Source organism: Caulobacter sp. AP07, assembly GCF_000281955.1.
Taxonomy (GTDB): Bacteria; Pseudomonadota; Alphaproteobacteria; order Caulobacterales; family Caulobacteraceae; genus Caulobacter.
The window spans coordinates 1-43,042 of the sequence record NZ_AKKF01000124.1 but is presented as its reverse complement, the minus strand read 5'-3'; the positions used below and the strand labels follow the sequence as shown (position 1 = coordinate 43,042).

34 protein-coding genes, 1 pseudogene and 1 riboswitch are annotated in these 43,042 nt (G+C 68.4%); of the genes and pseudogenes, 12 read left to right on the top strand and 23 right to left on the bottom strand.

Annotation, left to right across the window (positions count from 1 at the left end):
- Window positions 1-1,495: ABC-F family ATP-binding cassette domain-containing protein (locus tag PMI01_RS07860; protein WP_007666496.1), on the bottom strand; the 1,495-nt coding region annotated here is incomplete at its 3' end.
- Between the two features lie 99 nt (window positions 1,496-1,594).
- Between PMI01_RS07860 and ndk the strand changes: the two genes are divergently transcribed.
- Entirely contained in the window at window positions 1,595-2,014 is a 420-nt protein-coding gene (ndk, locus tag PMI01_RS07855; protein ID WP_007666495.1) for a nucleoside-diphosphate kinase, read from the top strand.
- 78 nt (window positions 2,015-2,092) lie between these two features.
- Here ndk and PMI01_RS07850 read toward each other — a convergent pair whose 3' ends face one another.
- Together PMI01_RS07850 and PMI01_RS07845 are read right to left on the bottom strand one after the other, a co-directional pair.
- Window positions 2,093-2,329: a hypothetical protein gene (locus PMI01_RS07850; protein WP_157223713.1), complete on the bottom strand. Its 237-nt coding sequence runs from the start codon at window positions 2,327-2,329 to the stop codon at window positions 2,093-2,095.
- Between the two features lie 96 nt (window positions 2,330-2,425).
- A complete protein-coding gene (locus PMI01_RS07845) occupies window positions 2,426-3,643 on the bottom strand; it encodes a TetR family transcriptional regulator (RefSeq protein ID WP_007666492.1) in 1,218 nt (405 codons plus the stop codon).
- Window positions 3,644-3,865: 222 nt separating this feature from the next.
- Here PMI01_RS07845 and PMI01_RS07840 point away from each other — a divergent pair, with 222 nt between their 5' ends.
- The 3 genes from PMI01_RS07840 to PMI01_RS07830 all read left to right on the top strand — a co-directional run bounded on the left by PMI01_RS07840 (window position 3,866) and on the right by PMI01_RS07830 (window position 7,990).
- Complete coding sequence (locus PMI01_RS07840; protein ID WP_035035279.1) at window positions 3,866-6,112, top strand: TonB-dependent receptor; 2,247 nt, start codon at window positions 3,866-3,868, stop codon at window positions 6,110-6,112.
- Window positions 6,113-6,123: 11 nt separating this feature from the next.
- Complete coding sequence (locus PMI01_RS07835) at window positions 6,124-7,260, top strand: serine hydrolase domain-containing protein (protein WP_007666488.1); 1,137 nt, start codon at window positions 6,124-6,126, stop codon at window positions 7,258-7,260.
- A gap of 82 nt (window positions 7,261-7,342) precedes the next feature.
- Window positions 7,343-7,990 (top strand): YoaK family protein, encoded by a 648-nt coding sequence (locus PMI01_RS07830; protein WP_007666486.1) that lies wholly within the window; start codon window positions 7,343-7,345, stop codon window positions 7,988-7,990.
- Window positions 7,991-8,101: 111 nt separating this feature from the next.
- Here PMI01_RS07830 and PMI01_RS07825 read toward each other — a convergent pair whose 3' ends face one another.
- The 4 genes from PMI01_RS07825 to purM all read right to left on the bottom strand — a co-directional run bounded on the left by PMI01_RS07825 (window position 8,102) and on the right by purM (window position 14,222).
- Window positions 8,102-9,334 (bottom strand): dipeptidase, encoded by a 1,233-nt coding sequence (locus PMI01_RS07825; protein ID WP_007666484.1) that lies wholly within the window; start codon window positions 9,332-9,334, stop codon window positions 8,102-8,104.
- A 77-nt stretch (window positions 9,335-9,411) separates the two neighbouring features.
- Window positions 9,412-11,802: a TonB-dependent receptor gene (locus PMI01_RS07820; RefSeq protein WP_007666483.1), complete on the bottom strand. Its 2,391-nt coding sequence runs from the start codon at window positions 11,800-11,802 to the stop codon at window positions 9,412-9,414.
- A gap of 411 nt (window positions 11,803-12,213) precedes the next feature.
- A riboswitch (glycine riboswitch) is annotated at window positions 12,214-12,302 on the bottom strand.
- A 149-nt stretch (window positions 12,303-12,451) separates the two neighbouring features.
- Complete coding sequence (purN, locus tag PMI01_RS07815; RefSeq protein WP_007666482.1) at window positions 12,452-13,033, bottom strand: phosphoribosylglycinamide formyltransferase; 582 nt, start codon at window positions 13,031-13,033, stop codon at window positions 12,452-12,454.
- 163 nt (window positions 13,034-13,196) lie between these two features.
- Window positions 13,197-14,222, bottom strand: a complete 1,026-nt coding sequence (gene purM, locus PMI01_RS07810) for a phosphoribosylformylglycinamidine cyclo-ligase (RefSeq protein ID WP_007666480.1) — start codon at window positions 14,220-14,222, stop codon at window positions 13,197-13,199.
- A 112-nt stretch (window positions 14,223-14,334) separates the two neighbouring features.
- Between purM and rnd the strand changes: the two genes are divergently transcribed.
- Entirely contained in the window at window positions 14,335-15,504 is a 1,170-nt protein-coding gene (gene rnd, locus PMI01_RS07805; protein ID WP_007666479.1) for a ribonuclease D, read from the top strand.
- Between the two features lie 59 nt (window positions 15,505-15,563).
- On the top strand, window positions 15,564-17,258 hold the full coding sequence (locus PMI01_RS07800) for a response regulator (protein WP_007666477.1): 1,695 nt from the start codon (window positions 15,564-15,566) through the stop codon (window positions 17,256-17,258).
- Between the two features lie 202 nt (window positions 17,259-17,460).
- Here the strand turns inward: PMI01_RS07800 and PMI01_RS07795 are convergent, their stop codons facing one another.
- The 5 genes and pseudogenes from PMI01_RS07795 to PMI01_RS27005 all read right to left on the bottom strand — a co-directional run bounded on the left by PMI01_RS07795 (window position 17,461) and on the right by PMI01_RS27005 (window position 23,769).
- Entirely contained in the window at window positions 17,461-18,951 is a 1,491-nt protein-coding gene (locus tag PMI01_RS07795; protein WP_007666475.1) for a Ppx/GppA phosphatase family protein, read from the bottom strand.
- A gap of 199 nt (window positions 18,952-19,150) precedes the next feature.
- Window positions 19,151-21,373 carry an RNA degradosome polyphosphate kinase gene (locus PMI01_RS07790; protein WP_007666473.1) on the bottom strand — a complete coding sequence of 741 codons (2,223 nt, stop codon included), beginning with the start codon at window positions 21,371-21,373 and terminating at the stop codon, window positions 19,151-19,153.
- A 62-nt stretch (window positions 21,374-21,435) separates the two neighbouring features.
- Window positions 21,436-21,519, bottom strand: a pseudogene (locus PMI01_RS27790) (hypothetical protein); the annotation flags it as partial.
- 88 nt (window positions 21,520-21,607) lie between these two features.
- On the bottom strand, window positions 21,608-22,303 hold the full coding sequence (locus tag PMI01_RS07785; RefSeq protein WP_007666471.1) for a DnaA regulatory inactivator HdaA: 696 nt from the start codon (window positions 22,301-22,303) through the stop codon (window positions 21,608-21,610).
- Window positions 22,304-22,437: 134 nt separating this feature from the next.
- Window positions 22,438-23,769 (bottom strand): hypothetical protein, encoded by a 1,332-nt coding sequence (locus PMI01_RS27005; protein ID WP_007666470.1) that lies wholly within the window; start codon window positions 23,767-23,769, stop codon window positions 22,438-22,440.
- 193 nt (window positions 23,770-23,962) lie between these two features.
- Here PMI01_RS27005 and PMI01_RS07780 point away from each other — a divergent pair, with 193 nt between their 5' ends.
- Complete coding sequence (locus PMI01_RS07780) at window positions 23,963-24,664, top strand: EcsC family protein (protein ID WP_007666469.1); 702 nt, start codon at window positions 23,963-23,965, stop codon at window positions 24,662-24,664.
- A 298-nt stretch (window positions 24,665-24,962) separates the two neighbouring features.
- Window positions 24,963-26,768, top strand: coding sequence for an aspartate--tRNA ligase (gene aspS / locus PMI01_RS07775; RefSeq protein WP_007666468.1), 1,806 nt, complete (start codon window positions 24,963-24,965; stop codon window positions 26,766-26,768).
- Between the two features lie 82 nt (window positions 26,769-26,850).
- Here aspS and PMI01_RS07770 read toward each other — a convergent pair whose 3' ends face one another.
- From PMI01_RS07770 to PMI01_RS07760, 3 genes are all read right to left on the bottom strand, one after another.
- Window positions 26,851-27,792 carry a pentapeptide repeat-containing protein gene (locus tag PMI01_RS07770; RefSeq protein ID WP_007666467.1) on the bottom strand — a complete coding sequence of 314 codons (942 nt, stop codon included), beginning with the start codon at window positions 27,790-27,792 and terminating at the stop codon, window positions 26,851-26,853.
- Window positions 27,793-27,890: 98 nt separating this feature from the next.
- Window positions 27,891-28,391, bottom strand: coding sequence for a pentapeptide repeat-containing protein (locus PMI01_RS07765; protein ID WP_007666465.1), 501 nt, complete (start codon window positions 28,389-28,391; stop codon window positions 27,891-27,893).
- A 70-nt stretch (window positions 28,392-28,461) separates the two neighbouring features.
- The gene (locus tag PMI01_RS07760; protein WP_007666463.1) at window positions 28,462-31,218 is read right to left on the bottom strand and encodes a TSCPD domain-containing protein; all 2,757 of its coding nucleotides are present in this window, start codon (window positions 31,216-31,218) and stop codon (window positions 28,462-28,464) included.
- Window positions 31,219-31,452: 234 nt separating this feature from the next.
- Here PMI01_RS07760 and PMI01_RS07755 point away from each other — a divergent pair, with 234 nt between their 5' ends.
- Both PMI01_RS07755 and PMI01_RS07750 read left to right on the top strand, forming a co-directional pair.
- Window positions 31,453-31,848 carry an NADH:ubiquinone oxidoreductase subunit NDUFA12 gene (locus tag PMI01_RS07755; protein WP_007666460.1) on the top strand — a complete coding sequence of 132 codons (396 nt, stop codon included), beginning with the start codon at window positions 31,453-31,455 and terminating at the stop codon, window positions 31,846-31,848.
- Window position 31,849: 1 nt separating this feature from the next.
- Window positions 31,850-32,518 (top strand): DUF2155 domain-containing protein, encoded by a 669-nt coding sequence (locus PMI01_RS07750; RefSeq protein WP_007666449.1) that lies wholly within the window; start codon window positions 31,850-31,852, stop codon window positions 32,516-32,518.
- Here PMI01_RS07750 and aat read toward each other — a convergent pair.
- The 4 genes from aat to PMI01_RS07730 all read right to left on the bottom strand — a co-directional run bounded on the left by aat (window position 32,455) and on the right by PMI01_RS07730 (window position 35,592).
- The gene (gene aat / locus PMI01_RS07745; RefSeq protein ID WP_007666448.1) at window positions 32,455-33,111 is read right to left on the bottom strand and encodes a leucyl/phenylalanyl-tRNA--protein transferase; all 657 of its coding nucleotides are present in this window, start codon (window positions 33,109-33,111) and stop codon (window positions 32,455-32,457) included. The two genes, PMI01_RS07750 and aat, sit on opposite strands and share 64 nt — an antisense overlap.
- A 129-nt stretch (window positions 33,112-33,240) precedes the next feature.
- Window positions 33,241-34,584, bottom strand: a complete 1,344-nt coding sequence (accC, locus tag PMI01_RS07740) for an acetyl-CoA carboxylase biotin carboxylase subunit (protein WP_007666444.1) — start codon at window positions 34,582-34,584, stop codon at window positions 33,241-33,243.
- Window positions 34,585-34,589: 5 nt separating this feature from the next.
- Complete coding sequence (gene accB / locus PMI01_RS07735) at window positions 34,590-35,105, bottom strand: acetyl-CoA carboxylase biotin carboxyl carrier protein (RefSeq protein ID WP_007666441.1); 516 nt, start codon at window positions 35,103-35,105, stop codon at window positions 34,590-34,592.
- 43 nt (window positions 35,106-35,148) lie between these two features.
- Window positions 35,149-35,592, bottom strand: a complete 444-nt coding sequence (locus PMI01_RS07730) for a type II 3-dehydroquinate dehydratase (RefSeq protein ID WP_007666438.1) — start codon at window positions 35,590-35,592, stop codon at window positions 35,149-35,151.
- Window positions 35,593-35,671: 79 nt separating this feature from the next.
- On the opposite strand from PMI01_RS07730, the gene thiS reads away from it, so the two are divergent.
- Window positions 35,672-35,872, top strand: a complete 201-nt coding sequence (gene thiS / locus PMI01_RS07725; RefSeq protein WP_007666436.1) for a sulfur carrier protein ThiS — start codon at window positions 35,672-35,674, stop codon at window positions 35,870-35,872.
- Window positions 35,873-35,918: 46 nt separating this feature from the next.
- Window positions 35,919-36,740: a thiazole synthase gene (locus tag PMI01_RS07720; protein ID WP_007666433.1), complete on the top strand. Its 822-nt coding sequence runs from the start codon at window positions 35,919-35,921 to the stop codon at window positions 36,738-36,740.
- Here the strand turns inward: PMI01_RS07720 and PMI01_RS07715 are convergent.
- The 4 genes from PMI01_RS07715 to PMI01_RS07700 form a co-directional block, all read right to left on the bottom strand.
- The gene (locus PMI01_RS07715) at window positions 36,737-37,093 is read right to left on the bottom strand and encodes a hypothetical protein (protein ID WP_007666431.1); all 357 of its coding nucleotides are present in this window, start codon (window positions 37,091-37,093) and stop codon (window positions 36,737-36,739) included. The two genes, PMI01_RS07720 and PMI01_RS07715, sit on opposite strands and share 4 nt — an antisense overlap.
- A gap of 999 nt (window positions 37,094-38,092) precedes the next feature.
- Window positions 38,093-38,842 carry a DsbA family protein gene (locus PMI01_RS07710; protein WP_007666428.1) on the bottom strand — a complete coding sequence of 250 codons (750 nt, stop codon included), beginning with the start codon at window positions 38,840-38,842 and terminating at the stop codon, window positions 38,093-38,095.
- 24 nt (window positions 38,843-38,866) lie between these two features.
- On the bottom strand, window positions 38,867-40,297 hold the full coding sequence (locus PMI01_RS07705) for a M48 family metalloprotease (RefSeq protein ID WP_007666426.1): 1,431 nt from the start codon (window positions 40,295-40,297) through the stop codon (window positions 38,867-38,869).
- 147 nt (window positions 40,298-40,444) lie between these two features.
- The coding region (locus PMI01_RS07700; protein ID WP_007666424.1) for an Rne/Rng family ribonuclease at window positions 40,445-43,042 on the bottom strand (2,598 nt) is incomplete at its 5' end.

Here is a 43,042-nt window from a genome sequence, read left to right as displayed (position 1 = left end):
CGCCCAGCCACAGGCGGTCGGCGACCAGCTCCATCAGCGAACGGTCGTGGGTGATCAGGATCACCGCGCCCTCGTAGTCGTTGAGGGCGTCCAGCAGGGCCCGGCGCGAGTCGATGTCCAGGTGGTTGGTCGGTTCGTCGAGGATCAGCATGTGCGGCGCGTCCATCGCCACCATGTTGAGCAGCAGCCGGGCCCGCTCGCCGCCCGACAGGTTGGCGACCGTGGTCTCCTGCTTCTCGAAGCCGAGGCCGAACTGGGCCAGGCGCGAGCGGCGCGAGCTTTCCGAGGCGTCCGGCATGGCCCGGCGGATGATCTCCAGCGGGGTGTCGTCCGGATCCATCGCCTCGATCTGGTGCTGGTGGAACCAGCCGACCTTCATCTTGCGGTCGCGGTGCAGTTCGCCCGACTGGATGTTCAGGGCCCCGGCGATCATCTTGGCGAAGGTCGACTTGCCCGCGCCGTTGACGCCCAGCAGGCCGATGCGGTCGTCCAGGTCCATGCGCAGATTGAGGTTCTTGAGGATCGAGCGGCCTTCCTCGTAGCCGACATTGGCCCGTTCCAGCCGGATCAGCGGCGGGGCCAGGGGGCGCGGCGGCGAGGGCAGGGTGAAGGGGGCGACGCGCTCCTCGATGGTGGTGGCCACCGGCTGCATCTTGGCTAGGCGCTTCATGCGGGACTGCGCTTGCGCCGCTTTCGAGGCCTTGGCCTTGAAGCGGTCGACGAAGGCCTGCAGGTGGGCGCGCTCGGCGTCCTGCTTGGCCTTGGCCGACAGCTGCAGGCGGGCCTTCTCGGCGCGGCGCTGCTCGAAGTCGTCGTAGCCGCCGGTGTAGAGCTCCAGCTTGCCGCCGGCCAGGTGCAGCATGTGGGTGCAGCTGTTGTTGAGCAGTTCGCGGTCGTGGCTGACGATCAGGGCGGTGTGCGGGTACTTCTGGAGGCGGGCCTCCAGCCACAAGGCGCCTTCCAGGTCGAGATAGTTGGTCGGTTCGTCGAGCAGCAGCATATCCGGTTCGGCGAAGAGCGCCGCGGCCAGGGCGACGCGCATCCGCCAGCCGCCGGAGAACTCGCTCATCGGCCGGGCCAGGTCTTCCTGGCTGAAGCCGAGGCCCACCAGGATTTCCGAAGCCTTGGCCGGCGCCGCGTCGGCGTCGATCTCGATCAGCCGCGCCCAGATCTCGCCCATGTCCTCGGGCTCGGCGGTGTCCAGGCTGGTCAGCAGGCGGTGGCGCTCCTCGTCGGCCTCCAGCACGGTCTCCAGCAGGGTGAAGGGCGTGGCCGGGTGCTCCTGGTCGACCGAGCCGATCCGCGCGCTCTTGGGCAGGCTGATCTCGTCGTCGCCGGCGTGCAGCTGGCCGAGGATCAGCTTGAACAGCGTGGACTTGCCCACGCCGTTGCGGCCGATCAGGCCGACCTTGGCGCCGGGGGGCAGACTCACGCTGGCGTGGTCGAAGAACTTCCGTCCCCAGGCATTGAAGGTCAGGTCTTTGATCTGGAGCATGTGATTTTGAAGGTACGCGGCGGGTTGGCGGGGAGGGAGCGCCCGGCTATAAGCCCGCAACCTCCCAATTCACAACTTTATGTGTGAGATTTTCGGAACATGACCGAACGTACCTTCTCGATCATCAAGCCTGACGCCACGCGTCGCAACCTGACCGGCAAGATCAACGCCGTCATCGAAGAGGCCGGTCTGCGCATCGTGGCCCAGCGCCGCGTCAAGCTGACCGACGCCCAAGCCAAGAAGTTCTACGAAGTCCACGCCGAGCGCCCGTTCTACGGCGAACTGGTTGAGCAGATGACCGCCGAGCCGGTCGTCGTGCAGGTGCTGGAAGGCGACAACGCCGTCCTGAAGTACCGCGAAGTGATGGGCGCGACCAACCCGGACAACGCCGACGAAGGCACGATCCGCAAGCTGTTCGCCCTGTCGATCGGCGAGAACTCGGTCCACGGTTCGGACAGCCTCGAGAACGCGGGCATCGAAATCGCCCAGTTCTTCAAGGACGAAGAAATCGTCGGCTAAGGCTTTTCAGCCTTGGCGACAGCAAGAGGCCGGCGGGGCGACCCGCCGGCCTTTTTGTTTGGGTTGAACCTCACCTGATCACGAAAATTCTTGAACCTTGCTCGTCCGTTCCAGGGCGTTCAGGCGATCGAGGACCGAGAGGAAGGTCAGAAAGAAGAATATCGCCGAGACGACGAGACCAACACCGGGGACTAGCGTCCCGATCGTCCAACCCCAGGGATTGATTCCGCGCTTTCGGGCAATGACGTAGACGATGGCCACGTAGAACAGGCTCAGCACGATCATCGGCATGAATTGAATCATCTGGGCTTCCACATTGTTTTCCTTCGCTTTGCTTGCGGAAGGTTATCGTGACTCCTGAAGCCGCAAAGCGATTTCCAAACACACATGCGCGGACGATTGATCCGCCGCTCACACCCGCCGCAGGCCCAGCAGAAACAGCCGGCCGACCTCGCCGGAAATCTCGCTCGCCGGCCGGTTGTCGCCCGGCGGTAGCCATTTCGACAGGTGGCTGAAGGCCCCGGCCGAGGCCAGGGCGACGGGCTCGAGGTCGAAGGGGCGCAGGGTGCCGTCCTTGACGCCGCGCCGGGCCAGTTCCACCGAGCGGCCGGCCAGGGCGGCGGTGCGGCCGGAGAATCGCTTGCGGGCGGCCTCCGAGAAGATCTCCAGACCCGTGGTCAGCGACAGCGGGTGCAGGTCCTCGATCTGGGCCTCGACGTTCAGCCCCAGGGCCAGCAGCGAGCATTCCAGCCCGCTGTCGCCGGTCTCGGCGACGTCCATGATCCGGTCGTAGAGGTCGAAGGCGCGGTCGTAGCAGTGGGCCACGAAGGCCGGCTTGCTGTCGAAATAGTGGTAGACCAGCCCCTTGGTCGCCCCGACCTCGGCGGCGACGTCGTCCAGCGACACCCCGTCGATGCCCCGGCGGTTGAACAGCCGCGAGCCGGCCCGGGCCAGGGCCTCGAGCCGCTGGTCCTTTTCCGAACCCTCGCCCGGCGTGATAACGTCGGCGATGTGCCGCCGCATCGGCGGGATCGTCGCGCCCTCCGACGCCACGCCGTCGATGATCAGGCTGGGAATCGCCGCGGCCATGCGGATGGCGAAGGTGTCGTCGTCATTGTCCATCCAGGCGCGGCCCAGCGGCGCCCAGGACAGCATGCCGAAGATGGTCTGGCAGGCCAGGTCGGCGTCGCAGGGGCGGATCGAGCCGTCCTCGACGCCCTGGCCGACCAGGGCCTTCAGCGTCTCGACATTGCGGGTCCGGGCGGCCTGGACCTCGTGGCGGGACGCCTCGGGCAGGAAGGCCAGTTCGCTGAGCACCGCCACGGGCGGATGGTCCAGCTCGACCGCCAGCCGGAGGAACCCGGCGACCTTGTCCAGGCCCCGGCCGCCGCCGGCCGCCGCGCGGGCCAGATCGGCCTGGGTCAGGTCGCAGGCCCGCAGGTAGCACTGGCGGACCAGGTCCACGCGGTCTGCGCAGTAGTTGTAGATCCCCGCCCGGGTCAGGCCCACGCGCCGGGCGATCGCCGCCAGGCTGGCGCCGGCCACGCCCACGCGGTTGAACTCGACGGTCGCCTCGTCGAGCACCGCCGCGTGGCGGGCCGCCCGCGCTTCACCGGCCAGCGATCTCATCAAGGCTTCCAAGCTCCGTCCATGCGTCCTTCGTCCGTCATCGCAGCAAAGAGATACCGCTTCGATAAATAAATTGACAGATGCGTATGTTCAGGCGCGTCATACTCAAGTGTCAGAGCGAACGACGTCAACGTATCGCCAAGCCAGGCACGGGGAGGAAGACGCATGCGGGATGCTCGCGGGGCCTGTCGGTCCATCACGAAGGTTCGCCGTCGCGCCGCGATGGCCTTGGGCGTTTCGGCGCTGTCGCTGATCTGGGCCGGGGGCGCGGCCGCGGCCGACGACGCCGTTCCCGTCGCGACGACGCCGGCCACGGTCGACGAGATCGTGGTCACCGCCTTCAAGCGCGAGGAGCGCCTGCAGGAGGTGGGCGCGACGATCACCGCCCTGTCGGCGCAAACGTTGCGGTCCTCGCGGATCGGCGGCGTGGCCGACCTGTCGTCCTACGCCCCCAATGTCGACATCAAGGAGACCGTGCCCGGCGCCCTGCCGACCGTGACCATGCGCGGCATCGGCCTGGACGACTTTTCCACCACCAGCAGCCCGGCCGCCGGCGTCTATCTCGACGAGGTGCCGCTCAGCTCGCCCGGGCTGATGAGCGGCGACTTCCTCGACCTGGCCCGCATCGAGGCCCTGAAGGGACCGCAGGGCACGCTCTACGGCCGCAACACCACGGCCGGGGCCCTGAACATCATCTCGGCCAGGCCGGAGAAGGACTTCGGGGCCCTGGCCAAGGTCGGCTACGGCGACTACCGCGCGTTCGAGGCCGAGGGGATGGTCAATGTCCCGCTGTCCGACAGCGTCCAGCTGCGCCTCAGCGGCAAGACCATCCAGCAGGGCAGGGGTTACTGGAAGAGCACCCTGCTGGCCGACGGGACGCCAGGCGAGCGCGACATCGGCTCGCGCGACGTCTGGCTGGGCCGGGTCCAACTGGCCGCGCAACCCACCGACGCCCTGTCGATCAACCTGAAGCTGGAGGGCCAGCGCACCCGGTCGGAAATGGGCGTGCCCAAGACCTTCGGCGCGTTCACCCCCGGCGCGCCCTTCGTGCCCTGCGCGCCGGTGCTGGCCGGCCACACCGACAACACCCAGTGCGTCGACGCCTTCGGCTACCGCAACAGCCATTCCAGCCCGTATCGCGGCGACTGGGCCGGCGAATTTCCGTACGAGATCGACCAGGTCAACGCCACCTCGCTGGTCAATTACGACCTCAACGGTTTCAGCCTGACCTCGGTCACCGGCTACATCAACTTCGCCCGTTTCTACCACATCGACGTCGACGCCACCCCGCGCCAGCAGTTCGACTATCTGGAGAACGAGGCGGTGCGCCAGTTCACCCAGGAGTTCCGGGTCGGCAAGGACACCGCCCTGGTCGACCTGCTGGGCGGGGCCTTCGTGTCGTGGGACCACGTGCTGGGCGACAACGTCAACCAGAGCGACCAGTGGCCGCTGCTGCTGTTCGGGGCCGCCAGCGGCTCGGGCAAGACCACCTACAACCAGACCACCCGCTCGGCCGCGCTGTACGCCAACGCCACCTGGCATCTGCGGAGCGACCTCGATCTGGTCACCGGCCTTCGCTACACCGGCGAGGAGCGCCACTATGCCGGCGGCACGACCTTCATCACCCCGTCGCCGCTGGTCGGGGTCAACGACACCTTCCTCGACGACAAGATCCACGACCACAACGTCACCTGGAAGCTGGGCCTCAACTACCGCCTGACGCCAGACGTCCTGCTGTACGGCTCGGCGGCGCGCGGGGTGAAGAGCGGCGGCTTCTTCAGCGGCTTCACCAACAACGCCGCCCAGCTGCTGCCCTACCGGCCCGAAACCCTGACCGCCTATGAGCTGGGAGCCAAGACCCAACCGGCTTCCAGCCTGATCCTGAACGGCGCGGTGTTCTACTACGACTATTCGGACCCGCAGACCTTCGTCCGCTACGTCGATCCGGTCACCACCCTGTCGGTGCAGAAGGTCGGCAATGTCGACGGCGCCAAAGTCTATGGCGCGGAGGTCGACGCCAACTGGCGGCCGGTGACGGGGCTGAGCCTCAACGCCGGCCTGGGCCTGCTGCACACCCGGCTGTCGTCATTCACTACCGCCGCCGGGGTGATCCCGGCCGGCAACCGCCTGCCCAACGCTCCCAAGGCCACCTTCAACGGCTCGGCCCGCTACGAATGGTCGATCGGCCAGGGGCTGACGGCCGCGCTCCAGGGCGAGGCCCACTATTCGGGCGCGGTGTTCAAGGAGGCCTCGAACGACCCGCTGATCGCGGCGGGCGCCTACTGGCTGTTCAACGCCCGGGCCACGATCGCCCGGCCGGACGACCACTGGGAGCTGGCCGTGTGGGGCAAGAACCTCTCCGACAAGCTCTACGAGGTGCAGGGCAACAACCTGTCGTCCCTGGGCCTGCTCAACAGGAACTACAACACGCCGCGCACCTTCGGCGTCGAACTCACCTATCGCTACTGAAGGACCGTGCCATGAGCGTGCTCGAAATCGAGATCGGCGGCGTCTGCGCCCCCCAATACGGCGCCGTGAAGGACGCCTTCGCCGCCAACCTGCGCGATCGCGACGAGGTCGGCGCGGCCTTCAGCCTGTGGGTCGGCGGCGAGCCGGTGGTCGACCTGTGGGGCGGCTGGAAGGACGCGGCGCGCACCCGGCCGTGGGCGCGCGACACCGTGGCCAATGTCTGGTCCACCACCAAGGGGATCAATGCGGCCTGTTTCGCCATGCTGGTGTCGCGCGGCCAGGTTTCCTACGACGACCCGGTCGCCCGCTACTGGCCGGACTTCGCCGCGGCGGGGAAGGGGGCGATCACCGTCGGGACCCTGCTGTCGCACCAGGCGGGGCTGAGCGGCTTCACCGATCCGGCGACCATGGACGACCTGCTGGCCGGCGAGGCGGCGGCCGGACGCCTGGCGACCCAGGCCCCGATCTGGGAGCCCGGCACGGCGTCGGGCTATCACGCCATCAGCGTCGGCGTCCTGGCGACGGCGCTGTTCGCCCGCATCGAGGGCCGTTCGATCCGGCAATTCGTCGCCGAGGAGATCGCCGCGCCCTACGGGCTCGACCTGGCCATCGGCCTGGCGGCGGACCAGGCCGACCGTGCCGCCGAGATGCTGGCCCCGCCGGGCATGGGCTCCTCCAGCATCGGCGCGCTGAATCCGGCCCAGGTCGCGGCCCTGACCAATCCGTCGCTGGACCCGCGGGTGGCCAACACCGCCGCCTGGCGCGCCGCCGACCTGCCGTCGGCCAACGGCCACGGCCACGCCCGGGCCCTGGCCGCCTTCTACGCCGCCCTGCTGCCGGACGCCGATCCCGCCCGCCGTCCGGCCTCGCCGGCGGCGATCGCCCAGGCGACCGCGCCGAGAATCGAGGGCGTCGACCTGGTCCTGGGCCTGTTCGCCCGCTGGGGCGCCGGGTTCCTGGTCAATTCCGAGGAACTCTACGGCCCCAACCCCGAGGCTTTCGGCCATTCCGGCTGGGGCGGCTCGTTCGCCTTCGCCGACCCGAAGGCCGACCTGGCCATGGGCTATGTCATGAACCGGATGAGCGACCAGCTGCGCGGCGATCCCCGGGCCATGGCGCTGATCGAGGCCGTCTACCGGAGCGTCTGAAGCGCGGGCGCGGGCGATTTCCCATGACAGGCGGCGACCGGATCGGTGACGATCCGGTCGTCGTCCTATCGGGGATCGGAGCATGAAGGACTATCGTCGGCGCGACGTCGCCCTGGCCGCCGGACTGTCGGGCGTCGCCGGCTATGTCGACGCCATCGGCTTCCTGAAGCTGGGCGGGTTCTTCGTCTCGTTCATGAGCGGCAATTCCACCCGGCTGGGCGTCGGGGCGGCGACCGGCCATTGGGAGACCGTGCGCACGGTCGTGGTCCTGGTGGGGCTGTTCGTCGCCGGGGTGGTGGCGGGCGCCCTGGTCGCCCGGCGGGCGGGCGAAGGGCGGCGGTCGGCGGTGCTGGCCCTCGAGGCGGCGTTGCTGGCGCTCGGGGCGGGTCTGATCACCGGCGGGTTCGACGCGGCCGGCGTCGGGGCCATGGTCCTGGCCATGGGGGCCGAGAACGCCGTCTTCCAGCGCGACGGCGACGTCGGGGTCGGCCTGACCTACATGACCGGGGCCCTGGTCAAGGCCGGCCAGCGGATCGCCGCGGCGTTGAGCGGCGGCGACCGCTGGGCCTGGGGGCCCTATGCCCTGCTGTGGGCCGGCCTGACCCTGGGCGGGGCCCTGGGCGCGGCCGCCTATCTGAGGTTCGGCGTCGCCGCCCTGTGGGCCGCGGCCGGCGTGGTGGCGACCCTGGCGGCAGTGAAGGCCTGGCGGGAGCGGCGGGCGGCTAGCTGACCCAAGCTGAATCGGCCGACGCGGCTTGGGTCCCCCGAACAAGTCGGGGGATGACGAATGTGGGTGGGCCGGGGCGCCAGAATATCCGCGGCGAAGCTCCAACCGTCCGCCTCACCCCGTCGGCGCCTTGGCCGCCTCCGCCGCGCGCAGCAGGCGCAGGACGTTGCCGCTCCAGATCTTCTCCAGGTCGGCCCTGGTGTAGCCCTCGGCCAGCAGAGCCTGCGAGATCTTCCAATAGTCGGAGGCGTCGTTCAGCCCGGTGACCCCGCCGCCGCCGTCGAAGTCGATGCCGATGCCGACGTGATCGACCCCGGCCACCTTCAGGGCGTGGTTCAGGTGGTTCATGAAGTCGGCGAAGGTGGCTTTCGGAACCGGCCACTTGGCCTCGATCGCCTTGTACTCGACCATGAAGGCGGCGCGCTGTTCCTCGCTCATTTTCGACCGGGCCCCGGCCTTGGCCATCAGGGCCGCCATCGCCGCCTCGCGGTCGGGGTTCTTGGGCGTCTCGATCAGGTAGCTGGAATAGGCGTCGACCTGGATCACCCCGCCGCTGTCGGCCAGGGCCTTGATCCGCGCGTCGTCGATATTGCGCGGGTGGCCGAACACCGCCTTGCAGCCCGAATGGGTGAGGATCACCGGGGTCTTCGACAGGGCGATCAGCTGGTCCAGCACGTCGTCGGACGAGTGCGAGCCGTCCAGCACCACGCCCAGGCGGTTGGCCTCGGCGACGAACTGCTTCCCCAGCGGGCTGAGGCCATGCCACTCCGGCTTGTCCGTCGAACTGTCGGCCATGTCGTTGTTCTTGAAGTGCGCCAGGCCGCTGATCCGCACGCCCAGGGCATAGAAGGCCGACAGCAGGGTGACGTCGCCGTCGATCGGGTAGCTGTTCTCGATGCTCATGAACACGACGCGCTTGCCTTGGGCGGCGATCATCGCGGCATCGTCGGCCTTCAGGGCCAGGCCGAACTTGTCGCCGTGCTTGGCGACCATCTCGCGGATCTCGACGCCGCGGATCAGCGCCCCGTCGCGGGCGGCGCGGGTCGCCTCGGGCGTGCGCGGGCCCTGCGGGGTGTAGATGGCGAAGAAGCCGCCATCCAGCCCGCCCTCGACCATGCGCGGATAGTCGATCTGCGAGCCGTCCTTGAGGGCGTCGTGGCGGTCGAGGATGTCCCAGCCAGGACGGCCGAAATTGGCCGGGGTGTCCAGGTGGGTGTCGAGGCTCAGCAGGCCCTCGTGGATCTTGCGCGCCGAGGCGGCGGTTTCGGCGGCCTGGCCGGTGGCGGCGAAGGCCAGCGCCGAGACGGCGGCGGCCAGGAGCAGGGAGCGGGTCGTGAAGCGGGTCATGGGGATGAGCACTCGTACGCTGTCCGGCCGGCCCCCCGTCCCCTTTTCTGGGGCGAGAGACCGGCCGGAACGTGGACCTAGAAGTCGGCGGAGAGGGTGAACTGCACCGTCCGGTGCGAGCCCGGCCGGAAGCTGGCCGGGGTGTTCACCGTGGTGTTGATGGTGCCCAGATAGTCCTTGTCGAAGATGTTATCGATGTTGACCCGGGTCTTGACCTGCTTGAACGGCCCGGCCGCGAAGCCGTCGCCGAGGTCGAGATAGGCGTTCCACAGCGTGTAGCCCTTGGTGCTCTCGCTGTTGATGAAGTTGGTGAAGCGGTCGTCGATGTGGCGGACCGACAGGTTGAACACCACGCCTTCCGTCGGCTCGACCGTCACCCCGCCCTGGAACAGCCATTCGGGGAAGTCGGGCACGACCTTGCCCTTGGTCGGCAGGGTGACCGGCGTGGCCGTGGCGCTGGACCGGTAGTTCAGGACGTCGTCCTGGAACTCGGACTTGTTGTAGGAGAGGTTGGCGTTGAAATAGATCTTGCCGCCCAGCAGGTCGGGCTTCCATTGGCCGCTGAACTCGGCCCCCGACGCCTTCACCGCCCCGACGTTCTGAAAGAAGCTTTCCAGCGTGACGCTGCCCGGCACCACGGCGTTGAACTGCTGCAGCCGGTTCTTGAAGTCGGTCTTGTAGACCACGAACGAGGCGTTGAAGGTCGGCCGGTTGGCGCGATAGCCCAGTTCCAGGTTGGTCGAGGTTTCGGGCTTGGGGCCCGGCGCGCTGGGGCTGGCGGCCGAGAAGATGTCGTCGGCGCCGCGCGGCAGAGCCATGTTCTCGGAATAGGACGCGAAGACCTGGTCGCGCGGATTGACGCTGTAGACCAGGCCGACCTGGGGCAGGAAGTTATCCTTCCAATTGGCGTCGATCGACGGCGTGCGGCCGGTGCGATAGTCGGCGATCTGGCGCTTGCCATGGATGTTGTAGTCGACGTCGAGCGTCTTGAAGCCCAGCTCCAGCTTCAGCTTGTCGTCCAGCAGGGTGAGGGTGTCCTTCAGGAAGAACTGGGTGGTGTCGCGGGTCGAGACGTAGTCGCGCTGCAGGTGCACCGGCTGGTTCAGCAGCGGCGCGCCGTCGGGGTCGCCGTTGACGGTGTTGTAGCGCGCCTGGGTGCGGTGATAGTCGTCCTTCTCGAGCCAGACCCCGGCCTCGAGCTTGTTGAAGCCGAACTTCCAGCTGCCCTTGGCCGTGACGCCCTTGCGCGTGCCGTCGATGGCGGAGAGACCGTATTGCAGGCCCTTGGGCGCGGTCAGCCCCGTCAGGCCGGCGGCCACCTCGGCGTCGTAATTGCCCTTGGACGTCGCATAGTCCTCCGGCGAGACGCCGTAGCCGCCCTTGTCCTCGTAATAGGCCGTCGTGGTCACGTCGATCGCGTCGGTGATCGGCGTGTTCAGGGTCAGGCCGTAGAGGTGGTCCTTCCGCTTGTTGACCGCGAACTTGTAATAGTTGGCGTAGTTAGGGTTCGAATAGACGATCCCCGCCGCGGTCTGCGGCAGGCTGGCGGTGGGGACGATCACCGGCGCGCCGAGCGGCACGGACAGCGGCACCGCGCCCAGATAGGCGAAACTGCGCCCCTTGCGGCCGAAGATATCGCCCGCCGTGCCGTTGTACTGCGCCTTGGTGATCGAGGGGCTGTCGTAGTCGTAATAGTCGTTGTGGACGGTCTGGAAGGTGATGTCGCCGCCGGTGGGCAACTCATAGCGCAGCTTGCCCTCATAGTGCTTGCGGTCGATCGTGCCCGGGCCACGCCACAGGTCGCCCTTGATCCACGAGCCGCTGACATAGGCCGAGACCGGACCGATCTTGCCGGTCTCCAGGCGCAGGAAGCCGCGCTTCAACGCGTCGCTGCCCAGGGTGGCGCTGGCCGCGCCGCCGAAGTCCTCGGACGGCTTCTGGGTGAAGTAGTCGACGATCGGGCCCAGCGAGGCGTAGCTGGGCAGGGACACGTCGCCGGCCCCGGCCGAGGCGGTGACCCGGTTGAGGTTCTCGTTGTCGACATAGCGATAGATCGGGCTGCCGCCGAACTGGTCGCTGCGGCCCATCGGGATGTTGTCGAGCAGGAAGCCGATCTGCTGGAAGTTGAAGGCCCGCACCGACACCGAATTGCCGAACTCGTACATGCCCAGGGCGTCGTTGGCCTGGACGTTGAAGCCGGGCAGGGACTCCAGCATCTTCAGGCCGGTGACGCCGGCCGGGGCCGACAGCAGCGCTTCGCGGGTGATCGAGACGGTCGCGGTGGCGTGGTCGGTGCCGATGGCGACGCTGGCCTCGGAGACCCGGCTGCCGGTGACGACGATCTCGTCGACCGCCGAGGCCTTGTCGGCCTCCTGGGCCAGGACCGGCGTCGCGCCGCCCAGCACGGAAGCCGCCAGCAGGAAGGCCCGCAGGCGGCAGGCGGCGGGCGAAGAGCTGTTTCTTGTCATGACTATCCCCAATCATTTTGACTGAGGTCAAGCTCGACGTTCCGTTCTGATTGGTAAATTCAGAAAAGCTCTTGGCGACCTTAATATAAAGAACAAGTCAAACGGTGCGCATATGTGCCTAGAATATGAACATCACTGATGTTGTATATTTGAAGTTCAAATGAGTATCTCGCGATAGTTGCGTGAACTATCGCGTTGGGCGCGAGCGAGGTTCCAGGTGAGGCGGGGAACAGGTCTGGATATCAGGTCATGGGCAGCCGCACGGGTGTAGGGACGCGCCGGAATGGCCCGTCTTCCGCACCCCCGCTGTCCTTGGCGCCTGAGAGATTCAGCGCCCCTATCGGCTTGATGAGGGGGCGCCTTGCTCCTTCGGCGAGGGCGCATGCAGCGCGCCCTGCTTTCCAGCGTTTCGAGGCTCGCGCGGTCCTTCTGCTTGAGCGTTTCCGGGGCGGTTTCGCCTTCAGCGCCGGGCCAGGCCCGGTCTCTCCCGCGAGAGCGGGGACAGGAAGGTCCGCAACAGGCCTTGCGTCAATTCACGGCGACGCCGCGCTCACCACATGACGCCGGGCGCCGTTTCGAAACGCAACGCGCGCCGCTTTTCGCGGCGTCGGAGGGGCGCGAGTTCGCCCTCGTGCAAGTCGAAGTACGCTTAGAGCCCGCGCACGAACTCGGCCAGGGTGGCGGCGTAGAGCTGGTGCTCCTGCTCCAGCACCCGGTCGGACAGCATGTGCTCGGTGTCGCCCGGCAGGATCGGCACGCGGGCCTGGCCCAGCACCGGGCCCTCGTCGACGCCGGCGGTGACCAGGTGGACGGTGCAGCCGGCCTCGACTTCGCCGGCGGCCAGGGCGCGGCCGTGGGTGTCCAGGCCGGGATACTTCGGCAGCAGGGACGGGTGGATGTTGAGCATCCGGCCCGCCCAGGCCTCGACCAGGAACGGAGTGAGGATGCGCATGTAGCCGGCCAGGGCGACCACCTCGACGCCGCGGGCGCGCAGGGCGGCGTCGATGGCCCGCTCGTGGGCCTCGCGGTCCTTGCCGAACGGGCGCTGGTCGACGGCCAGGGCCTCGATCCCGGCCTCCGCCGCCGTGACCAGGCCGCCGGCCTCGGGCTTGTTGGACAGCACCAGGACGACCTCGAACGGGCAGGCCGGGTCCTGGGCGGCGCGGACCAGGGCCTCCATGTTGGAGCCTCGGCCGGAGATCAGGACGGCGACTTTGGTGCGTTGGGTCATCGGATATTTCTAATCCTTCTCCCCTTGAGGGAGAAGGTGTCGGTCGAAGGCCGACGGATGAGGGGGCGAAGGCGGGGGCGACCGCGCACGGTGACGGCGGTGCGCCCCCTCTTCCGATCCGCTGCGCGGGCCACCTTCTCCCACGAGGGGAGAAGGACGAAACTCAGCCGGCCACCAGTTGCCCGCAGATGAAGGCGTCTTCGCCCGCGTTCAGCAGCGCCGCCAGCACGGGCTCGGCGTCGGTCGCGGCCACCACCAGGATGAAGCCCACGCCGCAGTTGAAGGTCCGGCGCAGCTCGTGGTCGGTGATGCCGCCCTCGCGTTGCAGCCAGTCGAACACCGGGGGCAGGGGCCAGGCGTTCCAGTCGAACTCGGGGACCAGGCCCTTGGCGATGCAGCGCGGCGGGTTCTCGATCAGGCCGCCGCCGGTGATGTGGGCGCCGCCCTTGACCCGGCCCGACTGCAACAGCGGCAGGATCGACTTCACATAGATGCGGGTCGGGGCCATCAGCGCCTCGGCCAGGGTCTTGCCGTCTTCGAACGGGCAGGGCGCGTCCCAGGCCAGGCCCGAGCGCTCGACGACGCTGCGCACCAGGCTGTAGCCGTTGGAGTGCGGGCCCGACGAGCCGATGCCGATGATCACGTCGCCGGCCCGCTGGGCGTCCAGCTTGGGCAGCACGCCGTCGCGCTCGACCGCGCCCACCGAGAAGCCGGCCAGGTCGTATTCGCCGTCGCTGTACATGCCCGGCATCTCGGCGGTCTCGCCGCCGACCAGGGCCGCGCCGGCCAGCTTGCAGCCTTCGGCGATGCCGGCCACCACGCTCTTGGCGACCTCGAGGTCCAGCTTGCCAGTGGCGAAATAGTCGAGGAACAGCAGCGGCTCGGCGCCCTGGGCCAGCAGGTCGTTGACGCACATGGCCACCAGGTCGATGCCGACCGTGGCGTGCATCCTGGCGTCGATGGCGATGCGCAGCTTGGTGCCGACCCCGTCGGTGGTGGAGACCAGCAGCGGGTCGTCGTAGCCGGCCGCCTTCAGGTCGAACAGGGCGCCAAAGCCCCCCAGGCTGCCGTCGGCGCCGGGGCGGCGGGTGGCCTTGGCCAGGGGCTTGATGGCCTCGACCAGAGCGTTCCCGGCGTCGATATCGACGCCGGCCTGGGCGTAGGTGAGGCCGTTCGGCTGGTCGCTCATGCGTGGGCTCTGTGTCGGTAACGACCCAACGGGCCGTTTTTGAAAGGAAACTTGCCGCTCCCCCTAAGCTTGTGCTTGCAGACTCGGGGGTGCGCGAGGCTATTAGCAGCCGATGACGACGATCACCACCACCGCCGCGCTGGCGGCGTTCTGTAATGAGTTGAAGGGCGCCCCCTTCATCGCCGTGGACACCGAGTTCATGCGCGAAACCACCTATTGGCCCAAGCTGTGCTTGATCCAGGTGGCCTCTCCGGACACCGAAGCGTGTATCGACCCGCTGGCCGAGGGCTTGGACCTCGCGCCCCTGCTCGACATCCTGCGCGATCCCGCCGTGCTCAAGGTGTTCCACGCCGCCCGCCAGGACGTCGAGATCTTCAACAATCTCAACGCCATGCCGACGCCGCTGTTCGACACCCAGGTGGCCGGCATGGCCGCCGGGTTCGGCGAGCAGATCGCCTATGACGCCCTGGTGCGCCAGATGCTGAAGATCGAGCTCGACAAGTCCAGCCGGTTCACCGACTGGGCCCGTCGTCCGCTCAGCGAGGCGCAGCTGACCTACGCCGTTGCCGACGTGACGCACCTGGCCACCCTGTTCCCCATCCTGCGCGAACGCCTCGAAAAGGCCGGACGCCTGGCCTGGGTCGAGGAGGAGATGAAGGCGCTCAACGATCCGGCCGCCTACGACGTCGATCCTGAAAAGGCCTGGCGTCGCCTGCGGCCGCGCAAGACCGCCCCGAAATACCTGGCCGTGTTCAAGGCCGTCGCCGCCTGGCGCGAGCGCACCGCCCAGACCCGCGACCAGCCGCGCGGCCGCATCCTCAAGGATGAGGCCATCGACGAACTGGCCACCCAGGCCCCGACGTCGCTGGAGGGCCTCAACACCCTGCGCAGCGTGCCCAAGGGCTTCGGCGGCTCCAAGTTCGGTCCCGACCTGCTGGCCGCGATCAAGTCGGCCCTGGCCGATCCCGAGGGCTACGCTCCGGTGCTCGAAAAGTCCGGCCCGCCGCCGCCCGCTTCCGCGGGCGCCGTGGTCGAGCTGCTGAAGGTGCTGCTGAAGGCTCGGGCCGAAGAGGCCGGCGTGGCCTCCAAGCTGATCGCCACGGTTTCCGACCTGGAAAAGATCGCCGCCGACGACGAAGCCAACACCCCGGCCCTGCAAGGCTGGCGGCTGGAGGCCTTCGGTTCCGACGCCCTGAAGATCAAGCGCGGCGAACTGGCCCTGGTGCTGGACGGCGCCCGGGTTCGTGTGGTGGAAGTGCGCCGCGCGCCCAAGCCGGACTGAGGGCGCCGGGGGGCTTCGGCCCTCCAGTGTTCGGTGCGGTAGGGGCTGTGGGTGTGCGCATGACGTGGGACAGTCTGGCTGAAGCCTACAGGCCCGCGGCCATTTCCCATCGACGCCAGATTCCGCTGCGGCTGTTCGTCATCCTGGTGGTCTGCGTCGTCATGGCCTGGCGACCGGCTTTCAGCTTCATGGTCCCCTGGGCGGCGGCCTGCATCGTCGCGCAGATCGCCGAGCAGCAGGCGCTGAGGCATTTTCTCACCCGGCCCGCGCCGGGCCGGGCGGTCGCCTTCAACCTGACGACGGACGTGCTGCTGGCCATGGTGTTCGGCTGGCTGGCCATTCCGCTGTGGCAGGTGGGTACGCCCGTCGCGTCGGCGGGGGCTGTGCTGGTGGTGTCCGGCTCGGTCCTGACCGCCCTGATGGGCGCCGAGGGCTGCGTCGCGGCCTTCGTGGCGGCGGTGACCCCGCACATCACCTACATGTTCGTGCTGCCGCTGGTGGCCGGATCGCGCCACGATCCGGTGACGCCCTATTTCCTGATCGGCGTGAGCCTGTTCTCGCTGGTGCTGGGCCTGGTGTTCGCCTGGTCGCGCCGCACCTTCGAGGCCGAGCGCGCGGCGCGGCGGGCGGCGGAGGCCCAGACGGCGGCCAAGTCGGCCTTCGTGGCCATGGTCAGCCATGAGCTGCGCACGCCGCTGGGCGCGATCCTGAGCGGAGCCGGCGACCTGTCGCGCGACGACGGCGGAGCCCTGGCCCGCGACAAGGCCGCCTTGATCGCCGACGCCGGGGCGATGATGCGCTCGTTGCTCGACGACCTGCTCGACTATTCGAAGATCGAGGCCGGCCAGATGAGCGTCGAGACCCTGGATTTCGACCCCCGCGCCCTGGTCGACGACACGATCCGGTTCTGGCGGGCCGGGGCCAGGGCCAAGGGGCTGTCGCTGAGGATGACCGGCGGCGACGACCTTCCCGACTGGCTTCGGGGCGATCCGATGCGGATCCGCCAGGTGCTCAACAACCTGTTGTCCAACGCCATCAAGTTCACCGCCGAGGGCCAGGTCGAGATCGCCGTCGAGGCCCGGCGTCAGGGCGGGGCCTGGCTGCTGACTCTATCGGTCACCGATACCGGCCCGGGCCTGTCGCCCGACCAGTTGGCGCGGTTGTTCACCGCCTATGACCAGTTGGGAGCCGACACTGCCCGCACCTTCGGCGGCACCGGCCTTGGCCTGTCGATCAGCCGTGACCTGGCCCTGTTGATGGGCGGCGACCTGGTGGCCCAGTCGGCGCCCGCCGGCGGCGCGCGCTTCGTCCTGACCGTGCCGACGCCGGAAGGTGTCGCGCCCGCCGCCGAGCCGGCGCCGGCGCCCGCGGTCTTCGCCGGCGCGCCGCGGGCCCTGGTGGTCGATGACCACGAGGTCAACCGCCGCGTCCTCGACCAGATCCTCGGCGCCCTTGGCCTTCAGGTGGAGCTGGCGGGCGACGGCGAAGCGGCCTTGGCCGTGGCGGGGGAGCGACGGTTCGACGTCATCCTGATGGACGTCAACATGCCGGGGCTGGACGGGCTGGACACCACGCGCCGGCTGCGGACCGAAGGGCCGAACCGCCGGACTCCGGTGATCGCCGTCACCGCCGGGGTCTCGTCCGCCGAGCGCTCGGCCTGCCTGGCGGCGGGCATGGACGGCTGGGTCGAGAAGCCCTTCGAGGTCGCGGGCCTGCACGCGGCGCTCAGCCTGGCCCTGGAGGTCCGGGGTTAGGCGTTTTCGACACCTAGCCAGGTGGAGCGATTTCATTTCCGCCGATATTCCGGCGCCCACGCCCACCCACAGTCGTCATCCCCCGACTTGTTCGGGGGACCCAAGCGGAGTTTGACGTTGGGTCCTGCGCTGCTTGGGTCACCCGCATAAAGCGGGTGATGACGGAATTTTTGAGTTGAAGAAGCGCTCACGGTCCACGCGCCTAGAGCGCCGTGATCTTCAGTTTCAGCCCCAGCAGCGTGGCTAGCGTCCCCGCCCGCTTGCCGGTCTGCTCGCCCAGCAGCAGGTCGGCATAGCCCGGCTCGGCGGCCAGCAGCAGGTCGCCCTTGTCGATAGCCAGGCGCGAGCGGGCCAGCAGGGGGGCGCTGCGGCCCGACAGGTCGCAGCCCAGGCGGATGGCGGCCCCCAGGGCGCGGGCCCGTTTCAGCTTGGCCGGGGTCAGCAGGCGCTCCAGCACCTCCAGCTCGGGCGGGGTGAAGGCCGTGGCGTGGCGGGCGAAGGCGGCGGCGGCCAGGAAGGCGCGCTCGGCGTGGGTCTGGCCGGCGATCGGGGCGCGCAGCACCTGCTCGAACACCAGGTCGGCGCGATGGTCGGGGTGCAGCCGCGCGCCCAGGTCGGCCAGCCGGCAGGCGGCCGAGACCAGCACCGCGTCGCGCGCGTCGCCGAAACAGGGCGGCAGGAGGCCGAACGCCGGGGTCAGCCAGGCGTCGAGCGCCGCGCCCAGCTCGTCGGCCACCCCTTGCCGGGCCCCCAGGGAGGCGCAGCCTTCGATCAGCGGGTCTAGCCGCCGCACGCCGGGCGCCATGGCCTCGAACAGCAGCCCCTCGCGCACCCCGAAGGCCGAGATCTCGATGCGCTTGAGGTCGAGGCTCTCGATCAGGGTCTCCAGCACCACGGCGGCGTAGGGCAGGGTCTCCGAGCGCTTCTTGCTCATGCCCTCGATGCGGTCCAGCGAGCTGCGCGACTGGTGGGCCACCAGGCGCGCGGCCTCCAGGGCCTCGCCGCGGCTGATGCTGTACTGGTGGACGACGTGCAGCGGGTAGTCCGAAAGCCGCATGTGCAGCAAGGCGAGGTTTCGCCAGGCTCCGCCGACGGCGTGGAAGGTGTCGCTCCGGAAGGCCTGGGCCACCGGGGCCAGGCGCTGGGCGCACAGCCGGCGCACGCGTTCGCCGTCGAAACCGTCCGACAGGCCCAGGCTGAACGGCCCCAGCGGCAGGGTGACGCCCAGGCCGGCGCCGGTGGATTCGAGCCGGACCAGTTCCAGGCTGGCGCCGCCCAGGTCGCCGACCACGCCGGTGGCGTCGGGCGCGCCGGCCAGCACGCCCAGGGCGGCGTAGCGGGCCTCTTCCTCGCCCGTCAGCACCCGCATGACCAGGCCGGTCTCTTCGCGCACCAGCTTGACGAAGGCCGCGCCGTCCTTGGCCTCGCGGACGGCGGCGGTGGCGGCGACGAAGGTCTCGGCGGGCTTGACGGCCTCGAGCACGGCGCGGAAGCGCTTCAGCGCCGCCAGGGTCTGGGCCACGCCCTCCGGGTTCAGGCGTCCGCCGTCGCCGAGGTCACGGCCCAGCCCGGCCAGCACCTTCTCGTTGAAGACGGTCCAGATGGCGCGACCTTCCAGCCGGTACACCACCAGGCGGACCGAGTTGGAGCCGATATCGATAACGGCCGCGTCGCGCGGCGCCGCAAAAGGCATGGGGCTGGTTTAGCCTATTGGGCGGGGAGGGGAAGCCTCGAAACGCTCCTTCTCCCCTTGCGGGAGAAGGTGGCCCGCGAAGCGGGTCGGATGAGGGGGTGAAGGCGAGTTCAGCCGCTCGCGGCGTCAACGCCCCGCGACCCCTCATCCGTCGGCTTCGCCGCCACCTTCTCCCGCAAGGGGAGAAGGAAAAGCGCGATCACCCCCGCCGCGGTCCCACATGGTCGAACGCCTGCGGCAGGTCCTTCACCTTGTGCCCGCGGCCCGACAGGCTGGGGTTGGTCATGAAGTATTCGTGGGCCGAGAAGGCGCCCTTGCGGTCCCAGGCCGGATCGCGGGCGTAACGTCCTTCGGCGTCGAGGGTCCAGCTCTGGGCCTCGTCATTGAGGTTGGCGACCATGATCTGGTTGAGGATCTGCTCGTGCACGGTGGGGTTCTCGACCGGCACCAGGCTCTCGACCCGGCGGTCGAGGTTGCGCGGCATCCAGTCGGCCGAGCTGATGAACACCCGGGTCTGGCCGCTGGGCATGGCCGCGCCGTTGGCGAAGGCGACGATGCGGCTGTGCTCGAGGAAGCGGCCGACGATGCTCTTGACGCGGATGTTCTCGGACAACCCCGCGATCCCCGGCCGCAGGCAGCAAATCCCGCGCACCACCAGGTCGATCTGCACGCCGTCCTGGCTGGCGCTGTAGAGGGCGTCGATGATCTGCGGGTCGACTACGGCGTTCATCTTGGCCCAGATCGCCGCCGGCTTGCCGTCGCGGGCGTTGCGGGCCTCGGTGGCGATCATGGTCAGCAGGTCGGGCTTCAGCGTCTCGGGCGAGAACGACAGCTTCTCCAGCCCGTGCGGCTGGGCGTAGCCCGTGATGAAGTTGAACAGCTTGCCGCCGTCGCGGCCCAGGGCCGGGTCGCAGGTGAACAGCGACAGGTCGGTGTAAACCTTGGCCGTCTGCGGGTGATAGTTCCCCGTGCCGAAGTGGCAATAGGTGCGCAGGGCCTCGCCCTCGCGCCGCACCACCACCGACAGCTTGGCGTGGGTCTTCCAGTCGACGAAGCCGAACACCACGTGGACGCCGGCCCGCTCCAGGTCGCGGGCCCACTTCAGATTGTTCTCTTCGTCGAAGCGCGCCTTGATCTCGACCAGGGCCGTGACGTTCTTGCCGTTGTCGGCCGCCTCGATCAGGGCCGCGACGATCGGGCTGTCCTTGGAGGTGCGGTACAGGGTCTGCTTGATGGCCAGCACATTGGGGTCGCGGGCCGCCTGGCGCACGAACTGCACCACCACGTCGAAGCTCTCGAACGGGTGGTGGACCAGGATGTCCTTCTCGCGGATCGCCGCGAAACAGTCGCCGCCGTGGTCGCGGATGCGCTCGGGGAAGCGGGCGTTGAACGGCTTGAACTTCAGGTCCGGCCGGTCGGGCGGGATCAGCTCGGCCATCTGGGCCAGGCCCAGCTTGCCGTCGACCATGATCACGTCGTCGGGCTCGGCGCGCAGGCCCTCGATGATGAACTCGCGCAGGTCGTCAGGCATGGTGGTCTGGATCTTGACCCGGACGACGCGGCCCAGCCGGCGCTTCTTCAGCCGCGCCTCGAACTCGCGCACCAGGTCTTCGGCCTCTTCCTCGATCTCCAGGTCACTGTCGCGGATCAGGCGGAACAGCCCCCGGCCCTCGACCTCGTAGCCGGGGAACAGGTGGCCGAGGAACAGGATGATGAAGCTTTCCAGCGCCACGATCCGCCGCTCGCGCTTGCGGGTCTTGGTCGGGCCCTGCGACAGCTCCCAGAACCGCTGCACCTGGCTGGGCACCGGCACCAGCGCGTAGAGGTGCTTGTCGTCGGAGATCCGCCGCAGCTTCAGGGCCAGGCAGAAGCCGAGGTTGGGGATGAACGGGAAGGGGTGGGCCGGGTCGATGGCCAGGGGCGTCAGCACCGGGAACATCCGGGTCAGGAACAGCTCCTCGGCCCGCTCGCGGTCGGGGCCGGCGATGTCCTTGGCGTCCAGCAGCTTGAGGCCCTCGCCCCACAGCTCGGCCCGCACCTCCGTCCAGATCCGCTGCTGCTCGGCCATCAGTTCGGCGGCCGAGGCGTTGATGCGCAGCAGCTGCTCGCCCGGCGTCAGCCCGTCCTGGCTGACCACCCGCACGCCCTCGCGCACCTGGCCCTTCAGGCCGGCCACCCGGACCATGTAGAATTCGTCGAGGTTGTTGGCGCTGATCGACAGGAATCGCAGCCGCTCCAGCAGCGGGTGGCGGGGGTTGGCGCTCTCCTCCAGCACCCGCTGGTTGAAGGCCAGCCACGAGGTCTCGCGGTTGAAGAACCGTTCGGGCGAGGCCAGGAACTCCTCGTCCAGCCGCAACCCCGCCGGATCCGGCGCGGCCGGCGACGGCGCGGCGGGCAGGGACAGGGCGGCGGCGTCGGTCATGGGGGGCTCCGGATTACTGCGCACAGAGTGACGGAGGGTCGTGACGGGAGCAAGACAAAGCACCCTCTCCCATGGGGAGAGGGAGGGGCCCGCCGCGCAGCGGTGGGAGGGTGAGGGGGTAAGACGTTCGACGGCGTGCCGGCAGAGTGTTCGCGTGAAACCGGTGAGGGCGTAACCCCTCACCCTCCCACGCTCTTCGAGCGCGGGCCCCACCCTCTCCTTATAGGAGAGGGTTTACTCCTCCCCGTCATCCTCCCCGAACGCCAGCACCGCCAACGCCAGGGCCTTGTTGACCTCGCGGCCCTGATCGATCGACGCTTCGTCCAGCGCCGCCACCGCCGCCAGCGCCGCCGGGGCCGAGCGCGGCAACCGCGCCATCAGGTAGGGATAGAGGTCGGCGGCCGGCCGGATGCCCGCCGCCTCGAAGCCGCGCCGCAGCACCGCCTGCAGCACCAGGTCGTCGGGTTCCTCGATGCGGGCTACGGGGAGGGCGTTGAGCCGCGAGCGCAGGTCGGGCACCGCCGCCTCCCAGGCGATCGGGGCCAGGCGGCCGGTCAGCAGCAGGCTGCCGCCGTCGACCCCGGCCATGTTGATCAGGTGGAACAGGGTCTCGTCGTCGACAATATCCCCGTCGGACCTCCGGTCCGCGTCCTCGACCAGCAGCGGCCGGCCGCGCAGGGCCGCCAGGTCGAGCGGCGCGCTCCCGGTCGTGGTCGCCTCGATCACCACGGCGTCGTGGGTCCGCGCCCAGTCGCGCGCCAGGTGGGTCTTGCCCGTCCCCGCCGGCCCGACCAGGGCCAGCCGCCCCTCGGCCCAGGCCGGCCAGGCGTCCAGCGCCGCCAGCGCCTGGACGTTGGTCGGCGACGACACGAACGTCGCGCGGTCCCAGGCGGGCGGTTGGTGCAGCGGCAGTCGGAACTGACGGGGCAAGGCGGGGTCCGGACGTGGTTACTCTGTTACCGCAGATATAGGGCGCGGACGGACGGAGGGCGAGGTGTGGGGGCGGTTTGGCTGGGGATGAGGGGCGGGGAGGTGTGGATGACTCAGGGAGGTTTTCTCCAATATTATTTCTTAGTCGATTTCTCAATCTGAGTTCGAAGTGACATCACATTCACAGCGGGAGTAGATGCACCGACGTAGAGAGCCGTCATTTTCGCTAAAAATGGTTGCAAGTCCGAGGATATTTTGTCGGATAATCTGTCGACAGCAGGTCCTCCCGATACCCATTTGTTTTTCTTTGCGAGAGTTACTAGGCCCGATGTTGCAGCTCCAACAGCTCCCGAAGCCGCTGGTCCGCCAATGCATCCAGCAAGGCTTCCCGCCAAGCCAAATGCGCCTGCAAATAACGCGGCGTTCGCCAATGCGGCATTCTTGCCGTAAAATCCAGAGCAAGCTTCAAGCAGCATGTATCTTCTGGATTTTGCTATCCTTTCTACTTCCGCATTAATGTTCATAATTTCCCGCTGAATTTCGGCGAAATCGCTTCTGATATTTTCCTTTGACTGGGATGTAATTCGGTTTATTTCTCTAGAAATTAACGGACGAAAATTTTCTACGATATCCAGATACGAATTTATATCGATGTCTGTCGGGATTTTTAGCCCAAGCCCTTTTGCAACTTCCATATCGAGACTGCTGGATATGGTGATCGCTTCATCTATATCAGATGTGACGCCTGTCGGTAGTGTGGCTATGTCTTTTCCGTCAATATTTATTGGGGAGTTGAATACTTGAGCGGTTCGAATTGAATATATCGTCTCGCTCATATTTGTAACATGAGATATTTGTTCTGAATTTTTTGATTTTACAGCATATTTGAATTCATCGAGAAGTTCATTGTCTGGAGAGATAAAAGGATATAAATTCTCTATTATTCTGTCCACGTCGTCACGATGTTTTCTTATGTTGATGCTGCGAGATATGCTTCTCTTTGTATTTTTCTCCCAGAGTGAAACGCAGTGGGAGCAAATTCTTCCTGGGCCAATTTCAGTCACACCGAAATAGCGATACGCATGATACTCATAGCTGTTAACGTGATGGTGCGAGTAAACAAAATCTGCAATATTTTCTGAATATCTACTATATGGTGCTGTCAATATTGGAGTAATAGCTTTTCTTTCCACCAATGTTTTAAAGTTATTGAAATCGCTCTTCTGTATACATTCTGGACATACCGTTACATAGATAACGTCGTTGTAGGGTAGTTGAGCCAATATTCTATCAAAATTATAGTTTGGGAGTAGAGTTTTTGGGGAGCCAATTGTTTCATCGACGTACTCGCTTACAAAGAGGCTTTCTTCGTTGAGATCCTCGTAAGAATCCGACTCTAAGCGGTCAACGAAACTCGCAACGCGTTCGCTATGAAGCTGATCGCGGTCGATCGAAAATTTTGTCAAAACTCCACCTCCCCAGACGGCCATTCCCGCAGAATGTGCGGAAATCCGCCGAACGGCAACCTGATCGCTATGAATCTGAGGGCGCGTTCGCGTCGCTAGGTGGAATGCAGAACTTCGTTTTCACGGAGTACGCGAGCAATTTTGACTCAGCGATATGTTCAGTCAGTTGAGAGAAGCACGATAAGTCTTCTGCATGAACGAGATAGCCTCCGACCTCGCCGCCTGGCGCGCCCGCATCACGCGTCCCGCCGGCCCGCTCGGCGCGGCGTCCCGGGCCGTGCAGCGACGGATCAACCGGATCATTCCCGAGAAGGTCCACGCCGCCGTCACCGCCGCCATGCAGGGGATGACGCGGGCGATCCTGACCGGGGCCGACTTCGCCACCGCCTCGCCGCTCCACAACGCCAGCCTGGAGGACCGCGAGGCCAAGGTCCGCGCCGCCATCGACGGCTGGAAGAAGGCCGCCGGGGCCGAGGGCGGGGTGGCCGGGGCCGGGGGCTTCCTGCTGGCGGCGGCCGATTTTCCGCTGCTGATGAGCTTCAAACTCAAGCTCTTGTTCGAGATCGCCGCCCTCTACGGCCATGACGGCAGCGTGCTGAGCGAGCGGCTCTATATCCTGCACATCTTCGAGCTGGCCTTTTCCGACGTCGAACACCGGGTCCGGGTGCTGGCGGCCATGGACGACTGGGACACGCGCCCGCACCCCACCGACCTGGCCGATTTCGACTGGCGGGCGTTCCAGCAGCAGTACCGCGACCACATCGACCTGGCCAAGCTGGCCCAGCTGCTGCCCGTGGTCGGCGCGCCGGTCGGGGCCGTGGTCAACTGGCGGCTGACGGCCCACCTGGGGGAGACGGCGATGATGGCCTACCGGATGCGGTGGGCGGCGGCGTGAGGCCGGGGACATGCTCTCACGCCACGGCGTGGGTCGGATTGCAGAGAGCCTGCCGTGAGTGCGTGTCCCCAATTCATCCGCTGCGCTTGGCTCCTTGGAGCGGGAAAGCTTGGAAGCGCCGTGGACGCCGATGGGGACACGCACTCACCCCCGCCGCCTGGGCAGGTCTTCGAGGCCTTGCCGTGAGAGCATGTCCCCGGCCGCGCGCCGCCCCAGAATCCTTGACATCCACGCCCCCCCATGCGCCTTTCCGCGCCTTGCAAATCACCGCGTTTCGAAGCCTTTCAAAGACCTTTTCATGACCTCGATGCACGCCTATCGCACCCATACCTGCGGCGCCCTGCGGGCCGCCGACACCGGCGCCAGCGTCCGCCTGTCGGGCTGGATCCACCGCAAGCGCGACCACGGCGGCCTGGTCTTCGTCGACCTGCGCGACCATTACGGCCTGACCCAGCTGGTCCTGCACCCCGAGACCCCGGGCTTCGCCATCGTCGAGCGCCTGCGCGCCGAGAGCGTGATCCGCATCGACGGCGAGGTGGTGGCCCGCGACGCCGCCGCCGTGAACCCCAACCTGCCGACCGGCGAGGTCGAGATCCGCGTCGCCGCCGTCGAGGTGCTGAGCGAGGCCGCCGAACTGCCGCTGCCGGTGTTCGGCGAGCCGGACTACCCGGAAGAAATCCGCCTCAAACACCGCTATCTGGATCTGCGCCGCGAGACCCTGCACAGGAACATCGTCCTGCGCAGCAAGGTCATCCAGTCGATCCGCAGCCGGATGTTCGCGCAAGGCTTCAACGAGTTCCAGACCCCGATCCTGACCGCCAGCTCGCCGGAAGGCGCGCGCGACTTCCTGGTGCCGTCGCGTCTGCATCCGGGCAAGTTCTACGCGCTGCCGCAGGCCCCGCAGCAGTTCAAGCAGCTGCTGATGGTCTCGGGCTTCGACCGCTATTTCCAGATCGCTCCGTGCTTCCGCGACGAGGACCTGCGCGCCGACCGGTCGCTGGAATTCTACCAGCTCGACGTCGAGATGAGCTTCGTCACCCAGGAAGACGTGTTCGCCGCCATCGAGCCGGTGATGCACGGGGTGTTCGAGGAGTTCGCGAACGGCAAGCGGGTCTCGGCCTATCCGTTCCAGCGTATCCCCTACAAGGAATCGATCGCCAAGTACGGCAGCGACAAGCCCGACCTGCGCAACCCGATCGAGATGCAGGACGTCTCGGAACACTTCCGCGAGGGCGGTTTTGGCCTGTTCGCCAAGATCCTGGCGGCCGACCCCAAGAACGCCATCTGGGCCATCCCGGCCCCGACCGGCGGCAACCGCGCCTTCTGTGACCGCATGAACAGCTGGGCGCAGGGCGAGGGCGCGGCGGGCCTGGGCTACATCTTCTGGCGCGCCGCCGACGAGCACGGCAATGAAGAGGGCGCGGCCGGGCCGATCGCCAAGAACATCGGCGACGAGAAGGCCGCCGCCATCGCCGCCCAGCTGGGCCTGAAGACCGGCGACGCCGCCTTCTTCGTGGCCGGCGACCCGGCGGTGTTCGCCAAGTTCGCCGGCCTGGCCCGCACTCGGGTCGGGACCGAGCTGAAGCTGGTCGACGAGGACCAGTTCCGCTTCTGCTGGATCGTCGACTTCCCGATGTTCGAGTGGAACGAGGACGAGAAGAAGGTCGACTTCTCGCACAACCCGTTCTCGATGCCGCAGGGCGAGATGGCGGCCCTGGAGAACGAGGACCCGCTGTCGATCCTGGCCTATCAGTACGACATCGTCTGCAACGGCTACGAGCTGTGCTCGGGCGCGATCCGGAACCACAAGCCGGAGATCATGCTCAAGGCCTTCGAGACCGCCGGCTACGGCGCCGAGGTGGTCGAGGAGCAGTTCGGCGGCATGCTCAACGCCTTCCGCTATGGGGCCCCGCCGCATGGTGGTCTCGCCCCCGGCATCGACCGCATCGTCATGCTGCTGGCCGAGCAGGTCGCGATCCGCGAAGTCATCGCCTTCCCGCTGAACCAGCAGGGCCAGGACCTGCTGATGAACGCCCCGGCCGAGGCCCAGGAGCGGCAGTACAAGGAACTGCACATCCGCTCGGCGCCCCCCATCAAGATCTAGGGCGATCGAGGTCTAAGGCGGATACGAAAAAGCCCTCCGGTCCCGATGGATCGGAGGGCTTCTTTTCAGGAGCTGGCCGCGCTCAGTATCTCGGCGGGGCCGGCGGCTTGGGGGGCTTGGGCGGCTTGGGAACGGCGGCGATCCGGGCCGCAGCTTCGATCTGGGCGCGGTGAGCCTCGACCTGGGCCCGGGCGGCCTCGGCCTGGGCGCGCTGGAAGTCGGCGCTGACCCGGATGCGCGAGCGGTCGCCCGAGCAGTTGCGGACGGTCAGGCCGGGCGGCAGGCGGGTGCCGCCGTCGCCGCAGGTCTCGTCCAGCTGGTCCTGGTCCAGGCCCCGGGCGCCCGACAGGTCGGCGCCGCCCAGATTGGCGCCGGAAAGGTCGGCGCCGTGGAAGTCGGCCCCGCCGAAGATCGCGCCGCGCAGGGTGGAGCCGGGGAACTCGGCGTTGCGGAAGTTGGCTCGCTCGAAATTGCCGCCGATCATGTTGCTGGCGTTCAGCTCGGCCGACTGGAAGCTGGCGTAGCGGGCGTTGACGCCCTGCAGATTGGCGCCGACCAGCTCGCTGCTGGACAGGTTGGCCTTTTCGAGGTTGGCGCCGATGAAGTTGGCGCCGTGCAATTCGGACGACGACAGGTCCACCCGAGCCAGGTCGGCGCCCTGGAAGTTGGCGCCGCTGCTCTCGATGCCCGACAGCTTGGCGTCGGTGAAGATGGCGCCCACGAAGTTGGCGCCGCGCATCTCGGCGCCGCGCAGGTCGGCCCGCGACAGGTCGGCACCGGTGAAGTTCGAACCGAAGAAGCTGGCCCCGCGCAGGTCGGCGCCCATCAGGTTGGCCTTGGCATAGTTGGCGCCGGTGAAACGGGCGCCGGTCAGCTTGCGGCCGGACAGCTCGCAATTCACGCAGGTTCCGCCGAGCGAAATCATCCGCGGCACGTCCTTGTCCTCGACCCCCGCATAGGCCTGTTGGCCAAGGGCCGACAGGGCGAGAGTCAGGGCTGCGATAGTCATCCCCAATCGGGACATCGAGACCTCCAGGCCGGTCGAGAATAAGCGACCGCTTGAGTTACGATTTGGGGCCACGAGGCGCTGGGCGCCACTTAAATCGCGGTAATGACGGAAGTTTAACGACAGGGGCGCACCGACAGGCCGCGCGGAAGTTGAGTGGAGCCGTCACCGCAAGCGCTGTTCAGCTGGGCCTGGGTCAGGCCGGTGGCGCGGTCCATTTCGGCCCCCGACAGGTTGACCCCGGTGAGGGTGGCGCCCCGGAAACCGGCCCCTTCCAGATAGGCGCCGACGAAGCTGGCGTTGGTCAGGTTGGCCCCGGCGAAGTTGGCGCCGCCGAACACGCCACCGTAGAAATTGACGTCGCGCAGGTCGCCGCCGGCGAAGCTGGTGCGGTTCATTTCGGCCAGGCTGAGGTCGGCCTGGCGCAGGCGGGCCCCGGCCAAGTTCTTGCCCTTCAGCGCCAGGCCCGACAGGTCGGCCTGGAACAGGTTGCAGCGCGGACAGCTGGCGCCGGCCCGGACATTGGCGATCTGGCCGGCGTTCTGGGCCATGGCCGGAGCGGCCGCGGCCATCAGCGCGGCGAGGAAGAGCGGGGCGATCAGCTGGGCGGGTTTCATTCTGGCACGCGTCTTTCGGCGGGAACGGCGATCAAGCATGGCCTCGCAAGCTTAAGGCCAAGGAAACGGCCTAGCTGGCGCCGTCGCCTTCGCTACGGCCGGTCGCCTGGGTTCCGCAGCTGTCGCAGGTCACCAGGCCGCCCATGCGGCGCAGCGCCATGTCGCCGCAGGCCGGGCAGACGTCGCCGGACGCGCTGGGCGGGGGCGCCTCCTCGGCCCGGCGACCGCCGAACGGCAGGAACACCAGGTTGTCGGGCGCCGCGCCGCGCGAGAAGCCCTTGGAGATGAACTTGCTGGCGGGCAGGGGCTCGGCCTCGTCCTCGCTGTCCGGGGCGCCTTCGCCCCGGCCCAGGCCGTCGGCGTTGAACTCGCCGGGGTCGGCGTTGGCCAGGTCGTCGCGACCCAGGTACGACACCCCCAGCTCGCGGAAGATGTAGTCGAGGATCGAGGTGGCCGAACGGATCGAGTCGTTGCCCGTCACCGGTCCGGCCGGCTCGAATTTCGTGAAGACATAGGCGTCGACGAACTCGTCCAGCGGCACGCCGTATTGCAGGCCGATCGAGATGGCGATGGCGAAATTGTTCATCAGGCTGCGGAAGGCGGCGCCCTCCTTGTGCATGTCGATGAAGATCTCGCCGACCTCGCCGTCCTCGTATTCGCCGGTGTGCAGATAGACCTTGTGGCCGCCCACGGCCGCCTTCTGGATATAGCCCTTGCGGCGGTCGGGCAGCTTGCGGCGGGCGCGGCCGCCGCGCTCCACGACCCGCTCGACCACGCGCTCGACGATCCGCTCCTTGGGTGGGGCGGGCTTGGCCTCGGCGGCGACAGGCTCAAGGGCGCGGGCCGGCTTGGGCGCCTCGACCTCGGCCTCGGGCAGCGACAGCACAAAGCCGGCCGGCGGCGCGACGCGGTTCAGGCGCAGGGCGCGGACCCCGGCCCGGGCGGCGGCGGCCTGCAGCCGGGCGGCGTCGGCGGGGCGGGCGTCGAACGGCAGGTCCAGCACGGCCGCGGTGGCCAGGCAGGTGAAGGTCTCGACCGCCTCGATCATCGCCAGGCGGTCGGCCAGCACCGGCGCTTCGACGGTGGCGAACAGGGCGCGGATGTCGTTGTCCAGGGCCTCGCAGTCCGACAGCCGGCGCGCGCCCAGGGCATGGCGCTCGGCCGCGTCGATCTCGACCTCAGAGAAGCCGGCGAAGGCCAGGGTGTCGAAGTTCGGGTCAGCCAGGGCCTCGGCCGGGGCGCCGAGCACGTCGCTGAGGAAGCCCGCGCCGATCACCGCCGGGGCGAAGGCGGCGCGCAGGCCGTCGGCATGGCGCAGGGCGTCTTCGGCCTGCTCGATCTCGTGGGCGGTGAAGCCGCGGGCCTGCAGGACCATGTGGTCGATGGCCGGGGCCTCGGCCAGGCTGCCATGGCCCATGGCGTGGCGACGGGCGGCGTCGAAATCGGACCCGGCCTGGGTCAGGCAGACGTGGGCGGCGGCGCTGAAGGTCGGGATCAGCAGGCCGTCGGCGGTCTGGGCGGTCGAGACCGGCGACGCGGCGGCGGCGTGGCCCAGGGGCTTCCCGCCGAGGCGCAGAGCGGTCTCGGCGTCGGCGAAGGCGGCGACCAGGCGGGCCGAGCGCAGGCCGTGCTTGCGGGCCAGGCCATGGGCCACGGCCAGGGCGGCGGCGGCCTCGGCGGCCAGGGGCGAGCGCAGGGCGGCGGCGCGCACCCGGCGCTCGGCCAGGCCGCGCAGCAGGACCTGGCGTTCCTGGGCGAAGATCGGGTCGACGCCGAGCACGGCGGCGGCCTCGGCGCTGGCCGACAGGGCCGCGCCGACGGCCAGGGCCCAAAGGGCGGCGGCGGCGTCGCGGCCGGCGTCGCTGGCCAGCGACAGGCCTTGGGCCAGCAGCCAGTCGCCGACGCCGGCCAGGCCGATCTGCGCCGGGCGCTCGCCGCGCTCGATCTCCAGGGCCGTGGCCCACAGGCCGACGGTCTGGTTGAAGCCTTCGAAGTCGAAGGCCCCCTCGTGCTGAAAGGCGGTGACGTCGATGGCGGCGCGGACGGCCGCGCCCCGGGTCAGGGCCTCGGCGTCTTCCGGCGACATCGCCAGGGTCAGGGCGCTGGTCTCCCAGCCGACCTGGGCGGCGAAGCTGGTCGCCTCGTCGACGGCCGCGACGCCCTGGCGCGAGGCCGAGGCGACCAGCGGGACGGGGCCTTGCGCCTCCGGGTCGATCAGGGCGGTGCGCGGCGCGCCGGCCAGGACGATCGCGTCGAGGATCATGCGGTCGTCGGCGCCCAGTTCGCGGGCCCGGCGGGCGGCGCGGCCCAGGGCGCTGTTCTTGCGCGGGTCGGAGCAGGCCTTGGCGTCGCCGTGGCAGCGGGCGACGGCGTCGCCGACCTGGGCCAGGGCGGCGTCGAGGCGCGCGGCGGCCTTCGCGGCCAGCTGGGCCGAGCGCCAGCGGGCCAGGTGCCCCTCGGCGACGCGCTTGAACTCGATCTCGCCGACGTCCGGCAGGTGCATCGGAGCGGTCTGCGGGCCGGCGGGCGAGGCGACGCCGGTCAGCATGGTGCCCAGCAGGGCGTCGCGGAAGGCGTCCGCGTCGGCGGCGTCGCCGAACAGGCCCTCGGCCAGGCCGGCGCGGGCCAGGCGGCCGGCGTAGAGGGCGGGGGCCCCGCCCAGCGGCAGGTCGGCGTCGAACGGCTCCTGAGCCCAATCCAGCCAGGCCTCGACCCGGGCGTCGGTCCAGTCCTCGGGAGCCAGGACCTCGATCACTTGATCGCAGCGTTCCAGGGCGCGCGGTTCCACCTTGGGAGCGGGACCGGGATGTCGGGACTGAATGCGCATGGGCGATTCCGCGTCTGAGCGCCAAGAATTGGCTATCCTAGATCGCTCCACAGCCCCCTTCAATAGATGTGGGGTGCGTTGGGCCCTTGATCCACAAGATGTTGAAGGCTCGAGCCATCGCCCGAAGCTGGACGCTGGCGGGCCGCCGACCTATAGTCTGGCCGCTTCGCAACGCCTCCCGCGCTGCGCGAACCTTCCCAGAAATGGGCCTTTACGAGATTGGGTGCTGACGCGGTGCTGAAAGCGATCTTCACGTGGTGGAACGGTGCGACCATCGGTCAGCGTTTCCATATTAGCCGTCGCGGCGTGTTCGTGGGCCAGGACGACTACGGCAACCGCTATTTCGAGGCGCGCGACAACCGCGACAGCTACGACGCGCGCAAGCGCCGCTGGGTGATCTACGACGGCTACGCCGAGGCCTCCAAGGTGCCGCCCGAGTGGAGCGGCTGGCTGCACTATACGTTCGACGAGCCGCCGACCACGGCGCCGCTGATGCGCCGCGCCTGGGAAAAGGACCACCATCCCAATCTGACCGGCACGATCCACGCCTGGCGTCCCAAGGGCTCGCTGACCCGCGGCGGCCAGCGCTCGGCCGCCACCAGCGACTACAAGCCCTGGTCGCCGGAATAGGATGACCATTCGGCGGTCATTGACGGGCGTCGCCACGCTGGCCCTGGCGGTTTCGCTGGCCGGCGGCGGCGCCTGGGCGCTGCAGAACGCGCCGCAACAGCCGCCGGCCGCGCAGACGCCACCGGCGGCCCAGCCCGCGCCGATCGTCGTGCCGGCTCAGTCGCGGCCGGTTCCGGGGCCTCAGGCGGCTCCGACGACCGCCCAGCCGACTCCCGCCCCGACCACGGCGGCCTCCGCGCCCACGGCTCCGACGCCAGCCCAGCCGGCCGCCAAGCCCGCCGCGACCCCGCCCGCCAAGCCGGCCGAACCGGTCAAGCGCGCCCGCTCGTCGGTGGCCATCATCCAGGCGCTGGACAAGGTGACGACCGAGACCATGAAATTCGAGGCCCCGGTCGGCCAGCCCATCCGCTACAAGACCCTGGTCTTCACGGTGCGAGCCTGCGAGACGACCGCGCCCGACGAGGACGCCCCGGACTCCGTGGCCTATGTCACCGTCGACACCCAGCCCAAGGCCCTGCCGGGCCGCGTGGCCCCGCCCGGACGCCAGATCTACAAGGGCTGGATGTACGCCAATGCGCCGGGCCTCAACCCGCTGCAGCACCCGGTCTATGACGCCTGGCTGATCGCCTGCAAGACCTCGGCCCCGGCGGCGCCGGCCGCCAGCCGGTAGAAGTCGGCCTGGCCCGTCCAGGCCCGACCCAGGCGGCGGCGATAGTCGGCCCGGGTGATCTCGGTGGTCCCGAACTGTTCCAGGTGCTCGGTGATGAACTGGGTGTCCAGCAGGCGATAGTCGCCGACCACCAGTCGGCCGGCCAGGTGGACCAGCGCCACCTTGCTGGCGTCGCGCCGGGTCGAGAACATGCTCTCGCCGAAGAACGCCGCGCCGAACGCCACGCCGTAGAGGCCGCCGACCAGTTCCTCGCCGTCCCAGCACTCGACGCTGTGAGCCAGGCCGCGCGCGAACAACTGGCCGTAGAGCCGTTGGATCGGGCTGTTGATCCAGGTTTCCAGCCGGCCGGGACGGGCGGCGGCGCAGGCCTCGACGACGGCGTCGAAGGCGCTGTCGATGCGGACCTCGAAGGGCTCGGCGCGGACCGTGCGGGCCAGCCGGCGCGGGACGTGCACGCCGTCCAGCGGCAGCACGCCCCGGCGCTCGGGATCGATCAGGAAGATGCTCTCGTCATGGCGCGCGTCGGCCATGGGAAACACGCCGCGCTCGTAGCAGGCGATGAGATCATCGACCGTGAAGGCGTCGTCATCCATGGTCGCGGGTCTGTCCTCCAGCGCAAGCCAACCCAAATCCGTCATCGCCCGGTTCATCCGGGCGACCCAAGCCGAATTGGCCGAAGCCGCTTGGGTCCCCCGAACAAGTCGGGGGATGACGAAGGAGGTTTACCCCTGCGCCTTGATCCAGCGCTCCAGCCAGTGGATGTCGTAATCGCCGGCCAGGATGTCGGGTTGCACCAGCAGGTCCTGGAACAGCGGGATCGTGGTCTCGATGCCGCCGACCACCATCTCGCCCAGGCAACGCCGCAGGCGCGCGATGCATTCCTCGCGGTCGCGGCCATGGACGATCAGCTTGCCGATCAGGCTGTCGTAATAGGGCGGGATCGCGTAGCCGGTGTAGATCGCCGAATCCAGCCGCACCCCCAGGCCGCCGGGGGCGTGGAAGTCGGTGATCGTGCCCGGCGACGGGGTGAAGGTCCGGGCGTTCTCGGCGTTGATCCGGCACTCGATGGCGTGGCCTTCGAACACCACGTCGGCTTGGGTGAACGACAGCGGCAGGCCGGCGGCGATGCGGATCTGCTCGCGCACCAGGTCGATGCCGGTGATGGCCTCGGTGACCGGGTGCTCGACCTGCAGGCGGGTGTTCATCTCGATGAAGAAGAACTCGTCGTTCTCCCACAGGAACTCGATGGTGCCGACGCCGAGATAGCCGATGGCCTTGATCGCATCGACCACGACCTTGCCGATCTTCTCGCGGCCAGCGGCCGAGAGGGCGGGCGAGGGGGCTTCTTCCAGCACCTTCTGGTGACGGCGCTGCAGAGAGCAGTCGCGTTCGCCCAGGTGCACGACATTGCCGTGGCTGTCGGCGATGACCTGGATCTCGATGTGGCGCGGCTTCTGGAGATAGCGCTCCATATAGACGGTGTCGTCGCCGAACGCGGCGCGGGCCTCGGAGCGGGCGGTCGAGACCGCCTCGGCCAGGTCCTCGCGGGTCTGGGCGACCTTCATGCCGCGACCGCCGCCGCCGGACGCGGCCTTGATCAGGACGGGAAAGCCGATCTTGTCGGCGGCCTCGAAGGCTTCTTCCTCGGTGGTCACGCCGCCGTCCGAGCCGGGGACCACCGGGATGCCGGCGTCCTTGACGGCCTGCTTGGCGGTGATCTTGTCGCCCATCATCCGGATATGTTCCGGCTTGGGCCCGATGAAGGTGTAGCCGTGCGCGCCGACGATCTCGGCGAAGCGGGCGTTCTCGGACAGGAAGCCGTAGCCCGGGTGGATCGCCTGGGCGCCGGTGATCTCGGCGGCCGCGATGATCGACGGGATGTTCAGGTAGCTCTTGGCGGCCGAGGCCGGGCCGATGCAGACGCTTTCGTCGGCCAGCCGCACCCACATGGAATTGGCGTCGGCCTCGGAGTGGACCGCCACGGTGGCGATGCCCATTTCCTTGCAGGCGCGGTGGACCCGAAGCGCGATCTCGCCTCGGTTGGCGATGAGGATCTTGTCAAACATGCCGATTACTCGACGATGACGAGCGGCTCGCCGAACTCGACGGGCTGGGCGTCTGTCACCAGGATCTCGACGACCTTGCCGGCCTTGGTGGCGGCGATCGGGTTCATGGTCTTCATGGCTTCGACGATCAGCAGGGTCTGGCCGGCCGCGACCGTGTCGCCGACCTTGACGAAGGCGTCGGCGCCCGGCTGGGGCGACATGTAGACAGTGCCGACCATCGGCGACTTGACCACGTCGCCGGCGGCGCGCGCGGCGGGGGCCGGGGCGGCGTCAGCGACCGGCGCCGGCGCGGCGGCGGCCGGAGCGGGCGCGTAGGCCGCCGCCTGGGCGGGAGCCTGGACGTAGGTGGTGGCCGCGGCGGCGACGGTCAGTTCGCGGGCGACGCGGATCTTCAGGCCGGCATGTTCGACCTCGATCTCCGACAGGCCGGTGTCCTTCAGGATGTCGGCCAGCTTGCGGACCAGGCGGGCGTCGATCGACGGGGTCTCGACCGGATCGGCGGGGGCCTTGGGATTGGACATGGAAGCTTACCTTGCTGTGTTCTTTAGGAGCCGGGGTCGCCGGCTAGTTGGCGCCGACCAGGCCGGCGGCGGCCTCGATCGCCAGTTCATAACTCGCCGCGCCGAAGCCGGAGACGATCCCGGTCGCCGCGAGCGAAACATAGGTGTGGCGGCGGAAGTCTTCCCGCGCCGCCGGGTTGGACAGGTGACACTCGATGATCGGGATGTTCAAGGCCTTGAGGGCGTCGAGCAGGGCGATCGAGGTGTGACCGTATCCGGCCGGGTTGATCACCAGGGCGCACGCTTCCAGCCGGGCCTCATGAACCCAGTCGATCAGCACGCCTTCGTGATTGCTCTGCCGGAAGACGACGGAAAGGCCCCGAGCGGCCGCCCGCGCCTCGCAGCGCGTACGGACATCGTCGAGCGTGTCCTTGCCGTAGATCTCGGGCTCGCGCGTTCCCAACAGGTTGAGGTTGGGTCCGCTCAGCACATGGATCGGTTTTACCATTCGGCTCCGCCGTCGATTCCGGGAGGTCTTGTATAGCCGGTTCCGTCAGGTCACAAGCAGGCCGAGTTTCGGAGGTGAGATGAAGCTTCTATTGAACGGCGAGGAACGGGTGTTCGACGGCGTCGATACGCTGGCGGACCTGGTGTCTTCCCTGGGCCTGGACGCCCGCAAGGTGGCCGTGGAGCGCAACCTCGAGATCGCCCCGCGCTCGACCTACGCCGACACGGCGCTGGCCGACGGGGACCGCATCGAGATCGTGACGTTCATCGGCGGCGGGTAGGCCCTGCGGGTTTGAAACCCGCTGCGGGGAGGCGTAAACCCACCCCATGAACGCGCACGTCCCCCCCGAATCCGCCACGCCCGTTTCCGCCGTCGAGTCCGACGACACCTGGACCGTCGCCGGCCGCACCTTCACCTCGCGGCTGATCGTCGGCACCGGCAAGTACAAGGACTACGCCACCAACGCCGCGGCGGCGCGGGCGGCCGGCGCCGAGATCGTCACGGTGGCGGTGCGGCGGGTGAACCTGACCGACCCGACCCAGCCGCTGCTGGTCGACTACATCAAGCCCACCGAATTCACTTATCTGCCGAACACAGCGGGCTGCTTTACCGGTGAGGACGCCGTGCGCACCCTGCGCCTGGCCCGCGAGGCCGGCGGCTGGGACCTGGTGAAGCTGGAGGTGCTGTCCGATCCCAAGACCCTCTATCCCGAGATGGAGGAGACCCTGCGCTCGCTGAAGCTGCTGGTCGCCGAGGGCTTCCAGGTGATGGTCTATTGCTCGGACGATCCGGTCTACGCCCGCAAGCTGGAGGACGCCGGCGCGGTGGCGATCATGCCGCTGGGCGCGCCGATCGGCTCGGGCCTGGGCATCCAGAACCGGGTCAACCTGCGGATCATCATCGAGAACGCGGGCGTGCCCGTGCTGGTCGACGCCGGGGTCGGCACCGCCTCGGACGCGACGATCGGCATGGAGCTGGGCTGCGACGCCATCCTGATGAACACCGCCATCGCCGAGGCCAAGGATCCGATCCGCATGGCCCGGGCGATGAAGCACGCGGTGATCGCCGGCCGGGAGGCCTATCTGGCCGGGCGGATGCAGAAGCGGCTGTACGCCGATCCGAGCTCGCCGCTGGGCGGGCTGATCTAGGCCGAGACGTCGAGGAGCGATCCCGTCTTCATCTTGGGATCGTTCATCACCTGCTCCTTGATCTGCTGCTTGATCTGGTCCTCGAGCCTCTGGCGCTCGTCGGCGGACATCGCCTTGACGTCGTCCTCGGTGAGGCCCATCCGCTTCAGCATGGCGGCGCGCATCTTCTCCGCCGGGGTCATCTTGGCGTAGTCGAGGAACTCGTCCTTGGCGGTCTTTTCGGGCGCGGCGGTCATCCCGCTCGCCGAGGTCGCGTCAGTGGCCTTGGTGGTGGCCGCGGCGGTCGCCTGGTTGATCTTGTTCAGGGTCGGCATGGCGAGCGACGCCATGATGCTGGAACCGGAAATAAGCATGGGAGCTCCCGCCGTGTGGATGGCGGGATGTGCAAAGCAAGAGCCGTGCGCGCGGGAGCGGACAGGGTTTTCAAGGGCTTAGGAACGCGCGACCGGATGGCGACGGCGCGCACGGCAGAGTTGGCCCTGCAGTTTCTTCCGCCAGGACCGGAATGGTCGTCCTCCGTCGCCTTCCTGAACCCTCTCCCAGCGGGAGAGGGAGGGGCCCAAGCTAAGCTTGGGAGGGTGAGGGATTACGCTGGTGCAGATCCGGGCAGGGCGTGGGGGATGGGCGGTTGACGTCTTACCCCTTCACCCTCCCGCCGCTGCGCGGCGGGCCCCTCCCTCTCCCTATGGGAGAGGGTTCCGTGAGAGCATCGGCGCCCTTCGCATCCAGCAAAATCAACGACTTGAAGTTTTTCGATCTTTCTCGTCCTCACCCTCTCCCGACGCCCCGATACTGACCTCACCCCATCGCACGGGGAGGGACGTCGGCCGGCGACCTGACGAGCGGTGGGCAGTGGTCGAGCGGGAAGGCTTGGCCGCCGCGCCTTTCGGGGCGCCCTTGGTCGGTTCGGAGCAGGTTCGCCTCAGTCGCGACGAAACTCCGACGCCGAGGGTAGGCGGACAGGCCAGCAGGCATGCGGGGGTTACGCATGCGGTCCGGGACCGGGGCTCGCCGCCCTGGCCCGCCCGTCGGGGGCGAATGCAGACCGGCTAAGCGATAAAACCGCTGCCTACCGGACGCTCTCGGATAACGGATTACGCGAAGCGCCAGACTTCGTCGAAACGGTACTCAAACTCGCAATCCTTCCGGGCGGAGCCCGGGCGCTTCGCGACCCTCCCCATCCAACTCACAGCCAATTGGCGTGAGATCACACCCACTTGCCCCCACCTGACCGCTTCGCGGTCTGTCCGCCCCTATAGGGGGCGAAGCCGCGCGCACCGGGCTCTTCCCCCTATGGGGGAAGACGGCCGCGAAGCGGCCCGTAGGGGGCAAGTAAACCGCTGGCGCCGCGCCTAGACCTTCTTCGTCTTGCCCGCCCGGGCCTGGTCGATCGCCAGCTTCAGGGCCCTCATATCGGCCCCGGCGATCATCGTGTCGCCAACGAAGAAGGCGGGGGTGCCCTCGATGGCCAGGGCCTGGGCCAGGGCGTGGGTGTCGGCCAGGTGCTGGGTGGTGGGCTCGGCGCCGGCGGCGGCGCGGGCCTTGGCCACGTCGATCCCGACCTCCTGGGCGATCCGCATGACCGCCGCCTCGTCCAGGCTCTTCTCAGCCATCAGGCGCTTGTGGAAGACCAGCGACTTGCCCTGGTCCCTGGACCCCAGGACCATGCGGGCGGCGACCTCGGAATCATGACCGAAGATCACGAAGTCCTTGAACACGAAACGCACGTCCGGGTTCTGCTGGATCAGGGCGATCACTTCCGGGGCGGCCAGCTTGCAGTAGCCGCACTTGTAGTCGAAGAACTCGACCACGGTGATCGCGCCGTCGGGATTGGCCACGAAGTCGCGCGGATCGCGTTCCAGCGCCTGGCGGTACTTGCCGATCGCGCCCCGGGCCTTGTCGGCGGCCTGGGCGGTCTGCTTGGCCTGCAGCTTGGCGCTGACCTCGACCAGGACCTCGGGATTCTCGAGCAGATAGGCCCGGACCTTCTCGCCGAACGCCTTGTCGGGCTTGGGCGGACCGCAGGCGGCCAGGCCCAGGGCGGCGACGGAGACGGCGGCCAGCGCCAGTCGGCGCGCCAGGGGACGATCAAACAGGGACATGGGGTTCTCTGGAAAGGGGACGCCTCAGCGGCGAAGCCCCGAGGTGACGGCGCCTTCCTTGGCCAGGTCCTTGAGGTCCTGGTTGGAAGGATTGGAGGTCAGGACGATGTCGGTGGCCCGGCGCCATTCGATGCTGTCCTTCTTGAGCAGCTCACGGGCCCGCATGGCGAACACCCGGGCCTCCTGGGCGGCGCCCATGTTGAAATACTGTTCGGCGGTGGCCAGGCGGGCCTGGCCGTCCTCGCCGCGCTGGTCATAGGCCTGGGCCAGCAGACGCCAGGCGACGGCGTTGTCGCTCTCGTCGATCAGCGAGCGCTTCAGCTCGGCGATGCCTTCCTCGACCTTCTTGGGATCGCTCTGGCCGATCAGGGTCTGGCCCAGATTGACCCGCAGCAGGGCGGCGTCGGGCTTGAGCGCCACCGAGCGGCGCTGCGGCTCCTCGGCTTCCTTGACGCGGTTGAACTCGAACAGGATCTGGCCCTTGAGCTCCCAGAGATAGGGATTGTTCTCGTTCTCGGCGATCAGGCCGTCGAGGATCTTCAGGGCCCGGTCGGGCTCCTTCATCTGGTAATAGGCGATGGCGCGGGCGTAGCGGGCCGGGAAGCCTCGGTCGCTTTCCTTGTACTTGACGATGGCCACGCCGGGATTGAGGAAGCCCTCCAGCTTGGCCTTCATGATCTCGTGCTCGGCCAGGTCTTCGGGGCTATCGACCGCGTTCCAGTGCGGCTGCCGTTCGACCCGGCTGCGCAGGGTCTCGATGCGTTCCGACGACAGCGGGTGGCTGCGGAAATAGGCGAAGCGTCGCGACTGGTCGAAGACCTCCTGGTAGCGGAAATTGTCGAAGAACTCGACCAGGCCGCGACCCGACTGGCCGGTGGCCTCCAGGAAGCCGGCGCCGGCCTGGTCGGCCCGCGACTCTTGGTCACGGCTGTAGCCCAGCGCGCCCAACTGGCCGAAATAGGAGGCGTTGCCCAGCAGCACCGCCCCGGCGTCGGGGGCGCCGGCCAGGGCGGCCAGCACGCCCAGGCCCATGGTCAGGATCATCGGCGTCAGGCCGGCCTTCATCATCTCGCCGGACCGCAGCGGGTGGGCGCCGGCCAGGTGTCCGGTTTCGTGGGCGATGACGCCCTTCAACTGGTTGGGGGTTTCGGTCTGCAGGATCAGGCCGGTGTTCAGCCCCATCATCAGGCCCTGGGTGGCGAAGGCGTTCAGTTCCTTGTCGCCGACCAGCAGGATGCGCACGGTCTTGGGGTCCAGGCCGGCCGCCGCGTAGATCGGGTCGGCGTCGCGGTGCAGGATCTCCTCGATCTCGGTGTCGCGGATCAGGGAGGGGCCGTCCTGGGCCCGCGCCGGGGCGGCCGGCGCCAGGGTGGCCGTCAGCAGGGCCAACGCCGACAGCGCCGATCCCGCCTTCTTGCCGATTCTTCCGGAAGCCGCCCAACTACGGGAGGTCATCGAAGCTCTCCTGATCGCGCCCCCGCGCTCAAGCAGCAGTCTAACGCGGTTCTCGACGACCTGGGAACAACGGTCGATCAAGCTACCCACGGATATAGTCGCGACGGCCGGCGGGACCAGGGCCCCGCCGGCCGTCATCGAACCTTGCTAGCCCCGGCGCCACCAGCCGCGCTTCGGCTTTTCAGGCGGCGTGGAGATCTCGGCCGGATCGGGCTCGACCGCCACGGGCTCGGCGACCGGTTCCGGGGCCACAGGTTCCAGAGCGACAGGTTCCGGAACGATCGCCACGGGGACGGGCGCGGCGCGGCGCGAGCGCGTCGCGACGGGGGCCGGGGCCGCCACCTCGACATCGGCCGCCACCAGCGGAACGTCCTCGACCACCGGAGCGGCGACGGGAGCGGCTTCCACGACCTCGACCGCGACTTCGGCGACGGTTTCGGCGACGACGGCTTCGGGCGCGGCGTCCTCGCTGGCCTTGCGGCCACGGCTGCGCGGACGGCGGGCCTTCTTGGGCGCTTCCTCCTGGGGCGGCAGTTCGACCCAGACGTCGGCCGGGGGGCCCTCGATCACGGCCGGAGCCAGGGGCGCCAGCTCCAGATCGGCGGCGTCGACCCGCAACGCGGGAACGCGTTCGCCGCGCGGCGCTTCGGCCTGCTCGGTCCGTTCGCCGCGTTCACCGCGCTCGCCACGGCCACGACCGCGACGACCGCGCTCCGAACGCTCCGAGCGTTCAGGACGCTCCGCACGTTCGGCGACCGGCGCCTCGACGGCTTCCGGACGCTCGGCGCGTTCCGGACGATCGCCATTGGGGCGGCGCTCGCTGTTGCGGCCGTCCAGGGCTTCGGGGTCGTGCCAGACGAAGGCGCTCTCGCCGAACGGCACCCGCGGACGGGTCCAGGCGAAGACGTCGGCCGGACGATCACCGTCCTCGCGACCACCGCGACGGCCGCCTCGGCGACCGCGACGGCGACGACGACGACGGGCTTCCTCGTCCTCGCCGTCGATGTCGGCTTCGGGACGGTCGGCGTCATCCTCGTCTTCATCGCCAGCGGCTTCGACCGGCGCGTCGTCGGCGGCGTCATCGCGACGGCCGCCACGGCGGCGACGCTTGCGGCCGCGACGACGGCTGTCGTCGTCCTCGGCCGGTTCTGCGCGGGCCGGACGGGCGGCGCGGGGCTCGGCCTCGTCTTCGCCGGCGGCCTCGTCGTCGGCCTCGATCTCTTCTTCGTCCTCGTCCTCCTCGTCGTCGAACGCCTCGTCGTCATAGACGGGGTCCGGCTCGATCGGGGCGAAGATCTGCGGGGCGGGGCGCTCGCCCAGCTCCGTGCGCTCGATGTCGTGCTCGGCCTGGTGCAGGGCGTCGTCGACCAGCACGGTGACGAACAGCGCGTGGGTCTGCTGCAGGCGCAGCAGATAGGCGCGCTTCTCGTTGAGGATGTAGATCCCCACCGGGCGGCTGACCTTCAGGGTGACGGCGCCGCCGCCCTTCAGGGCCTCGACCTCGACCGCGCGCAGCGCCGCCAGGGCGCTGGACTCGACCGAGCGGACGCGGCCGGTGCCGTCGCAGTGTTCGCAGACGTGGGTGGTGCCTTCCAGCACGCCGGTGCGGCGGCGCTGACGGCTGATTTCCATCAGGCCGAAGCCGCTGATCTTGCCCATCTGGATGCGGGCGCGATCGTCCTTGAGCGAGTCCTTGAGGACCTTCTCGACGGCGCGGTTGTTCTTGCCTTCATCCATGTCGATGAAGTCGATGACGATCAGGCCGGCCAGGTCGCGCAGACGCAGCTGGCGGGCGGCTTCTTCCGCCGCTTCCAGGTTGGTCTTCAGCGCGGTGGCTTCGATGTTGCGCTCGCGCGTCGCCTTGCCCGAGTTGACGTCGATGGCCACCAGGGCCTCAGTCTGGTTGATCACCAGATAGCCGCCCGAACGCAGGGGCACGATCGGCGAGTAGATCTGGGCCAGATGGTCCTCGATCTTGTGCTTGACGAACAGCGGCGCCGGCTCGCGGTAGGGGAAAACCTTCTTGGCCTGGCTGGGCATCAGCATGCGCATGAAGTCGCGCGCTTCCTTGTAGCCGGCCTCGCCCTCGACCCAGATGCCTTCCAGGTCCTTGTCGTACATGTCGCGAATGGCGCGTTTGACGAGGTCTTCCTCCTCGTAGATCAGCGCCGGGGCGATCGAGTGCAGCGTGTTGTCGCGGATGTTCTCCCACAGACGCAGCAGGTACTCGTAGTCGCGCTTGATCTCGGCCTTGGTGCGCTTGGCGCCGGCCGTGCGGACGATCAGGCCCATGCCCTGCGGCACGTCCAGGCCCTGGACGACGCTTTTCAGGCGCTTGCGGTCGGTCACCGTGGTGATCTTGCGGCTGATGCCGCCGCCGCGGGCGGTGTTGGGCATCAGGACGCCGTAGCGGCCGGCCAGCGACAGGTAGGTGGTCAGGGCCGCGCCCTTGTTGCCGCGCTCTTCCTTGACGACCTGGACCAGCATGATCTGCCGGCGGCGGATCACTTCCTGGATCTTGTACTTGCGCATCAGCCGGCGCTTGCGGCGCGCCAGTTCTTCCTCGACGGCGTCTTCCTCGTCGTCGACGGCGTCGCCTTCGTTCTCGCCGTCACGAGCGTGGTGATGGTCGTCCTCGTCGTCGTGCGAATCGTCGCGCATCAGCGCTTCGCGGTCGGCGACCGGGATCTGGTAATAGTCCGGATGGATCTCGTTGAAGGCGAGGAAGCCGTGGCGGTTGCCGCC

Excerpts from the sequence above, each read along its gene's own strand:
- PMI01_RS07720 (WP_007666433.1), top strand. The coding sequence starts at position 35,919 with ATGAACGCGCACGTCCCCCCCGAATCCGCCACGCCCGTTTCCGCCGTC.
- PMI01_RS07765 (WP_007666465.1), bottom strand. The coding sequence starts at position 28,391 with ATGAAACCCGCCCAGCTGATCGCCCCGCTCTTCCTCGCCGCGCTGATG.
- aspS (WP_007666468.1), top strand. The coding sequence starts at position 24,963 with ATGACCTCGATGCACGCCTATCGCACCCATACCTGCGGCGCCCTGCGG.
- PMI01_RS07770 (WP_007666467.1), bottom strand. The coding sequence starts at position 27,792 with ATGTCCCGATTGGGGATGACTATCGCAGCCCTGACTCTCGCCCTGTCG.
- PMI01_RS07710 (WP_007666428.1), bottom strand. The coding sequence starts at position 38,842 with ATGTCCCTGTTTGATCGTCCCCTGGCGCGCCGACTGGCGCTGGCCGCC.
- PMI01_RS07820 (WP_007666483.1), bottom strand. The coding sequence starts at position 11,802 with ATGACAAGAAACAGCTCTTCGCCCGCCGCCTGCCGCCTGCGGGCCTTC.
- PMI01_RS07715 (WP_007666431.1), bottom strand. The coding sequence starts at position 37,093 with ATGCTTATTTCCGGTTCCAGCATCATGGCGTCGCTCGCCATGCCGACC.
- accC (WP_007666444.1), bottom strand. The coding sequence starts at position 34,584 with ATGTTTGACAAGATCCTCATCGCCAACCGAGGCGAGATCGCGCTTCGG.
- PMI01_RS07750 (WP_007666449.1), top strand. The coding sequence starts at position 31,850 with ATGACCATTCGGCGGTCATTGACGGGCGTCGCCACGCTGGCCCTGGCG.
- accB (WP_007666441.1), bottom strand. The coding sequence starts at position 35,105 with ATGTCCAATCCCAAGGCCCCCGCCGATCCGGTCGAGACCCCGTCGATC.
- ndk (WP_007666495.1), top strand. The coding sequence starts at position 1,595 with ATGACCGAACGTACCTTCTCGATCATCAAGCCTGACGCCACGCGTCGC.
- PMI01_RS07790 (WP_007666473.1), bottom strand. The coding sequence starts at position 21,373 with ATGACCGACGCCGCCGCCCTGTCCCTGCCCGCCGCGCCGTCGCCGGCC.
- PMI01_RS07705 (WP_007666426.1), bottom strand. The coding sequence starts at position 40,297 with ATGACCTCCCGTAGTTGGGCGGCTTCCGGAAGAATCGGCAAGAAGGCG.
- PMI01_RS07780 (WP_007666469.1), top strand. The coding sequence starts at position 23,963 with ATGAACGAGATAGCCTCCGACCTCGCCGCCTGGCGCGCCCGCATCACG.
- PMI01_RS07800 (WP_007666477.1), top strand. The coding sequence starts at position 15,564 with ATGACGTGGGACAGTCTGGCTGAAGCCTACAGGCCCGCGGCCATTTCC.
- PMI01_RS07795 (WP_007666475.1), bottom strand. The coding sequence starts at position 18,951 with ATGCCTTTTGCGGCGCCGCGCGACGCGGCCGTTATCGATATCGGCTCC.
- PMI01_RS07845 (WP_007666492.1), bottom strand. The coding sequence starts at position 3,643 with ATGAGATCGCTGGCCGGTGAAGCGCGGGCGGCCCGCCACGCGGCGGTG.
- PMI01_RS07730 (WP_007666438.1), bottom strand. The coding sequence starts at position 35,592 with ATGGTAAAACCGATCCATGTGCTGAGCGGACCCAACCTCAACCTGTTG.
- purM (WP_007666480.1), bottom strand. The coding sequence starts at position 14,222 with ATGAGCGACCAGCCGAACGGCCTCACCTACGCCCAGGCCGGCGTCGAT.
- rnd (WP_007666479.1), top strand. The coding sequence starts at position 14,335 with ATGACGACGATCACCACCACCGCCGCGCTGGCGGCGTTCTGTAATGAG.
- PMI01_RS07830 (WP_007666486.1), top strand. The coding sequence starts at position 7,343 with ATGAAGGACTATCGTCGGCGCGACGTCGCCCTGGCCGCCGGACTGTCG.
- purN (WP_007666482.1), bottom strand. The coding sequence starts at position 13,033 with ATGACCCAACGCACCAAAGTCGCCGTCCTGATCTCCGGCCGAGGCTCC.
- aat (WP_007666448.1), bottom strand. The coding sequence starts at position 33,111 with ATGGATGACGACGCCTTCACGGTCGATGATCTCATCGCCTGCTACGAG.
- PMI01_RS07825 (WP_007666484.1), bottom strand. The coding sequence starts at position 9,334 with ATGACCCGCTTCACGACCCGCTCCCTGCTCCTGGCCGCCGCCGTCTCG.
- PMI01_RS07840 (WP_035035279.1), top strand. The coding sequence starts at position 3,866 with ATGGCCTTGGGCGTTTCGGCGCTGTCGCTGATCTGGGCCGGGGGCGCG.
- PMI01_RS07760 (WP_007666463.1), bottom strand. The coding sequence starts at position 31,218 with ATGCGCATTCAGTCCCGACATCCCGGTCCCGCTCCCAAGGTGGAACCG.
- thiS (WP_007666436.1), top strand. The coding sequence starts at position 35,672 with ATGAAGCTTCTATTGAACGGCGAGGAACGGGTGTTCGACGGCGTCGAT.
- PMI01_RS07835 (WP_007666488.1), top strand. The coding sequence starts at position 6,124 with ATGAGCGTGCTCGAAATCGAGATCGGCGGCGTCTGCGCCCCCCAATAC.